The sequence below is a fragment of the Bradyrhizobium sp. USDA 4354 genome, assembly GCF_054060315.1.
This window is the reverse complement of record NZ_JBSSDC010000001.1, coordinates 224,985-279,898: the sequence shown is the minus strand read 5'-3', so window position 1 is coordinate 279,898 and position 54,914 is coordinate 224,985. Positions and strand designations below refer to the sequence as shown.

The following is a 54,914-nucleotide window of genomic DNA, read 5'->3' as shown; positions in this document are numbered from 1 at the left end:
GCGGGTGACGGGTGGCAAGGAGCGCATGCGCGCCTACCACAAGAGGCTAGGGACCGCTCCGCCATTGTCGGACATGGACATTGCAGAACTCCACCGCATCAAGACCGCGCAGTATGTCGGGCTGGTCGAGACCGGCTGCTGTCCCCTGCGGCCGGGCGTGACGGATCTGCTCGCTGCGGCGAGGGCGCGAGACCAACGGCTTGCAATTGCGACCACCACCTCGCACGCCAATATCGATGCGCTGCTCTCGCGGGCGCTGGGCAAGCGCTGGGCTTCGGATTTCGAAGCGATCGTCGCCGGCGACGACGTCAGGCACAAGAAGCCTGCGCCGGACGTCTATCTCGAGATCCTGGCGCGACTGAAGCTGGAAGCGCCCGACTGCGTCGCAATTGAGGATTCCGGCAATGGCCTGATTGCGGCCTCGCGCGCCGGCATCCCGGTTCTGATCACCCGCAGCATGTTCTTTGGGGACGATGACTTCACCGAGGCGCGGGTCGTGCTGGATGATCTGTTGGAACTTGGGACCGCCAAACAAAAAACTGAAAAACAACCCCATGCACAGTAGATCACGCTCGCGTGATCGCCGGGTTCAGTGGACGCGGTGGCTCGCTCTATCGTCCTCAGCCTGTTCGACAATCTGCGCGATCGGGCTCGACTGGTGGTGCACCAGGCGCCAGTCGTCTCCAACGCGTCGAAAATGGTTGGAGGCGGCCAAGGCGGTGCCGTCGACGATTTCGATGCAGAGCACCCGCGCGCTGTCGCCGTCGACGATTGCCTGCGGTTCGGCGCAGACGATCTGCGGCCGCTGCGGGTTTTGCAGGATGTCGCGCCAGCTTCCGATCACGGTGGCGCGCCCGATGATGGCCGGCCAGCCGGGATGGATGCAGGAGATGGCGTCGTCGTCCGCCCACATCCGCTCCATGCCGGCGAAGTCGCCGGTTGAGAACGCGGCGTAGAAGGCCGCGTTAGCGGCGATGACCTTGCTGTCCTTTCCCATCGCTCTCGGGTGGGGCAAGGACAGGCAAAAATCAAGCGCAACTTCCGTCGATTTTGGCCGCAGTGCAGCATTCAAGATGCTGCCCGCTTTGTGGTCACGCCGAGACGTACGTTGCTACGGCCTGCCGCGCGCCATCCTTGTAGAGACGGCCGAGCGCCGCGGTGACGGCCTCGCGCAGGCGCGGCTCGGCGCCGAGCGGGCCGAACACCTTTGCCACGCCGAGCAGTGCGGGCGCGAGCCGCTCGGCAACAGGCCCCGCCTCGCGCGCCAGTGCGGCGAACTCGCCGGCGAGTGGATCGCGCACGTCGATCGGTCGGCCCTGCTCGTCGAGGCCGGTGACGTAGCGCATCCAGCCGGCCACCGCGAGCGCGTGCGTTGCGACCGGCAGGCCCCTCGCAAGGCGATCCTGCATCGCGCCGAGCAGCCGCTGCGGCAGTTTTTGCGAGCCGTCCATGGCGATCTGCCAGGTGCGGTGATGCAGCGCTGGATTGGCGAAGCGATCGAGCAGCGAGGCGCGATACGCGGCGAGATCCGTGCCTGATGGCATCGTCAGCGTCACCGCGGCCTCTTCCATCACCTGCGCGGCAAGGCGCGCAAAATGCGGATCCTGCATGGTGTCGGCGATGGTCTCGTAGCCTGAGAGATAGCCGAGATAGGCGAGCGCGGAATGGCTGGCGTTGAGCAGCCGCAGCTTCATCAACTCGAACGGCTTGACGTCAGTGACGAGCTCGACGCCTGCGGCGGCAAGATCGGGTCGACCCGCCGTGAAGCGGTCCTCGACCACCCATTGCGTGAAGGGCTCGGTCATGACCGGCCAGGCGTCGCGCATGCCCAGCGCCGATGCGACCGCATCGCGGTCGCGATTCGTCGTCTCCGGCACGATGCGGTCGACCATGGTCGAGGGGAAGGCGACCGCATCCGCAATCCATTTGCCGAGATCCTTGGAGCGCAGCGCGGCGAACTGCGTCACGATCCGCTGCACGGTGTGGCCGTTGGCGGCGAGGTTGTCGCAGCACAGCACGGTGAACGGCGTGGCGCCTAGCGCACGCCGGCGTGCCAGCGCGGCGACGATGAAGCCGGGCGCCGAGCGCGGCGTATCGAAATTGTTGAGATCGTGCACGATATCGGGATGCCGCTCGTCGAGGTCGCCGGTCTGTGGCGTGTGGCAATAGCCCTTCTCGGTGACCGTCAGCGAGACGATGCGGATGGCGGGATCTGCCATGCGCTCGACCAGCCGCGCCGGGTTCTCGCGCGCGACCAAGCTGTCGAGCAGGGCGCCGATGACGCGGTGCTCGGTGCCTGCGGCGGCGCGCACGGCAACCGTGTAGAGATGATCCTGCGGAGCGAGGGCGTCGCGCGTATCCGGGCTGCGCAGGCTGGCGCCGACGATGCCCCAGGATGGGGAGCCGTTGGCAAGGCAGTCGTCGATGACAACGGCTTGGTGCGCGCGGTGAAAGGCCCCGAGGCCGAGATGCACGATGCCCGGCGTGACGCGCGAACGATCATAGGCCGGGCGGCGGATGGCTGGCGGCAGCCGGTCGAGATTGGCGCGGCCAAGGCGCATGGTCGTCTCTCCCGTATTTGGCCGCTGCTTGACATGGCGCCCGTATCGGGTCAATGCTCCGGTCAATTGGTAAGACCAATTTTCCAAAATTGGCGAGCCGCGCGGCTGGAATGCCCCGCGCGACCCTTTCGGGGAGGACCAGCGTGCCGCTGGAAGCTGTGGAGGCGAGACGGCTCTACCGCCAGGTCGCCGATCAATTGCGAAGCCTGATCGACAGCGGCGAGTACGCGGTCGGCAGCCGCTTGCCGACCGAGCGCGAGCTCGCCGATCAGCTCAAGGTCTCGAGGCCCACGGTGCGCGAAGCCTTGATTGCGCTCGAGGTGGAAGGGCGCCTGCGCATCCGCGTCGGGTCCGGCATCTATGTGATCGAGCCCGCCGCCGTCGCCGCGCCCGCACCCGCTTCCGTCATCGAGGGACCGTTCGAGCTGCTGCGCGCCCGCGAATTCCTGGAAAGCGCCATCGCCGAGCAGGCCGCGCGCGTGGCGACCAAGGACGATGTCGCCCGCATCGACGCGTCCCTCGTCGCGATGGAGAATGTCGAGCATCCCGGCGAAGCCTCGATGGTGCACGACCGCGCATTCCATGTCGCGATCGCCGGAAGCCTCGGCAATGCCGTGCTGGTGCGCGTGGTCGGCGAGCTGTTCGACCAGCGTCTCAATCCCTATTTCGCACAGCTCGCGCATTATTTCGAGAGCCCGGGCACGTGGCGCACCGCGCTCGACGAGCATCGCGCCGTGCGCGACGCGATCGCGGCGCATGATCCCGACGCCGCGCGTGAAGCCATGCGCGCTCATCTGGCTCGCTCCCAGGAACGCTTTGCGCAGAATTTCGGCGCCGAGACCGCGGCGGGACCGGCTTCGGGGCAAAGCCGCACGGTGCGATCGGCGGCCAAACCGGCAAGACCGAAGCATGCGCCGAAGAAGAAACGAGCCGCAAGCAGCGGCGCGCGGCGGCGATGAGATTGGGCGGCCCGCATCCGCTTCGGACGCGGGCGAACAAGAAGCAGACTTGAACGATGGAGGAAAAGTCGATGTTGAGGAAGATGACGATTGCCGCGGCGATCTCCGCCGCCACGTTGCTGGTAGCGACCAGCGCGAGCATGGCGCAGACCAAGCTCAAATGGGCCCATGTCTACGAGACCTCGGAGCCGTTCCACACTGCATCGGTCTGGGCCGGGCAGGAGATCGGCAAGCGCACCAATGGGCGCTACCAGATCGAGGTCTATCCGGCGTCCCAGCTCGGCAAGGAAGCCGACATCAACCAGGGCCTCTCGCTCGGCTCGGTCGACATCATCATCTCGGGCTCGAGCTTCGCGGCCAAGAGCTTTCCGCCGATCGGCGTGACTTATTATCCCTACACCTTCCGCGACGCCGATCATCTGCTCGCCTACACCAAGAGCGACATCTTCAAGGAGCTCGCCAAGGGCTATGAAGACAAGAGCGGCCACCACATCGTCGCGGTGACCTATTACGGCGTGCGCCAGACCTCGTCGAACAAGCCGATCAAGACCTGCGCCGACATGAAGGGCCTGAAGATACGCGTGCCCGACGTGCCGGCCTACCTCGCAATGCCGCGCGCCTGCGGCGCCAACACCGCGCCGATCGCGTTTGCCGAAGTCTATCTCGCGCTCCAGAACGGCACCGTCGAGGCGCAGGAGAATCCGCTGACCACGATCGAGGCCAAGAAGTTTTACGAGGTGCAGAAGCATATCGTGCTGACCGGCCACATCGTCGACCACCTCAACACCGTGGTCGCCGGCGCGCTGTGGAAGAAGCTCAGCGACGAGGACAAGAAGATCTTCACCGACGTCGCGCAGGAGGCGGCTGCCAAGGCCACCGGGGAGATCAAGCAGAACGAAGCCAAGCTGGTTGCCTTCTTCAAGGACAAGGGCCTGACCGTGACCGAGGTCGACAAGAACGAATTCCGCGACACCGTCCTGAAGAACGTCGCGTTCGAGACCTTCGGTTATCGCAAGGCCGACTGGGAGAAGATCCAGGCGGTGAAGTGACGACGTAGTCGTCGTTCCGGGGCGACGCGGAAGCGTCGAACCCGGAACCTCGAGATTCCGGGTTCGGCTCTCCGGGCCGCGCGTTGCGCGGTCCCGTCGAGTCGCCCCGGAATGACGATGGAGAGGTTTGAGAGGTAACCATGTCGACCGCCGAAATCCACCGGCAGATCACCGCGGATGAGATCGCCCATACCTTCGAGGAGGAGGCGACGCCGAAGGTCGATCTCGGCATCTATGCGTTCGAGGACTGGGTGGCGCTGGCGATCTTCTGGGTGATGGCGCTCGCCGTCTTCCTGCAGTTCTTCACCCGTTACGTGCTCAACGACAGCTACGCCTGGACCGAGGAGATCGCGACCTATTGCCTGATCGGCGTGGTTTTCATCGGCTCCTCGATGTGCGTGCGGCTGTCGCGGCACATCCAAGTCGACCTCGTCTATCGTTACCTGCCGCATCCAGTAGGGCGCGTGCTGTCGACCGCGATCGACCTGATCCGGATCGTCTTCTTCGGCTACGCCATCAAGTTGGTCTGGGTCTACATCCAGATCATCGGCGACGAACAGATGACCACGATCAATCTTCCCAAGGACTACGTCTATTGCGCCGTGCTGCTCGGCTTCGTGCTGATGTTCGCACGCTCCGTGCAGGTGGCGCTACAGAACTGGCGGCAGGGCTACTCGGTCCTCGAACGTCCCGGTGCCTACGACGGATCGGAAGGATAAGACCATGCTGCTGCTGCTCGGAGGCTTTCTCGTCCTGATGCTGCTCGGCGTTCCCGTGGCGATTGCCATGGCCGCGTCGTCGCTGCTCTACATCCTGGTCAGCGGTGTGACGCCCGACGTCACGCTGGCGCAGCGCATGATCGCCGGTGTCGAGAGCTTTCCGCTGCTCGCCGTGCCGTTCTTCATCCTGGCCGGCAACCTCATGAACATCGCCGGCGTGACCGGCCGCATCTACAAATTCGCCGTCGCACTGGTGGGGTGGATGCGCGGCGGCCTCGGCCACGTCAACATCATCGGCTCGGTGATCTTCTCCGGCATGTCCGGCACCGCCATCGCGGATGCCGCCGGCCTCGGCACCATCGAGATCAAGGCGATGAAGGACCACGGCTACTCCACTGAATTCTCGGTCGGCGTCACCGCGGCCTCCGCGACGCTCGGGCCGATCATCCCGCCGTCACTGCCCTTCGTGATCTACGGCATGATGGCGAACGTCTCGATCGGCGCGCTGTTTCTCGGCGGCGTCATTCCCGGCGTCGTGCTGACGCTGTTCATGATGGTGACCGTCACTTATTTCGCGCACAAGAACAAATGGGGCAGCGATACGCCGTTCTCCTGGCCGCAGCTCGGCTCGGCCGGGCTCGAGATCTTGATCGTGCTGTCGTTCCCGATGGCGATCTGGCTGATGGTGCTCGCCGGCCTCTCGGTCAACATGGCCGTCGTCATCGGCCTCGGCACGCTGCTCCTGATCGACTGGTATTTCGACTTCTCGGCGGTGATGGCGCTGATGGCGCCGGTGATCCTGATCGGCGGCATGACGCTCGGCTGGTTCACGCCGACGGAAGCCGCCGTCGCCGCGGTGATCTGGTCGCTGTTCCTCGGCCTCGTCCGCTACCGCACCATGACGTTCCGAACCGTCGCCAAGGCGACCTTCGACACCATCGAGACCACGGCCTCGGTGTTGTTCATCGTCACCGCCGCGTCGATCTTCGCCTGGCTGCTCACGGTGTCGCAGGCAGCCCAGATGCTGTCGGACTGGATGCTCAGCATCACCCACAACAAATGGGTGTTCCTGGCGCTCGCCAACGTCCTGATCCTGTTCGTCGGCTGCTTCATCGACACCACGGCGGCAATCACCATCCTGGTGCCGATCCTGCTGCCGATCGTGCTCAAGCTCGGCATCGATCCCATTCATTTCGGCCTGATCATGACGCTGAACCTGATGATCGGCTTGTTGCATCCGCCGCTCGGTATGGTGCTGTTCGTACTCGCCCGGGTGGCAAAGCTCTCGGTCGAGCGCACGACGGTGGCGATCCTGCCCTGGCTGGTGCCGCTGATGCTCGCGCTGATCGCGATCACCTACATTCCCGACCTGACCCTCTGGCTGCCAAAATACATGGGACTCTCCAAATGACCTCGACTGCTCTCGCCGCGACCCTGTTCGGCCCCGAAGATCTGCGCATGATCGAGCATCCGCTCGACAAGCTCGCCGACGGCATGGTGCGCATCCGCTTCGGCGCCGGCGGCATCTGCGGCTCGGATATGCACTATTTCCGTCATGCTCGCACCGGCGATTTCGTGGTGAAGTCGCCGCTGGTGCTGGGTCATGAGATCTCGGGCGAGGTCGTGGAGATCTCCGGGGCCGCCGCCAATCTGAAGGTCGGCGACCGCGTGGCGGTCAACCCGTCGCGCTGGTGCGGCCATTGCGTCGCCTGTCGCGAGGGCCGGCCGAACTTGTGCGAGAACATCTATTTCATGGGCTCGGCTTCGAAGACGCCGCACATGCAGGGCGGCTTTGCCAATTACTTCGACGCGATCCCGGCGCAGTGCGTGAAGATTCCCGATCACGTGTCCTATCAGGCCGCGGCGCTGGCCGAGCCGCTCGCGGTCTGCCTGCACGCGGTCGCGCGCGCCGGCAAGATCGAGGGCAAGCGCGGCATCATCTTTGGAGCCGGCCCGATCGGGCTTCTGACCATGCTCGCCGCGCACCGCGCCGGCATGGCCGACGTCACGGTCGCCGACATCGCACCGGCGCCGCTGGCCTTTGCGACCAAGCTCGGGGCTTTGCATGTCGAGAATGTCTCCGGTGGCGAGGAAGGACTGAAGGCGCAGGCTGCGTCGCGACCCTATGACATCGCGTTCGAGGTCTCGGGCACGGCGGCGGGTCTTGCCAGCGCGATCGGCATCGTTAGGCGCGGCGGCGTGGTGGTGCAGATCGGCAACCTGCCGGGCGGCCAGATCCCGACGCCGTCGAACGCCGTAATGGCCAAGGAGATCGACCTGCGCGGCTCGTTCCGATTCGGCTTCGAGTTCATGACCGCGGTGGAACTGATTTCTGCCGGTAGCGTCGATGTGCTGTCGCTCGTGACCGCCGAGCGGCCGCTGTCGACTGCGCCCGACGCGCTGCGGCTGGCGCTCGACCGCTCGCAGAGCGTGAAGGTCGTGTTGACCGCGAATTGACTTTTGTTTTGACGCGTTTTCTTCACGCGAACCGGTACCCACTTCGCTCGAAAACGCTTTAGGAGAGACCCATGATGCTGGAGGGATGGCGCTGGTACGGGCCGGATGATCCGGTCTCGCTCGATGACGTCAGGCAGGCCGGGGCGACGGACATCGTCTCGGCACTGCATCAGGTGCCGATCGGCGAAGCCTGGACGCGCAAGGCGGTCGAGGAGCGCAAGAATTTCATCGAGCACGGCCAGCCGGGCCGCTCGCAGCTGACCTGGTCGGTGGTGGAATCGATTCCGATCCCCGATGACGTCAAGCGTCTCGGGGCTAAGGCGACCAAGTCGATCGAGGCGTGGATCGCGAGCCTGGAAGCAGTCGCGGCCAGCGGCATCAAGACCATCTGCTACAATTTCATGCCTGTCGTCGATTGGTGCCGCACGGACCTCGAATGGGAATTGCCGAACGGCGCCCGCGCCATGCGCTTCGACCAGGACCGCTTTGCCGCGTTCGAGCTGCACATCCTCAAGCGCCCGGCCGCCGCGCAGGACTATTCGCCGGAGCAGCAGGCTCGCGCGAAAAAGCTGTTCGAGCAGATGAGCCAGGCCGATAGCGACTATCTCGTCATGGTCATCGCCAGCGCGCTGCCGGGCTCGACGACGGAGCCGATGACGATCCCGCAGTTCCGCGACCGGCTGGAAGCCTATCGCGATATCACGCCAAAGGTCCTGCGGCAGCATCTCGCCGAATTCCTCGCGCGTGTCGCGCCCGTCGCCGAGCAGCTCGGCGTCTCGCTGACGCTGCACCCGGACGATCCGCCGCGGCCGCTGTTCGGCCTGCCGCGCATTGCCTCGTCAGCCGACGACTATCAGGCGCTCTTCGATGCCGTACCGTCCCGGGCCAACGGCATCTGCCTCTGCACCGGCTCACTCGGTGTGCGCGCGGAGAACAATCTGCCAGAGATGGCCGAGCGGTTCGGCCCGCGCATCGCCTTCGCCCATCTGCGCGCGACCAAGCGCGAGGCTGATGGCCTCTCGTTCTACGAGTCCGATCATCTCGACGGTGACGTCGACATGATCGCCGTCCTCAAGGCTCTGTTGAAGGAGAACGCGCGGCGCGCACCCGACAAGAAAATCGTGTTCCGGCCCGATCACGGCCACCGCATGCATGGACGATCTCGCCGCCACCAAACGCACCAATCCCGGCTACACCGCCATCGGCCGCCTGCGCGGCCTCGCCGAGCTCCGCGGCGCGATCAGGGCGATCGAGCATCGGTAGGGGCGGAATTCGAGCGCAGCTCTATCCACATTGTCATTGCGAGCGCAGCGAAGCAATCCAGAATCTCTCCGCGGAAAGACTCTGGATTGCTTCGCTGCGCTCGCAATGACGTGGAGGAGAGGAGCCTCCCCCCAGCACCGCCTGCCTAGTAACACGCCTCCATCGCCCCCAGCTTCGGATAGAGCCGGTCGATCGCGGCGATCTCGCTTCTCATCTGAGCGATGATCCAGTCGCGGATCTCGGCGGCGATGGGACGCATGATCCGGTTGCGCGGCGGCAGGAATTCGCAGATGCGGCGCGTGGTAGTCAGCGTGTCGGAGGCCGGCACCAGCGCGCCGGTGAGCAGCCAGTGCGAGGCGACCGTCAGCCAGCCGAGCGCGATGCCCTGCCCGAGCAGGGCGGCCTGCACCACGACAGCATAGTCGGTGAAGCTCAGCGCCTTGGCCGCGCCGCGGCGCCCGGTGAGGAGCGAAGCGTAATCCGCGGCCCAGTCGCCGGGCGTCTCGGCGAGGCGAATGATGGTGTTGCCCTCGGCGGGATCAGTCTCGCCGAGATAGCCGGGGCTGCACATCGGCAGCATCACTTCTTTCATCACCAGCATGCCGCCGGATGACGGCTCGTCGCGGTCGCGGAAGCGCATGCCGAGATCGACATTCTCGACCGGCCCGCGGAGCGCGCCGGAGATCAGCTGGAAGCGCAGATCCACTTGCGGAAACTGCTTCTGCAGCTTGTCGATGCGCGGCATCAGCCAGTGTGTGGTGAAGGCGGAGGAGACCGACAGCGTCACCGTCTCGGTGCCCTTGCGGCGCCGCTCGATCTCGACGAGCCCGCTCTCGATGCTGCGGAAGCCTTCGAGCACGCGGCGATACAAGAGCTCGCCTTCCTCGGTGAGCACCGCGCGCCCCGCCTTGCGATCGAACAGGCGGACGCCGAGATGCTCCTCGAACTGGCCGAGCATGCGGCTCACCGCCGGCTGCGTGACGTTCAGCTCGGCGGCCGCAGCCGTGAAGCTGCCATTGCGCGCCGCTGCGTCGAAGACGAACAGGGCGTTACTGGAAGGCAGCATGCGGCGCAGCTCGGGCATAACGTCATGTTATGGGCGCGGTGAGAATTTGGCAATTGCCGAGTTTTCGCAAGTCTGGTGTCATCGACATGACAGCCCAGAGACAGGGGCTCTGAACGACGATCTGCTGCAGCGCACGCTTCGGCCGTGGCTGCGCAGACTCCCTGTCTATAAAGCAGGCTTATGGCGCGCAGCGAGGCACGCCAGCTAGGGACATGGCGAGGTCGATCGTTGGAGAAGCGAGCGGAAAGCGTCGAGATCAGGTCCGCCAGCAAGGCCTATGGCGCCGTTCGCGCCCTCGACGACGTTTCGCTCAATGTCGGCGCCGGTGAATTCGTCTCGCTGCTCGGCCCCTCCGGCTCCGGCAAGACCACGCTGCTCGGCATTCTGGGCGGCTTCATCCTGCCGACCTCAGGCACGATTCTCTTCGGCGGCCGCGACGTCACATATATGCCACCGCACAAACGCGATATCGGCGTCGTGTTCCAAAACTACGCGCTGTTCCCGCATATGAGCGTCGGCGAGAACGTCGCCTTTCCGCTGCGCGCGCGGCGCCTGCCGAAGCCCTCCTGGCCGGACAAGGTGCGCGCAGCGCTCAGCATGGTCGGGCTTGCCGGTTACGAGGAGCGCGGCATTGCGCAGCTCTCCGGCGGTCAGCGCCAGCGCGTGGCGCTGGCGCGCGCCATGATCTTCGAGCCGCGCCTGATCCTGATGGACGAGCCGCTCTCCGCGCTCGACAAGCAGCTGCGCGAATCCATGCAGATCGAGCTGCGCGCGTTGCACAAGCGCATCGGCGCGACCATCATCTACGTCACCCATGATCAGCGCGAGGCACTGACCATGAGCGACCGCGTCGCGGTGATGAAGGACGGCAGATTGATCCAGATCGACAAGCCTGAGCGCCTGCACGATCATCCCGCCGATTCCTTCGTGGCGAGCTTCATCGGCGAAGCGACGATGCTGCCCGTCCGCCGCGTCGATGCTTCCAGCGTCGCGCTCGGCAATGCATTGCTGCGCAGCGCGCGCGCCATTCCCGATGGCGATGCCCTGATGCTGGCCGTGCACAGCGAGAAGCTGCTGATCGACGACGGCGCGCAGGATGCCGCCTGCAACCGGCTGACCGGAACGGTCACCGATATCGTCTACCAGGGCGAGAGCCTGCGCATTTTCCTCGCGCTCGCCGACGGCATCGCGCTCAGCCTGCGCCAGCCGAGCTATCACCAGGCCTATCACCGCATTCCGCCGCTCGGCGGCAGCCTCACCGTCACCCTCCATCCCGAGGACACCATCGTCGTGCCCAGGGCGAGGGACTGAACTCAAGCCTCATCCAACCCGAGAGAAGAAGCGATATGTCGTCAGCAGCCTCGTTCAGCAATTTCAAGATCCTCACCTTCGACGTCGTCGGCACCTTGATCGACTTCGAAACCGGCGTGCTCGAAGCCGTGCGCAAGATCGGAGGCAAGAAGGCGGCCGAGCTCAGCGACGAGCAGATCTTCGAGCCTTACAAGCGAGGCCGCGACAAGCATTACGAGCGCTCGAGCGAAGTGATGTTCCACGTCTATCGCCATCTCGCGACCGAGCTCGGACTGCCGGCTGATGATGCGTCCTGCGACGTGTTCCAGCTCTCGGTGCTGCGCTGGGGGCCGTTCGCGGATTCGGTGGAGGCGCTCAAGCGCCTGCGCACGAGGTTCCGTCTGGTGGCGATGACCAATGCCGACCGAGTCGCACTCTCATGCTACGCGCATGCGCTCGGCAATCCCTTCGACGACACCGTCTGCGCCGACGACACCGGCGTCGCCAAGCCGAACCCGGAATTCTTCGCTTATAACAAGGGCCGCCAGTCGGCGTTCGGCTACAAGCAATCCGACATCCTGCACGTCGCGCAGAGCCAGTATCATGACATCGGGATCGCGCGGAAGCTCGGCTACAAGGTGTGCTGGATCGAGCGTCGCCAGGGCATTGCCGGCTTCGGCGGTACGCCGGCGGTGGAGACGCTGACCAAGCCGGACTTCCATTTCCCGACGCTGAAGGCGCTCGCGGACGCCGCGATCGGGCCGGCGGCGTAACGGAGAGCTGTGGCATGACGCGGGATTTTAGCGCGCTGCCTTCGGTCAATTCGCTGTGGGAAGCCACGGCGGATCCGGCGCGCGACTATCCCGTGCTGTCGGGCGAGCAGCAGGCGGATGTGGTGATCATCGGCGCCGGCTACACGGGCCTCTCCGCCGCGCACCACATTGCCAAGAGCGGGCTCAGCCCCGTCGTGCTCGAGGCCAACCGTCCTGGCTGGGGGGCGAGCGGGCGCAATGGCGGCGTGATCACCGCAAAGTTCCGCCTCTCGTTCCGCGAGATCGACGCCGCGCACGGCCGCGCCATGGCGCGGCGCATGTACGAGATCGCGCATGAATCGACCGACATGGTCGAGGAGCTCGTCTCGGAATTCGGCATCACTAGCGCGAACCTCACGCGTATCGGCCAGGTCAAGGCTGCCCACAATGAGACGACGCTGAAGGCCGCGATCGACGAAGCCAACTGGATGACGCGCGAGATGGGCTCCGGCGCGGTCCGCATCCTCGACAAGAACGGCGTGCGCGAGGAAACCGGCTCCGACATCTTCGTCGGCGGCGTGCTCAATCCCGGCTCGGGCGGCATCCATCCGCTGAACTATCTGCGCGGCCTCGCCGACGGCGTGGCGCGCCGCAGCGTGCCGATCTTCCAGGAATCGCCGGTGGTGCGACTACGGAAGGAGAACGGCGGCATCCTCGCTGAGACGCCGCAAGGCGCGGTGCGCGCCAGGCAAGCGATCATGGCCACCAACAGCTATTCGGACTTGACCGGCGCGACCGCGTATCTGCAGCGCACGCTGATCCCCTTCCGCAGCGCCATCGTCGCGACCGAGCAGCTGCCGCGCAATCTCGCGGGAAAGCTGATGCCGACGGGGCGCACCTACACCGAGACCAAGCGCATGATGCGCTGGTTCCGCATGGTGGACAACCGCGTCATCTTCGGCGGCCGCGGCGCCTTCGGCAAGCAGGACTCGCAAGCCGCATTCGACGCCTTGCGCAAGGCGATGGTCGGCATCTTCCCCGACCTCGCTGATGTCCCGCTCGCATACAAATGGTCGGGCCTCGTTGCGATGACGCTGGACTCGGTGCCGCATATCGGCCGGCTCGACGACCGCACGCTGTTCTCGGTCGGCTACAACGGCGCCGGTGTTGCGATGTCGAGCTTGATGGGCCGCTATCTCGCCGCCTTCGTCCGCGGCGAGACGCCCGACATGGGCCTGCTCGACGCGCGGCGCATGAAGGCGATTCCGTTCTATCCGCTGCGTGAGCCCGCCGTGCGCGTGGTCGCCGGCTGGTACCAGTTTCTCGATGCGATCGGTCAGTGAGCTCTATTTGGAGGAGGCGAGGATGACGATGAAGCAGAGTTTGGGATTGGGTTGCGCGCTGCTGGGCGCGATCGGATTGACCAGCGCGGCTGATGCCGCCGAGCAGATCACCTTCGTCTCGCAGGGTGGCGCCTATCAGCAGGCCCAGACGGTGGCGATCCTCGATCCCTCCGCCAAGAAGCTCGGCATCACCATCAACCAGGATTCCATTCCCGACGCCTGGCCCGCGATCAAGACGCAGGTCGGCAGCGGCAAGCCGATCTGGGACGTCGTCGACACCCCGACCGGCAACTGCCTGCGCGGCGGCGAGCAGGGGCTGATCGAGAAGCTCGACTTCTCGAAGATTCCAAACGGCGCGGCGATGCCGGAGGCCTATCGCAGTCCCTATTCGGTGTCCTACGAGTTCTATTCCAGCGTGCTGTCCTACAGCCAGAAGACCTTCCCGAAGGACGCGCCGAACAGCTGGGCCGATTTCTGGGACGTCAAGAAATTCCCCGGCCGCCGCGCGCTGCGCAACCACCCGTTCGCGACGCTCGAGGCGGCGCTGATGGCCGACGGCGTCGCGCCCGACAAGCTCTATCCGCTCGATGTCGACCGCGCCTTCAAGAAGCTGGAGGAGATCAAGCCGCACATCACGGTGTGGTGGACCTCCGGCGCGCAGTCGGCGCAGCTGCTCAATGACGGCGAGGTCGATATGGAGATGGCCTGGAACGGCCGCGTCAGTGCGGTCGCCAAGGAGGGCGCCAAGGTCGCCTTCACCTACAACCAAGGCATCCTGCAGAGCACCTCGCTCTGCATCCTCAAGGGTGCGCCGAATCTCGGTACGGCCATAAAATTCCTCAACGAGGCCGTCGATCCCGTGCACCAGGCCAACCTGCCGCTCCACATCGATTACGGCCCGGGCAATCCGAAGGCGTTCGAGACGGGCGTGATCAAGCCCGAGCGCGCGGCGCAATTGCCGAGCGAGCCGGCGAATGCGGCGAAGCAAGCGCTGATGTCCTACGCCTGGTGGTCCTCGCCCGCGGGCGAAGCCGCCGAAAAGCGCTGGGCATCGTTCATGCAGAAGTAAGGCGAGGCAGCGTTGACGACATCCTTGCCAGATCCCTCCCAGAAGCATCAGCGCCGCGAGCACGGGCTGATGCTGGCATTGGTGTCGCCGGCGCTGCTGGTGATCCTGGCCCTGATCGTGCTGCCGGTCGGCTGGCTGGCCTGGCAGTCGATCTATCATGACGGCTTCACGCTGGAGAACTATCGCCGCGTCTTCACTGAAGACCTCTACTGGCGCAGCTTTGCGCTGACCTTCGAGATCAGCCTCGCGGTCACGTTGATCGCGCTGCTGCTCGGCTACCCCGTGGCCTATCTCGCCAATTCGGTGCCGAAGGGCTGGAGCATCCTCATCCTCTCACTGGTCGTGCTGCCGTTCTGGACCAGCGTTCTGGTCCGCGCCTATGCCTGGCTGGCGCTGCTCCAGCGCAGCGGCGTGATCAATCAGTTCCTGCGCTACGTCGATGCAATTTCCGAGCCGCTCGCGCTGGTCCATAACACGTTCGGCACGGTGATCGCGACCGTGCACATCCTGCTGCCGTTCATGGTGCTGCCGCTCTATGCCACCATGCAGAAGATCCCGAACGACCTCATGCAGGCCGGCGCCAGCCTGGGCGCGAGCCCGTCGCTCACCTTCATGCGCGTGTTCCTGCCGCTGTCACTGCCGGGTGTGCTCGCCGGCTGCACCATGGTGTTCGTGCTCTGCCTCGGCTTCTACATCACGCCGGAGCTGCTCGGCGGCGGCCGCACCGTGATGGTGTCGATGCTGGTGAGCCGCAATGTCGAGCTCTACAACCAATTCGGCGCAGCCAGCGCGGTCGCCGTCGTGCTGTTAATAAGTGTGCTCGCGATCTTTTTCATTGTAAGCCGCTTCATTTCGCTCGATCGTGTGTTGGGGCAGAAATGATGCGCGCCTCGCCCGCACGGATCGCCCTCTACGTGATCAGCGCGCTGGTGCTGGTCTATCTGATCCTTCCCGTCCTGATCATCGTGCCGATCTCGTTCTCCAGCGCGCGCTTCCTGACCTTCCCGCCGCCGTCCTTCTCGCTGCGCTGGTACCAGCAATATTTCTCAAATCCGGCCTGGATGCAGGCGACGCGGGTGACGCTGTCGATCGCGCTCCTCACTGTCGTGATCGCGACCCCCTTTGGCGTGGCCGCTGCCTATGCCATCAGCCAGTCGAAGCTGCGGATCATGCGGCTGATCCATATGGCGCTGCTGCTGCCGCTGGTGGTGCCGATCATCATCACAGCGGTCGGCATTTTCTTCGTCTATGCCAAGGTCGGCCTGGTCGCCACCATGCCCGGCCTCGTGCTGGCGAACGTGATGCTGGGCTTGCCTTACGTCGTCATCTCGGTGCTGGCGGGCCTGCAGAGTTTTGATCCGGCGCAGGAGATGGTGGCGCGCAGCCTCGGCATGAACCGCCTGCGCAGCTTCTTCGCGGTGACGCTGCCGCAGATCAAGTCCAGCGTGGTTGCCGGCGGCATCTTCGCTTTCATCTCGGCGATGGATGAGACCATCGTCGCGCTGTTCATCTCCGGCGGCCAGTACCAGCCGCTGACTAAGCGCATGTTCACCGCGCTTCGCGACGAGATCGACCCGACCATTGCCGCGATATCGACCTTGATGACGGCGGCCTCCTTCATGCTGGTGCTGCTGGCGGGCGCGCGACAGAAGCGGAGCGGGTGAGGATAACGCACGTCCCAGGGACCTCGATCCCGGCACGGGGCTGAAAATTGGGGGGAGCAAATTATCCGATCGCGAAATCGGCTGCCGTCTCTGCGTGAATTGCGGTCGTGTCGAACGTCTCGACCGATGTGTCGTCCGGGCCGACCAGCATCGTGATCTCGGTGCAGCCGAGGATCATGCACTCGGCGCCGCCGGCGACCAGGGCCGCCATCGCCTCCTGGTAGCGACGGCGGGAGGGTGCGGCGACGTTCCCGAGGCACAGCTCGTCGTAAATGATGCGGTTCACCTCGGCGCGCTCGTCCGCGGGAGGGACCATGACGTCGAGATCGTGCGCGCGCAATCGGTCGACGTAGAAGTCTTCCTCCATCGTGAACTTGGTGCCGAGCAACCCGACCCGCCGATATCCCTTGGCCCGGATCCGCTCGGCCGTCGCATCGCCGATGTGAATGAACGGCACGGTCACGCTCGAGATGATCTCGGGCGCCAATTTATGCATCGTGTTCGTGCACAACACGATCGCTCGCGCGCCGGCGCTTTCGAGGAGCCGTGCGACGTCCGCCAGGCTGGCTGCCGCCTCCTGCCAGCGCCCGGCGTACTGCATCTGCTTGATCTCCTCGAAATCGTAGGAATACATCAAGAGCGGAGCGGAATGCAGCTTTCCCATGCGGTCGCGGATGCGCTCGTTGATGAGCCTGTAGTAAAGCGCGGTGCTCTCCCAGCTCATGCCTCCGATCAGGCCGATGGTTTGCATTCCGGTGCTCCAGACGAGTTGGTTCGGCCGGATCGTAGACGAAGATTTCGAAGCTCGCCATCACGGCCTTGGCAGGGCCTGTAGTGCAAACCGCAGGGACGGGCATGACGCCTGCGCAGGCTGCAAGAAGCCTTTCGATCTTGCGCGCTCTCCCGGCCTGTCCTACGCCAGTTTCCGAATATATGAGCGCATCGCCGAAGCCTTGAGGAGCCGACATGACCATTCGCAACACCCGCACCGGGGGCCAGATCCTGATCGATCAGCTCGTCGCCCAAGGCGTCGAGCGCGTCACCTGCGTGCCGGGTGAGAGCTATCTGGCGGCGCTCGATGCGCTGCATGACAGCCCGATCGACGTCGTGATCTGCCGCGCCGAAGGCGGCGCCGCGATGATGGCGGAGGCCTATGGCAAGCTCACGGGGCGGCCCGGCGTCTGCTTCGTCACCCGCGGCCCCGGTGCCACCAATGCCAGCCACGGCGTCCACATCGCGATGCAGGATTCGACGCCGATGATCCTGTTCGTCGGCCAGGTCGACACCGGCATGCGCGAGCGCGAGGCGTTCCAGGAGCTCGACTACAAAGCAGTGTTCGGCTCGATGGCGAAATGGACGGTCGAGATCGATCGCCCCGACCGCATTCCGGAGCTGGTCGCGCGCGCCTTCCGCGTCGCCATGCAGGGCCGCCCCGGTCCCGTGGTGATCGCGCTGCCGGAGAACATGCTGACCGAGACCGCGGCCGTCGCCGATGCCATGCGCATCGAGCCTGCCGTGAGCTGGCCGGCGCCTGCCGATATCGAGAAGCTGGGCGCCATGCTGGCGGGCGCCAAGGCGCCGCTCGTCATTCTCGGCGGCTCGCGCTGGACCGATGAGTCGGCGAATAGCATCGCGCGCTTTGCCGAGCGGTTCGACCTGCCGGTCGCGACCTCGTTCCGCCGGGCCTCGCTGATCGACGCCGACCATTCGCACTATGCCGGCGATCTCGGCATCGGGCCGAGCCCGGGCCTGAAGGCGCGCATCGAGGGCGCCGATGTCATTCTGCTCATCGGCGGCCGCATGTCGGAGATGCCGTCCTCGTCCTATACGCTGCTGGATATTCCCACTCCGCGGCAGAAGCTGATCCATGTGCATCCGGGCTCCGAAGAGCTCGGCCGCGTCTATCAGCCCGCGCTGGCGATTCAGGCGACGCCGGCTGCCTTCGCCGCCGCCGTCGAGACGCTGAAGCCCGCCGGCGCGGTGGCCTGGAAAGGCGAAGCCGCCAAGGCGCACGCCGATTATCTCGCCTGGACCGGGAAGGCGCGCGAGCTGCCGGGCACGTTCCAGTACGGCCAGGTGATGACCTGGCTGCGCGACCGCCTGCCCAAGGACGCGATCGTCTGCAACGGTGCCGGCAATTATGCCGGCTGGATCCATCGCCATCACCGCTTCCACAGCTTTGCCGCGCAACTGGCGCCGACCTCGGGCTCGATGGGCTATGGCGTGCCGGCGGGCGTGCTCGCCAAACGGCAATATCCGGATCGCGTCGTCGTCGCCTTTGCCGGCGACGGCTGCTTCCTGATGAACGGTCAGGAATTCGCAACCGCCGTGCAGTATGACGCGCCGCTGGTCGTCATCGTCGTCGACAATGCGCAATACGGCACCATCCGCATGCACCAGGAGCGCGACTATCCCGGCCGCGTCGTCGGCACCCAGTTGAAGAACCCGGACTTCGCGATGTATGCGAAGGCGTTCGGAGGCCATGGTGAGCGTGTCGAGCGCACCGAAGAGTTCGCGCCCGCGTTCGAACGCGCGCTGGCCTCGGGCAAACCGTCGATCCTCCACTGCATCATCGATCCGCGCGCGATCTCGGTCGGCAAGGATTTTGCGCCCGCGGTGAAGGCGTAAGCCGTGGCGACCGGTCGCCACGTTGCGATCATCGGAGCCGGCGCGGTCGGTGTGATCAGCGCCATCGAGGCGCTGCGCGAGGGCCATCGCGTCACGCTGATCGATCCCGGCGAGCTAGGCGGCGAACAGGCGGCGAGCTACGGCAATGCCGGCTGGCTGTCGTCGCATTCGGTGATCCCGCCGGCCGAGCCGGGCGTCTGGAAGAAGGTGCCGGGCTATCTCCTGGACCCGCTCGGCCCGCTCGCGATCCGCTGGTCGTACCTGCCGAAAGCGCTGCCCTGGCTGATCAAGTACCTGCTCTCGGGCTGGACCGAGGCGCGGGTCGAGACGACGGCGTTTGCGCTGCGCGACCTCTTGAAGGATGCGCCGCTGCTGCACCGGAAGCTCGCGGAAGAGGCCGGCGTGCCCGAGCTGATCGAGCGCAACGGCGTGATGCATGTGTTCACCTCGCGCGGCAGTTTCGACAACGATCTCGGCTGGCGTCTGCGCAAGAAGGTCGGCGTCGAATGGCTGGAGCTCAATGCCGACGAGATGCGTCAGCGCGAGCCTGATCTGCATCCGCGCTACACCTTTGGCGTGGTGGTGGAGGAGGCCGGACGCTGCCGCGATCCCGGTGCCTATGTCGCCGCGCTTGCCGCTCATGCGATCGCCAGTGGCGCGAAGCACGTGCAGGCCAAGGCGACCGGTCTGAAGCTAGACGGCAACAAGCTCGCGGCTGTTCTCACCGAGACCGGCGAGATTGCCTGCGATGCCGCGGTGGTCGCGGCTGGTGCCCGCTCGAAGCAGCTCACCGCGTCGGTCGGCGATTCCCTCCCGCTCGAGACCGAGCGCGGCTATCACGTCATGATTGAGGATCCGGAAGTAGGTCCGCGCAGCTCGATGATGGCATCCGACGCCAAGATGGTGGTGAATTGGACTGACAAGGGCCTGCGTGCCGCCGGCACGGTCGAGATCGCTGGTCTCGAAGCCGCGCCGAACTGGAAGCGCGCCGAAATCCTGCGCAACCATCTGCTCGGGATGTTCCCGAAACTGCCGAAGGACATCCCGGCCTCGCGCATCAAAACCTGGTTCGGCCATCGCCCGAGCATGCCGGATGGGCGTCCCTGCATCGGCCATGCGCGCGCCTCCCGCGACATCGTCTATGCTTTCGGCCACGGCCATGTCGGCTTGGTCGGCTCGGCCCGCACTGGCCGCCTTGTCGCCCAGCTCCTGAGCAGCAAGCAGCCCGAGATTCCACTCGCGCCGTTCGCACCCGATCGTTTCCTCTGAGAGCGCACCATGACCACCTCAGCCAGCTCGCCCTCCCGCATCGCCCGTGGCGGCAAGGCCGTCTATGGCGCACCGCTCGGCATCCTGATGCTGGAGGCACGCTTCCCCCGCATTCCCGGCGATATGGGCAACGCCACGACCTGGCCGTTCCCCGTGCTCTATCGCGTGGTCAGCGGCGCCTCGCCGGAGAAGGTGGTGCTGAAGAGCGCGGCCGGCCTGCTGCCCGACTTCATCGACGCGGCCAAGGATCTGGTGCGGCTGGGGGCCGAGGCCATCACCACCAATTGCGGATTCCTCTCGCTGTTCCAGAAGGAGATCGCGGCGGCGGTCGGCGTTCCCGTCGCGACCTCCTCGCTGATGCAGGTGCCGTGGGTGCAGGCGACCTTGCCGCCGGGCAAGCGCGTCGGCCTCGTTACGGTATCGGGCTCGACGCTGACGCCGTCTCATCTCGAAGCCGCCGGCGTGCCGCTCGATACGCCGCTGGCCGGCACCGAGAACGGCAAGGAGTTTTTTCGTGTCCTGATCAAGGCCGAGAAGGACGACATGGACATCGCGCAAGCCGAGCGTGACGTGGTCGAGGCCGGCAAGCAGCTCGTCGCCAAAAATCCGGATGTCGGCGCCATCGTGCTCGAATGCACCAACATGCCGCCTTACGCGGCCGCGCTTCAAGCCGAAGTGGGATTGCCCGTCTACGACATCTATTCCATGATCACCTGGTTTCACGCGGGCTTGCGCCCGCGCGTATTCACGTGATGTGACGGTGAGATTGTCCCAAGTCCTGGAGTGAGACCATGAAACTGTCCGGCAAGGTCGCAGCCATCACCGGCGCGGCGCGCGGCATCGGCAAGGCCTGCGCGAAGAGGTTTTTGGACGACGGCGTCAAGGTCGTCATTTCGGACATCGATGCCGAGGGCCTCGCCGGCACGGCCGCCGAGCTTGGCCGGCCTGATGCCTTGCGCACCGTCGTCGGCAACGTCGCCTGGCGCACCGATGTCGATCAACTCGTCGCGACTGCAGTGAAGGAGTTCGGCCGGCTCGACATCATGGTCAACAACGCCGGTGTCGCCCGCAACCGGGACATCCTCGAGATTACCGAGGAGGAATTCGACGAGATCATCGGCATCAACCTGAAAGGCGCGTTCTTCGGCGTGCAGGCGGCGGCCAGGCAGATGATCGCGCAAGGCGGCGGCGGGGTCATCATCAACATGTCCTCGGTGAATGCGCTGCTGGCGATCCCGGCGCTGGCGACCTACGCCATGTCCAAGGGCGGCATGAAGCAGCTGACGTCGGTCGCGGCCGTCGCGCTCGCCCCGCACAACATCCGCGTCGTCGCGGTCGGGCCGGGCACGATCCTGACCGACATGGTGGCGTCGTCCATCTACACCTCGGACGATGCCCGCAAGACGGTGCTGTCACGCACGCCGGCCGGCCGCGGCGGCGAGCCGAGCGAGGTGGCGTCCGTCGTGGCGTTCCTCGCCAGCGACGATGCGTCCTACATCACCGGGCAGACGATCTATCCGGATGGCGGCCGGCTGGTCCTGAACTACACGGTGCCGGTGAAGGAGAAGTAAGGGGCATCGAAAACGCCCCATACTCGCTGTCATCGCCCGCGAAGGCGGGCGATCCAGTATTCCAGAGGCGGGTGTTGGAGAGCTCGCTCCCGCGACATTCGCCGCGGCGTACTGGATGCCCCGCCCCTGTGCGCAATTGCGCACTAGGCGGGGCATGACAGCGGTTGATGTGTTGGGCTGCGAAGCCTCACTCCGCCGCAACCGTCATCCCGTGACCCAGCCGCTTCGAGATGGCGCCGGCGCAGTCGCGTAGCGCGTGCGCGATCGGGCTGTCCCAGCGGGCGTCGAATGTTCCTTCCGGCCCCATCGCGGTGATGACCAGCGCGACGTGGCCGGAATGATCGAATACGGGTGCCGAGAATGCGTTGACGCCGGGCAGGGGATCGCCGAGCGCGCGGGCAAGGCCGTGCTTGCGCACCTCGGCGAGCATCTCGGCAACCTTCGCGCCTCTCACGGCGCGCTTTGGATTGTAGCCGACGCCATGACGGTCGAGGCCGCTTTCGAGCGCGGCGTTGATCGTCTTCTCCGGCAGGAACCCCGCGAACGCGCGGCCCGTCGCAGTCTCCAGCAGCGCCATCACCGAGCCGACGCGCATCACGATGTGCACCGGCTGGGCCGGCTCTTCGAGCTGCACCACGGTCGGGCCGTGCGTGCCCCAGACCGCGAGCGAGACCGCGTGGCCGATCTGGCTTGCGAGGCCAGCGATCTTCGGCCGTGCTATGCGCACGCCGGAAAGCCGGCGCAGGCTGATCAGGCCGAGCTCCAGCGCCAGCGCGCCGATCTCGTAGCGGCCGGTGCTCTCGTCCTGCTCGATCAGGCCGATACGGGAGAAGCTGGCGAGATAGGGGTGCGCCTTGGCCGGGGTCATGCCGGCCTCGCGGGCGAGATCGCGCAGCATCATCGGCTCGCCGCTCCTTGCGAGCGCGCGGAGCAATTCTCCGCCGACCTCGATCGACTGGATGCCGCGGCTTTCCCTCTTCATGCGCCTCCTGGCGTTTTGCTTACGCCGCGTCGCGCTTGGCGGCGCTGTCGGCAAGATGTCTGCCGGCAATGTAGCCGAAGGTCAGCGCCGGCCCAAGCGTGATGCCGGCGCCGGGATAATTGCCGCCCATGATGCTCGCCATGTCGTTGCCGGCGGCATAGAGGCCGGGAATCACCCGTCCCTCGGCGTCGAGTGCCCGTGCGTTCTCGTCGGTGACGATGCCGGCATAGGTGCCGAGATCGCCGATCACCATCTTGATGGCGTAGAACGGACCGTTCTCGATCGGCGCGACGCAGGGGTTCGGACCGTGCAGGGCATCGCCCTGGTAGCGGTTATAGGCCTTCGAGCCCTTGCCGAAGGCGGCATCATGGCCTTGCGGCGCCGTCACATTGAACTGCTTGACGGTCTCGGCGAATGCCTCGGCATCGATGCCGGCTTTCGCCGCCAGCGCCTCCAGCGTATCGCCGCGCATGAGATAGCCGGTCTTCAAATGATGACCCAGCGGCATCGGGAAAGGCGGCACGCAGCCGAGGCCATACTTCCGCAACGTCTTGTGGTCACAGACGAGGAAGGCGGCGATCTCCTTGCCGGGCTTGGCAGCCTTGACCATGGCCTGGACGAAGTCGTGATAGGAATTTCCTTCATTGGCAAAGCGCTTGCCGTCGCGCATCACCGCGATCACGCCGGGTTTGGCGCGGTCGATGAAATGCGGCATCACGCCCTTGGATCCGTCCTTGCGCGTGGTCAGCGACACCGGGACCCAGGCCGCCGCGTTCGGCAGGCGATCTTCGATGCGTCCGCCGGCGCGCTCGGCCAGACGCAATCCGTCGCCGGTGTTGCCGATCGGCCCCGGCGAATAGTGCTCGTTGCCGGTCGGCGCATGCGGGAACATCTTCTTGCGCCGTTCGACATCATGCGGAAAGCCGCCGCAGGCGAGCACGACGCCGTGGCGTGCACGAACGCGCACCTCGCGTCCCTCGCGCGAGACGATCGCGCCGGTGACAGCACCGTTCTCGACCGTCAGCTCGCGCACCGGCGAGGACAGCCACATCGGAATCTTGAGGTCGAGTGCGGATTTCGCAAGTCGCCCTGCGAGCGCATTGCCGTTGGTGAGCGTCATGCCGCGGCCGTAGCGCAGCACGTCCATCAGATGCCGCGACAGCCGCTTGGCGACATAGACCGCCGAGGCCAGCGACTTCGTCACCCGCATGAAATGGATGATCTCCTTGCCGCTTCCCAGCATCATGCCGAACACGGTGAGCTCGGGCAGGGGCATGCCGAGCGTCTTGATCAGCTCGCCGAGCTCGCGGCCGTCGAACGGGCGCGTCACCATGGAGCGGCCGCCCTGCGCGCCGCCGGGCGCTTCGGCGTGATAGTCCGGAAATACCAGCGGCATGTCGAAACGCAGTGCGGTCTTGGTGGTGAAGAAATCGACTGCCTCGGGGCCGGCGCTCAGGAAGGCATCGACGCGCGCGGCGTCGTAATTGTTGCCGGCTTCATGACGCAAGTATGTGCGGGCCTGGTCCGGTGTCTCCTCAATGCCATAGGCCTTTGCCAGCGAGGTGCCGGGAATCCAGAGCCAGCCGCCGGAGCGGGCAGTGGTGCCGCCGAAGCGCGGCTCCTTTTCGACGATCAGCACGTCGAGCCCGCGATCGCGCGCGGTGATCGCGGCCGACATGCCGGAGCAACCCGATCCGGCCACGAGCACATCGCACTCGTAAGTCTCAATTGCGCCATGCTCGTTGCCGGTCATCTGGACCTCACTTCTTCAGGAGCGGACATTTGGATTCGGAGACCGGGCGGAAGGCATCCTCGCCCTTCACGGTCTTGACGACATCCAGATAGTCCCACGGCTCCTTGGACTGCTCGGGCTTCTTCACCTTGGCGAGATACATGTCGCGGATAACGCGGCCGTCCTCGCGCAATTTGCCGCCGTGGACGAAGATATCCTCGATCGGCAGCTCGCGCATCTTGGCCATCGCCTTGGCGGAATCGTCGGTGCCGGCCGCCTTGATCGCCTTCAGATAGTGCAGCACCGAGCCGTAGACGCCGGTCTGGATCATGGTCGGCATCACCTTGGTGCGCTCGTAGAACTTCTTCGACCAGGCGCGGGTGGCCTCGTCCATGGCCCAGTAGGAGGCTGTGGTCATGTAGGTGCCCTGCGCGGCCTTGAGGCCGATCGCGTGCACGTCGGTGTCGAACATCAACAGACCGACGAGCTTCTGGCCGCCCTGGACCAGGCCGAACTCGCCGGACTGCTTGATCGCGTTGTCGGTGTCCTGACCGGCATTGGCGAAAGCGACCACGTCGGATTTCGAGCTCTGCGCCTGCAGCGCGAAGGAGGAGAAATCGGCGGTGTTGGTCGGATGCTTCACGCCGCCGAGCACCTTGCCGCCCATCTCGTTGATGAATCGCGTCGCGTCCTTCTCGAGCTGCTGGCCGAAGGCGTAGTCGGCCGTGATGAAGTACCAGGACTTGCCGCCTTCCTTGATCACGGCGGAGGCCGTCACTTTGGACAGGGCATAGGTGTCGTAGGTGAAGTGCACGGTGTTCGGGCTGCACAGCTCGTCGGTCAGCGAGCTCGCGCCGGGGCCGGAGAGCAGCGCGATCTTGCCCCGCTCACGCACCATGTTGTGCACGGCGATCGCGATGCCGGAATTGGGGATGTCGACGACGGCATCGACCTTGCCGTTGTCGAACCAGCCGCGGACGACCTGAACGCCCACATCGGTCTTCATCTGGTGGTCGGCACTGATGATCTCGATCGGCTTGCCGAGCACGGTCGGGCCGAATTCCTCCACGGCCATCTTGGCCGCCTCGACCGAGCCCGGCCCGCTATTGTCGCGGCCCCAGCTCGACAGGTCCGTCAGCACGCCGATCCGCACCACGTCGTCGGAGACTTGTGCGGTGGCCGCTGTGGTCATGGCAGCCGAAGTCATGGCCGCGAGCATGGCGGAGGCCAGAAGCCCTCTCATTATCGTTTCCTCGCTTATTGGCCGCTTGGTGCGGCAGGGTGGGATAAATTAGATAATAGCGAATGAGTTTGTCAATTGCGAATATGGGCGGAATGGGTTCCGCGATCGTTGGGCAATGTCGCGTTGGTAGCGCTAATGCCTCAACACCCGTCATTGCGAGCGAAGCGAAGCAATCCAGAGTCTTTCCACGGAGGCAGTCTGGATTGCTTCGTCGCAAGGGCTCCTCGCAATGACGGGTGGTGCGACACCTGCGCACAAAATCCCGCGCCGTTATCCTGTGAGAGACAACACCTCCACAGATTGCAACCGTCACAACGTTTAGCCATGATGCGCTCTGGAATCGTTGGGGCAGGGCATGACGACAGCAACGGGGGTCTCCGTTTCCGCGGAGAGATCGACGACGGCGCATGTGGTGTGGGCAAGCGCGCTCGGCACCGCCATCGAGTGGTACGATTTCCTGATCTACGGCACGGCGGCAGCGCTGGTCTTCAACAAGCTGTTCTTCCCGAGCTTCGATCCCTTCGTCGGTACGCTGGCGGCGTTCTCGACCTATGCGGTCGGCTTCGTCGCGCGTCCGATCGGCGGCGCGATCATCGGGCATTACGGTGACCGGCTCGGCCGCAAGACCATGCTGGTCGCGACCATGATCGCGATGGGACTCGGCACCTTCCTGATCGGCTGCCTGCCGACCTACAGTCAGATCGGCGTCTGGGCCCCGATCCTGCTCGTTATCCTTCGTTTCGTTCAGGGCATTGGGCTGGGCGGCGAGTGGAGCGGCGCGGTCGTGATGGTGATCGAGCACGCCGGCAATCGCCGCGGCTTCTACGGCAGCCTGGTGCAGGTCGGCTTTCCCGTCGGCGTCGCCGCCTCCACCGGCATCTTCGGCCTGATGACGAAGCTGCCCGAGGCGGACTTCCTCAGCTGGGGCTGGCGCGTGCCGTTCCTGATCAGCATTCTGCTCGTCGGCGTCGGCTTCATCGTGCGGCTCAGGCTCGCGGAGACGCCTCACTTCAAGGAGATCGTCGAACGCAAGGAGGTGCTGGCGCAGCCGGCCCTCGAGGTGCTGCGCCGCGACTGGCGCAGCTTTCTGCTGGCGATCGGCATCACCGTGTCGGAGGTCGGGCTCGCTTATCTCCTCACCGTGTTCACGGTGGTTTACGCGACGACAAAGCTCGGTCTGCCGCGGCAAGTGATCCTGGATGCGGTGGTCTATGCCGCCATCGTCGAGTTCGCGACGCTGCCGTTGGCGGGCTGGCTGTCCGACATCTTCGGACGCAAGGCGCTGTATCTCGCCGGCGGCGTATTCTCGGTTGCGCTGGCCTTTCCGCTGTTCTGGTTCCTCGACACCAAGGAGCCGGCGCTGATCACGCTCGCGCTCGTCGTCACGATGACGCTCACCCATGCGCTGCTGTTCGGGCCGAAGGCCGCGTTCATGCCGGAGCTGTTCCGCACCCAGGTGCGCTACAGCGGCGCCTCGCTCGGCGCCAACGTCGCGGCGGCGCTGAGCGGCGGCTTCTCGCCGCTGATCGCGGCTGGGCTGCTGGCATGGGCCGGCTCGTACTGGGCAGTGTCGGTCTACATCGTCGCGCTGTCGATCGTCACGATCATCGCGACGCTGATGGCGCCGGAGACGGCGCGGGACTCGCTAAGATCCTGAACGCCGGGACGAGCAAGCGGGATTTGCAGCGTTCGGAAACACCAGGAATGTGATTGTCGCCGGCGCAAGCCGAATTGATCCCGGCGGTGTTGCGCGTGCCTCTAACCGGGGCAGCTGGCCATCGGTGGTCAGCGCGAGTCTCTTGCCGTTCAACTGCACAATCGTGGCCTGCAACCGCGCCGCGTGCAGTGTGTACCGTTCAGCGGAGTCCGATAACGCCAGCGCGTGTGATGTGCGGCGCGACGTGTTGATTGCAAGCAGCGACACCGCTCCTGCCGTGGCCGGATGGCAATGCGCATAGAGATGGAGATCGCGCGGGGCAGCCATGCCTGCGTCGAGCACGATCGTTCCCATCAGCCGGCGCCAGAGCAGCGCGGCCCAGTAGCTCGGCCGCGGCCGGAACGTTGTTTCGTCGAGCAGGCCGTAATCGCTGGCGGCCAGCGTGTTGTGCATCACCACCTGGACGCCGGCCCTCGCCAGGCGTCCGAGCTGGTCGAGATAGCGGAACGTGTCGAGAAAGGTCCGGTCCCATCGGCTGCCGCCGCAGGCCGCATCAGCGGTCTCGGTCAGCCAGATCGGCTTGCCGGGCTCGAATGCGTCGCGCAGGGCCTGATAGGTCCTGAGTGTCGCATCCGTGCGGGCCAGCCATTGTTCGGAGAGGGCCTGCGCCGGATCATCGTGCCCGCCGCAGCGCGGCGAGATCGTGTTGTAATGGTGATAGGAGAAGCGATCGACGCCGGGACCGGATGCGGCAAGCAGGTCGCGTGTGGTGATGCCCGCATCGGATGGCGACGGTGCATCGCCGACCGAGCCGGGACCGAGGATCAGCGTCTCGGGCGCGGTCCGCCGCATCCAGTCGCGGAAGACCTTGAAGTCGCGGCCATAGGCGATCGCATCGTATCCCGCCGCTGCGCCGCCCGTCGCGGCGAGCGTCGGCTCGTTCATGAATTCGGCGGCGGCGATACGGCCGCCCAGCTCGCGCGCGGCGCCGACCAACTGCTGCGCCTGATCCGGCTTCCATATGCCGTTGGCATCGCGGCTGCCGGGGCTGATCGCAAAGGAGGTGACGATCTCCGCATCGACCGCACGCGCGAACTCCATGACGCCGCGCCACTGCGCCCTGCTGAGCACCGAGTTGAATCCCGGCGGCGGCTTTCCCGGCGCCTCGGCAAAGAACGTTGCATTGGCCCAAGTGCCGCTCACGCGCAGATAGACCGGCGACAACGCTGCGGCGAGCAGGCGCAGTCGCGCATTGGCAAGATCGATCGGCGATCTCGCGCTGTAACGATCCCGTTCGTCGAAGGGACGCCCCGTTGGCGGATAAGGCTTCCAGAACCGTCCGCCGGTCACCTCCACCATCTCGATGTTGTAGGATTGAAAGCGCACGTCGATCGTTCCGAGCTCTTTGAGATCGGTGGGTGCGATGAAGATATCGTCGGCGTGCGCCGCGCACATCGTTGCGGCCGCGAGCAGCGCGATCGTCGTCATGCGCCGGTCCAAATGCATGAGAGGCAACCCTGGCCTTTATCCGGACCGACAATTTATCTGTATTTTACCTCGCCATCGACGCCGACTGCCGGACCGCCGCCGCCGGTGGCGCCAAGGGAGCCGGCCGCCGCGGCGGCAAAGGGGGGACGGACCGGCACCACCAACCAGGGCGGGACACAAAAAAATCTTCGGCAGCCCCCTTGAAACTGATGTCCGGTTTTCTAAGTCGTTTTTCGCCGCGAGAGCGGTGTGCCGGATGCCAGAATCGGGTCCGGCACGGGCGCCGGGCTGGTCTTTTCGGACCCGTCTGAATTCCCGCCTTGCGCTCCTTCGTATCCATCTTGCTCTTTGGAGGACTTGGTTATGAGGACCAGTTTCGACTTCGCGCCCCTGTGGCGCTCCACCATCGGATTCGATCACCTGGCCGACCTCGTCGACAGCACGCTGCGCCAGGCGACCGAGGACAACTATCCCCCCTATAACATCGAGCGTTCCGGCGAAGATCACTACCGGATCAGCCTTGCAGTGGCAGGTTTCGGCGCCAGCGATATCACCGTGACCGCCGAGCAGAACGCGCTCACCATCGAGGGCAAGAAGCCCGAGACCGCTGCGCGCGAATACCTGTACCAGGGCATCGCCGCACGTCCGTTCCGGCGCGTGTTCAACCTCGCCGATTACGTCCAGGTGAAGCAGGCCTCGTTCCAGGACGGGCTCCTGATCATCGACCTCGTCCGCGAGGTTCCGGAAGCGATGAAGCCGCGCCGGATTCCGATCGCGGGCGGCGCTCCTGCGGCATCGCAGATCGAGCAGAAGAAAGCAGCCTGAGCGCTCGATCGATCAAACGGCGGAACGCGGCGCGCGGGTGCGCGGGCCGCGCTCCCGATGCACGAAGGAGAGAACCATGGCTTTTCGTGATCTCATTCCCTGGTCGAGAAACCAGGAGCTTGCGCCGGTGCGCGACAATTTCGATCCCTTCCTGACGCTTCACCGCGAGATGAACCGTCTGTTCGACGATGTCTTCCGCGGCTTCGGCGGGACCGGCCTGTCGCCGCTGATGGAAGGCCGTTTCGGCTGGCCGAAACTCGAGCTCAGCGAGACCGACAAGACGCTGACCGTCTCGGCCGAGCTTCCCGGCCTGACGGAGAAGGACGTCCAGGTCGAGATCGCCAATGGCGTGCTGACCGTCCGCGGCGAGAAGAAGGCGGAGCACAACGGCGAGGGCAGGTACTTCACCGAGCGCTATTACGGCGCTTTCGAGCGGCAGATCCCGCTGGAGGGTGTCGAGGAGGACAAGGCCGAGGCGTCGTTCAAGGATGGCGTCCTGACCGTGTCGCTGCCGAAATCGGAGAAGGCGCGCGAAGGCGTCAAGCGCATCGCGATCAATACGCATTAGTGTCAAGCGGGGCGGCGGCGATTGGCGCCGCCGTCTCATCGTCAACAAATCCGTCCCCCCGGAAAGGAGCATGAGGGAGACACACCAATGACCAACGTGAAGACCCGTTCCGGCACTCTCGATCCGCTGTTTCACCCAGCGGCCCACTACGACTCGCCGGCCGAAGTCCTGAATGCCGAGGAGCTCTCCACGCCGGAGAAGCGTATCATCCTGTCGTCCTGGGCATCCGACATGTACGCGGTCGAATCCTGTCCGGCCTTGCGCGAGATTCCCGGCATGAGCCACACGGTCCGGCTCGTCGACATTCTGGCCGCGCTGCGCCAGCTCGACGGCGACAATGACAATGACGACCCGCCGCGGGGCGGCGGCGTGCCGATGCGGCTGCGGCGGCCATGGGCCGCCGCAGAAGGGCGGGCCGCATGATGTTCACGCCCACCATTCTCGGACTGGTGCTGCTCGGCCAATCCTCGGCAGCCTGGGCTGTTCCCTATCTGGCCCTGCAGGGCTGGATCGTCGCGCCACGCGACGAAGGCTGAAGCCACCAGGGTCTCGAACATCCACACAACGCAAAGCGGCAGGTGAAGATGATGAATGCTGTGCGTCTGCTTTTCCTGGCCTTGCTGGTGCTGACGCTTACAGCGTCGCAGCCTGCCGCCGGCCAAATTCCGGATTTGAAGACCGGCGGCTCGGTGCCGACCCTGGCGCCGCTGGTGCGTCAGGTGACGCCCGCCGTGGTCAACATTTCCGTGCATGGCCGCGTGCGCGAGGACAACCCGCTCTATCGCGACCCGCTCTTCCGTGAGTTCTTCGACGTTCCCAGGCAGATCGAGAAGGAGGTCAATGCGACCGGCTCCGGGGTCATCGTCGATGCCCAGCGCGGCTATGTGCTGACCAACAATCACGTGGTCGAAGGCACCTCCGCCGTTCAGATCACGACCAGGGACGGTCGGCAATTTTCCGCCAAGGTCATCGGCCGCGATCCGCCGACGGACGTCGCGGTGCTCCAGATTCAGAACCCGGCCGGACTCAAAGCGCTTCCCTTCGGAGATAGCGATGGGCTCGAAGTCGGTGATTTCGTCCTTGCGATCGGCAATCCCTTCGGCCTCGGCCAGACCGTGACATCAGGGCTCGTCAGCGCGCTGGGACGCACCGGCCTCGGCAAGCAGGGCTATGAGGATTTCATCCAAACCGATGCGGCGATCAATCCCGGCAATTCCGGCGGCGCGCTGGTGAGCCTGCGCGGCGAGCTCGTCGGCATCAACTCGGCGATCATCTCACCCGCGGGCGGCAATGTCGGCATCGGCTTTGCCATTCCGGTCAACATGGCGCGCAAGGTGATGGAGCAGATCATTGCCAAGGGGCGCGTCGAGCGCGGCCGCATCGGCGTTTCGCTGAGGGACCTGCATCCGTCGGTCAACAAGGGTTTGAATCAGGGCGCTGTCATCGCCGAGATCGCCGCGGATTCGCCGGCGGAGCAGGCAGGGCTCCGCAAGGGCGATATCATCACCCGGGCCGACGACCGTCCGATCCGCACCGCCGCCCAGCTCCGCAACACGATCGGACTCGCGCGCGTCGGCGAGGAGGTGAAGCTGACCTTGTTGCGCAACGGCGCACCGCTCGCGGCCGTGGTGAGAATAGCGCCCGCGCCCGAAACGAGCAGTGCCGCCGCCGGCGGCAATCGTCTCGTCCGCTAGCAAAGCTCGCGGCGCGCGGTGACGCGCCGATCCATGCGTCGGCCGGCCTCCGCCGCAAGCCCCGACCGGCAGGGCGCAGACCGTCAACTAGCCGAGTTCCAGCGGCCGATTGCCCTGCGATGGGCCATATACCAACGTGGTGCCGCCATATTTGAGCGGGAGTGATCTTCCGTGAGGGAGGCACTCCGATGCACAAGGCTCTGATCACCGCTATTGCAATTCTGGCTTGTGTGCCAGCGGGCGCAGTTGCGCAGGAGCGCGCGGGCTCGGCAGCGCTCGGCGCCTTGTCTGGTGCGGTCGTGCTGGGCCCGGTCGGAGCCGTCGCAGGAGCCTTGGTCGGCTACACGGCCGGACCGTCGATCGCCCGGTCCTGGGGCCTGAGAGGTTCGCAATCGGCAAGACACCGGCAGCCGCCGCGTCGCGCGGCCGCGACCCGCGTTCCACCGCGCACGCGCGAGGCGATGAATGCCAACGGCCAGATGAGAGCTGCCGGCAACCCGCCGCCGGTTCATGCCGCGCCGGTCCAAGCCGCGCCTGCCGTCTCCGCGCAAGCCGCGACGCCGCCCGTTCAGGGATTCGATTGACGCCTCGGCGTCAGGCCGCCGCCTTCGGCCTCAACCGGTCGACCCTCCGCGTAATCAGCGCTGCTACCGCGAACGATCATGGCGCAGCTTGCGTCCCGATCAGGGCTGGCCGAGAATCTTCTTCGCGGCGCGAAGGTGCGGCTTGTCGATCATCTGGCCGTCGAGCCGCAGCGTGCCGGACTTGGGATTGCTCGCGAACGCCGCGATCACCTTCTCCGCCCATATGCGCTCGGCCTCCGTCGGCGCGAAGGCCGCGTTGACGATGTCGACATGCTTGGGATGGATCAGCGCCTTGGCTGAGAATCCGTCGCGCCGCGCCGCGCGCGTTTCGGCTTCGAGGCCGGCGAGATTGTCGATGTCGGTGTAAACCGTGTCGATCGGCGCGACCTCGGCCGCGGCTGCTGCCATCAGGCAGAGATCGCGCGCCAGGCGATAGGGGCTGTGGAACACGCCGCCGGAGGCTTTCTCGGTGGCGCCGAGCGAGGCCGAAAGATCTTCCGCGCCCCACATCAGCCCCGCGAGACGGGGGGAGCAGCCCTTGTAGCTGCCGAGCCCGAAGATCGAGCCTGCCGTTTCGGTCGCGACGCAGACGATGCGGGTGGCGCCGATCGCGATGCCGGCTGCCGCCTCGAGCGCTTCGAGCCAGGTCGCGACCTGCCGCACGTCGTCGCCGCCTTGCGATTTCGGCAGCACGATGCCGTCCGGCCTGCCCGGCATCACGGCGGCAAGATCGGCCAGCGTCATGCCGGTATCCAGAGCATTGACGCGGACATAGAGCTGATGTGGCTTGTTGCGGCCTTTCAGCATCGCAAGTGTCAACCCGCGCGCCTCCGCCTTCTTCTCGGTGACGACGGAGTCCTCGAGATCGATGATCAGCGCGTCGGCCTTGCCTTCGCTCGCCTTCTCGAATTTGCGCGGGGAATCGCCCGGCACGAACAGCATCGAACGCATCAGACCGGCCTCTTGTGCATCATCGCCATGCGGCGGCATTTGCCGACGATCTCGTCGTTCTGATTCAGAGCATGGTGCTCGAACTCGACGATGCCGGCCTTGGGCCGCGATTTGGATTCCCGCACCGAGAGCACCTTCGTCGTCGCCCGCAAGGTGTCGCCATGGAAGGCCGGCTTTGGAAAGGTGACGTCGGTCATGCCGAGATTGGCGACGGTGGTGCCCAAGGTCGTATCATAAACCGTCATGCCGATCATGATGCCGAGGGTGTAAAGGCTGTTGAAAATGCGCTGGCCGAACTCCGTCTTCTCGGCGAAATGCGCGTCGATGTGCAGCGGCTGCGGATTGAGCGTCAGCAGGCTGAACATGGTGTTGTCCATCTCGGTGACGGTCCGGGTCAGCGGATGCCTGAACTCCTGGCCCACGGAAAAGTCTTCGAAATAGAGTCCGGCCATCGCGGTTTCCTCCCTGCGAAATAACGGCGCGCTCGCACTGTCGCGCCGCATGACCCTATGCATGGTAGACACACTTCACGGATAAATTCACGTATCTGTGCGCAGTTTTTCGAGTTAAGAACGCGGGTGAGGGCACGTCCGGACGCAGCAAGCGGCGACGGCCTTTGCGTGGGGAACGCGAAGGGAAGGGAGATGGCGCGGTCGCGGCTCCCAAGAAGGAGATCAAGACCATGGATTTCGCGCTCACCGATCAGCAGGAAGCCATTCGCGACGCCATAGCCAAGATCTGCGAAGGCTTTCCCGACGCCTATTGGCTGAAGAAGGACCACGACGGCGGCTTCCCGCACGACTTCCACAAGGCGCTGGCGGACGCCGGCTGGCTCGGCATCTGCGTGCCGGAGGAGTATGGCGGCTCCGGGCTCGGCATTACGGAAGCCGCGATCATGATGCGCACCATCGCGGAGTCCGGCGCCGGCATGTCCGGTGCCTCCGCCGTGCACATCAACGTGTTCGGACTCAATCCCGTCGTCGTGTTCGGCACCGAGGAGCAGCGCAGGCGCATGCTGCCGCCGATGGTCGAGGGGCGCGAGAAGGCGTGCTTCGCCGTCACCGAGCCCAACACCGGACTCAATACCACCCAGCTCAAGACCCGCGCGGTCGCCAAGAACGACCGCTACATCGTCAATGGTCAGAAGGTGTGGATCTCGACCGCGCAGGTCGCGCACAAGATTCTGTTGCTGGCGCGCACCACGCCGCTGGAGGAGGTGCGCTCGCCGACCCACGGCCTCAGCCTGTTCTACACCGATTTCGACCGCAACAGGATCAAGGTCCACGAGATCGAGAAGATGGGCCGCAAGATCGTCGATTCCAACGAGCTGTTCTTCGAAGACTTCGAAATCCCGATGGAGGATCGCATCGGCGAGGAGGGCAAAGGCTTCGAGTACATCCTCGAAGGCATGAATCCGGAGCGCATTCTCATCGCGGCCGAGGCGGTCGGTCTCGGCAAGCTCGCGCTGTCGCGTGCGACCGAATACGCCAAGACGCGCGTCGTGTTCAATCGTCCGATCGGCAAGAACCAGGGCATCCAGCATCCGCTCGCGGTGAACTGGGTCGAATTGGAGGCGGCCTGGCTGATGGTGATGTCGGCGGCCTGGCAATACGACAAGGGCATGCCGTGCGGCGCCGCGGCCAATGCCGCAAAATATCTGGCGGGCGAAGCGGGCTTCTCGGCCTGCGAGCAGGCGGTGATGACCCATGGCGGCTTCGGCTACGCCAAGGAATTTCACGTCGAGCGCTATTTGCGCGAAGTGCTGATCCCGCGCATCGCCCCGGTCAGCCCGCAGCTCGCGCTCAGCTTCATCGCGGAAAAGGTGCTGGGGCTCGCGAAGTCGTACTGAACGGGTCTATTCGGCGGCGATCCGCTCCATCGCCATGGCGCGAAGCCTGGCGCGCTGGATCTTCATGCCGTTGGCGCTGTCGGTGACGGGGAAGGCTTCCACGACATAGATCCGCGCCGGCACCTTGTAGCCGGCAAGCCGCTCGCGCAGGCGCGCGATCAGCGTCTCCTGCATTGGAGGCTCCTTTGCGGGAATGACAAAGGCGACGCAGCGCGCCTGGCCCTTGAGATCGACCGCGACGACCTGGGCGTCGGCGACACCGGCGCAGGATTTGAGCTCGTCCTCGATTTCGCCGGGCGCGACCAGGAAGCCGCCGAGCCGCATCGCATCGCCGGCGCGCGTCTCGTAGACGAAGGAGCCGTCGCCGCGCAGCCGGCCGATGTCGCCGGTGCGGAAGAACCCGTCGGCGGTAATCGCTTCGCGCGTTGCCGCGGGATTGTTGAAGTAGCCGAGGAAGCGTGACGGCGCGCTGATCTCGATCTCGCCGGAGACGCCTTGGGGCGCAAGCTCGCCGGTCTCGACATCGCGCACGCGGACTTTCGCGTCCGGCGACATCGGCCAGCCGCCGCCTTCGATGCGCTCGGCGAAGGCATCACCGGCGCGGCCGATCGAGAACAGGGCCTGCACCTCGCTCGAGCCGTAGAGGCCGAACAGCTTCATGCCGCGCGCTTCAGCCTCTGCCGCCAGTTCGCGCCAGCCGGGCTGAAACGCGGCGAAGCCGCAGATTTCGAGATGTGGAAATGGGTGTGGCGCATCGGTGAGCGCCAGGATACGGCGGAACATCTCGTCCGAGCCGAAGGAATGCGTGATCCCTTGCTCGCTGAGGACCTTCAGGGCCGGCGCCGCCTCGAAGGCGTCGAGCACATGGATGGTTGCGCCTGCTGCGATGAAACCGAGCAGGCTCGTCATGCCGAACGTGCCGCAGAACGGCAGCATGGCCAGCAGCGAATGACGCTGGTGATCGAGCTGGAGCGCGTTGGCGACGGAGGCGGCGTGCGTCGCCAGCGTTCGCTGCGAATGCGCGACGAGCTTCGGTCCCTTGGTCGTGCCCGATGTCGTGTAGAGCAGCACTGGCAGGTCGACGTCGCCTTGAGCAGGCGGAGCCGCTGGATAGGGCTTCTCAAACGCATCGAACCGCACGCAGGGCCACTGTGCCGGCATCGCATCCGCGCCGACCACCGCGAGCCTTTGCAGTGCCGGCACCTCGTCTTTGGTGATGCCGGCGAGGATGGCGGCAAAATCGATCGAGCGGAATGCCGCCTCGACCACCATGAGCTTCGCACCGGACAGTTTGAGCAGGTGCGCGACTTCCGCGCTGCGGTAGCGCGTGTTGACGGCGGCGGTGACGGCGCCGAGCCGTGCGGCGGCGAACAGCAGTGCGAGCCATTCGATCCGGTTGACCAGCCAGACCGCGACGACGTCGCCCTTGCCGATGCCCTGCGCGGCGAGCCAGGCGGCGGTCTGCTCGACCTTGTTCGAAAATTCCGCGCGGGAGACGGGTGTGCCGTCGAATACCAAGGCCGGATCGGCAGCGGTCTCGATCCGGATCAGCGACTGCAGTGAGAAATCGTTGGCGCTCATGCCAACTGGAGTAACGCGCTCGCGCAAACCTGTCTACTTGGTGCCGAACATCCGGTCGCCGGCATCGCCCAGGCCCGGCACGATGTAGCCGTGATCGTTGAGCCGCTCGTCGATCGCGGCGGTCCAGATCGGCACGTCGGGATGCTCGCTCTGGAACTGGGCGATGCCCTCGGGTGCGGCCAGAAGGCAGACGAAGCGGATGTCGCGGGCGCCGCGCGCCTTGAGCAGGGACGCACCGGCGCAGGCCGAGTTGCCGGTCGCCAGCATCGGGTCCATCAGGATCACGGTGCGGTCGGACAGGTCCTGCGGTGCCTTGAAGTAGTATTCCACGGCCTGCAACGTCTCGGGGTCGCGGTAGAGCCCGATATGGGCGATGCGCGCAGAGGGCATCAGCGCCAGCATGCCGTCGAGGAAGCCGACGCCGGCGCGCAGGATCGGCGCCAGGGTGAGCTTCTTGCCGGCGATATTCGGCGCCCGCATCGGCGCGATCGGCGTCTCGATCTCGACCAGCTCTAGCGGCAGGTCGCGCGTCACCTCGTAGCAGAGCAGCATCCCGATCTCGTTCAGGATCTCGCGAAAGCTCTTGGTCGAGCGGTCCTTCTCCCGCATCAGGGAGAGCTTGTGCTGGACCAGGGGGTGGGCGACGACGTTGACGTTGCTGCTGCTCATGAAACCGCTCTACACGGTTCCGTGAAATTGCGCCAGATCGGGCCGGCCTTTTCCGCGGGGATAGCGGGCCTCAACCGGGCAGCGCGACCGCACTGCGCGATCGGTTGCTTGCGTCGTAGGCAGTAATGGTCAGCTCGCGGTCGATCGCCGTGCGAGATCGGACGAGCTAGACCCCGAGCCCGCGCGCCAGCAGCGTGATCACCAGCGTCAGGATGCCGCCCCAGACCAGGCTCAGCGTCATCGTCAGGATGGTCACGGTGACGGCCTGCTCCAGACTTCCCTTGAAGGGCTGCATGCTAGCCGTCCGAGGCCGGGCTCGCGGTGATGCGCATGCCGAGCAGCAATGCGCCCATCAATGCGACCAGGACGACGATCTTGAGCTCGACCATGTCGTTACCTCGCAAGCCGCGCCGGGCACCGCGTCACCGATCAGGCGGGGAGATGCCAGACATGGATTGCGGTTCTCAGCGCGATCAGCGCGGTGAGCACGCTGCCCATCGAGAGCAGGCCAAGCGCTTGGAGCGCGATGCGCTTGAGCTGGGCCTTGCGCGCGTCGGAGATGCGCAACGGGCGTTCGGCCCCGAAGGGCCGGTCAAAGTCATGTGTCAGGATCGACATAGCGGAAGTCCTCATCCTTGGCGCGGCGAGACGGCCGCGCCAATCTGCCGCTTATGATGTCGATCGTTGCGTAGGATTGCGAGATGAGCACCGGCGCGCCCGCATAGGAATGTCATAAAGATGCCGATCCTCGTGCCGGCAGCCCTCTGAAGAGATCGAGGTTCCGCTTCGGTCGGGCGGATTGAGACGGCGCGGGATCCGAATGCGTGATCCCGACCGCTGCGGCAAAGGCGAGGCGCAGCCGCGGTTCTTCGATCTGCTTGCAGAAGCGGTCCAGGATGTCTGCCGCGTTCTGTAGCTGCCCACTGATGGCCGCGCAGAGCTGGGAACTGGTTCGCCGGAAGAAGTGGAACGTCTCGTCGGCGATGCGTTGCCCACCGACGCGATCGAGCTCCGTCGCGAGTGCAGCAACGTTGAGCCTGTCGGACTCATCCCGCGTCACGGCAAAGCGCAGCAGCGCCAGCTTCCAGGAATGGAGCAGCCTGTGGGATCCATCGAGGCGATTGAGCATGCAGTGTCCGGACGGCCTCGGCCCGTCAGGTTCCGACACTGTCGATCAATTCCTCGTCCGCGAACGCAGCGAATGCGCGCACCACGCCTCTCTGCGCAGCTGCGTCCAGCGGCACGATCGGAAGCCTGGTGGCGGCCGACATCAGGCCAAGGACGTTGAGGGCGTATTTGAGCGCGGCCGGACTTTCCCTGGACAGGCAGGCGATAAGCGGGATCAGGCGCTTGTGCAGATAACGAGCGGATTGCAGCCTACCCTGCCTGACATGCGAGAAAATCGTCCGGCAGAGATCCGGGGCGATGTTGGCGACCTCCGAGATCGCACCGTCGCCGCCGTCCGCGATGAAGCCGAATGCGGTGGTGTCGTCGCCGGAGAGAAAGCGAAAACTTGCCGGCAAGTTGCGGGACAGCCGCATCGGACGGGTGATGTCACCACTCTCATCGCGCAGGCCGACGAACTGACGCGACTCGACCAGACGCAGAAGCGTCTCGTCGGCAAGCGGGCGCAGCGTGCGGGAGGGACTATCGTGCAGGATCACGGGCAGTCCGATCGCACCGGCAATGGTGCGGAAATGCGCGAGCATGCCCTCCTGCATCGGCTTGTTGTAGGCGGGCACGACCGACATCACGGCATCGGCGCCGGCCGCCTCCGCGCGCCGCGCCAGCTCGATGGCGTGGCTGGTTGCGTTGGATACCGCGCCCGCGATGACGCGCACGCGGCCGCGGGCGACGTCGACCGCGGTACGAATGACGAGCTCCTGCTCGGCCGGCGAGAGCGTCGGCGCCTCGCCGGCCGTCTCGCAGACCACGATGGCGGGAACGCCGGCCGCGATCTGTCGCTCGCACAGTGCGGCGAACGCCTTGAGATCGATCGCATCTGCTGCGTCGAACGGGATCGGCAGGTCCGGAATGAATCCGGTGAACCAGGCGGCGGGAGGGATGAGCATTGGTTTTCGCCTGTTGGCGCCGGCTCAGGCGGCGCGCTGCGAGACGATGGTGTCGGGGCGCTTGCCCATGTCGAGCTCGATCTCGCGCGGCAGCTCGACGATCGTTTCCGGATGCTGTCCGTTCTCGAACAGCGCATATTTGATTGCCTGGGCGCGGCTGACGAACAGGCCGCCATAGAGGCCGTTCTGTTCCTGGGCGACCCATTGTCCCCGGCGATTCCTGCCGATGAAGACGATGGTCGAAGGCGAGCTGCACGAGGGAGGTTCGACGAGTTTCACAGGTTTAATCCTTCTGAACGATGGCGGCCTCGGACGCACATCCTTGCCGGCGTGCTCAATATCCTCGGTCGGGAATATGATTTCGAGGGTGGGTGCGCAGCGATCTCATAGGAAGGTCATAAAGCCGGTGGCTCACACTGCGTCATTGGCAATGTGGACCAGCGCGAACAGCGCGCCGAAGGCGACAGCTTCGTCCCAATGATTGAGTGCGGCCCTGAATGGCGGCTCGCGTCTGACGAGGCCTGCGAGTGCGCACAGGATGATCGACATCCAGAGCAGGACGGCGAGGCTCCGGCCAAAACCGACGCTGCCGAATGCAGCGAAGCCAATGAGCAGCGCCAGGCGGACGGCGAAGCGCGCAATCACGCGCGACGGCCTCAGCGTGCGCGGCATGTCCGGAGCTTGCGACATGGCGTCGATCCGCCGGGCGGTCTAGCTGAAATTGTCGCAGGCGACCGGCTCGTAAAGCGGATGCAGCACGGGACGGACGGAAGGAACGCTCGGCCGCGATACATCGGCCGCCAGCGCCCGGACCTCGAGGAACGCCGACAGCATGGCGAGCGCGAGGTCGGCATGGCGTGCCTCGACCGCGGCGTCCAGCCAATCCGGCAGCTCTCGCTCGCGTGACAGCGCGCAATGCCACTCGCCCTCGTCATAGGCGATACGGCGGACCTGCCACATCGGCAGCTCCAGCTCCATCAGCACCAGCGCCGCATCGGCCCATGCCTCGACGTCGACCAAGCGCGCGAGGCGCGCGGTGCGCTCGCTCTGTCCGAGCGAGGGGATGCGCCGGCAGGCGTGCCCTATGATGTCGAGCATCAGCGGCCGCGTCATCGCATCGGCCTTGCGCAGCCGCTCGGCGAGCGAGGGGGGATCAAGCGGGCGGAGAGCGGCGGTCATGTCAGGCCTCCTGGAGTTGGCGTCGGTCAGTCGGCCGGCCTCGCCAAAATGGCCTGGAGGGCATTTGAAAACGAGATAGGGATCGGGCGGGAGATATAGGGATCTCATAAGTGACGGGTCTTCCGGCTCAGCGCGATAGTCCCTCGACTTTCGTCTTCGCCGAGGGTGGATGCTTATAGAAGCAGGGCTTTTTGAAAGACCTTGCCCGCTGTCCGCCGTAACAATCGCCGGCGAAAGTGGTTGATGGCGTCGCTGCGCTGCCTGCTCGATGCGACTGCTCGGAACGGATCGTCGGTGTCACATGGTCGCCCCGGCGCGACGTGCCGGCCTTTATGAGATTCCTATAACGTCGCCATAGGCCTCATCTCGAAAACCTATGTGCGCGGTGGCACTTCAGCGCGGTGAAGTTCCCGGCCGTCGGCTGGGAGGCAGGCGTTGCATTCGCGCAGCAAGCTATTCCGCCGGGATCAGAGACGGTTCCGGATATCATCGCGCAACGAGGAGTATCTCCATGATGGACCTTCTGATGCTGGGGCTCGGCTTCGTCTTCTTTGCCCTCGCGATCGGCTACACCTATGCCTGCGAACGGCTGTGACGGAGCGGATCATGATCTTTGATTACGCCCTTGCCGGCGCCGTCTCGTTCGGCCTCCTGGTTTATCTCACTTACGCGCTGCTGCGGCCCGAGCGGTTCTGACCGTGCTGCTGCTTGTCGAATTGCTGCTGGCCGACGCCGCGCTCGTCGCTAGCCTGCTTGCGCTGCTCCTGCCGCTGTTGCGCCGGCCCCAAAGCCTGAAGGGTTAATGCCATGACTGTGATCGGTTGGCTCCAGATCATTCTTTATTGTGCGGTTGTCGTCGCGCTGACCAAGCCGCTCGGCTGGTACATGACGCGCGTGTTTGCCGGCGAGCGCACTTTCCTGTCGCCCATCCTGCGCCCGATCGAGGCCGGCATCTACTGGATTTCCGGCGTCGACGAGAAGCGCGAGCAGCATTGGCTGACCTACGCGGTCGCCATGCTGCTGTTCCATGTCGGCGGCTTCCTGATCATCTACAGCGTGATGCGCCTCCAGGCCGTGTTGCCTTTCAATCCGGCTGGGCAGTCGGCGGTTGCGGAGGATCTATCCTTCAATACCGCGATCTCCTTCATCACCAACACCAACTGGCAGAACTACGGCGGCGAGAGCACGGTCTCCTATCTGGTGCAAATGCTCGGCCTGACACATCAGAACTTCCTGTCGGCGGCAACCGGCATCGCGCTGGCGGTGGCCCTGATCCGCGGCTTCTCGCGCGCCTCGATGCGCACGATCGGCAATTTCTGGGTCGACGTCACCCGCTGCACGCTCTACGTCCTGTTGCCGATCTGCATTGTCTACACGCTGTTCCTGGTCTGGCAGGGCATGCCGCAGACGCTCGGCGCCTATGTCGCGGCGACCACGCTCGAAGGCGCCAAGCAGACCATCGCAGTCGGCCCGGTCGCATCGCAAGTGGCGATCAAGATGCTGGGCACCAACGGCGGCGGCTTCTTCAATGCCAACGCCGCCCATCCGTTCGAGAACCCGACCGCTCTGTCGAATTTCGTGCAGATGTTGTCGATCTTCCTGCTCGGCGCGGCGCTCACCAACGTGTTCGGCCGCATGGTCGGCAACCAGCGCCAGGGCTGGGCGATCCTCGCCGTGATGGGCGTGCTGTTCGTTGCCGGCGTTGCCGTCTGCTACTGGGCGGAAGCCAACGGCACCTCGATCTTGCATGCGCTGGGTCTGACCGGCGGCAATATGGAGGGCAAGGAGGTGCGCTTCGGCATCGTCGCGTCCTCGCTGTTCGCCGTGATCACCACGGCCGCTTCCTGCGGTGCCGTCAACGCCATGCACGACAGCTTCACCGCGCTCGGCGGCATGATCCCGCTGATCAACATGCAGCTCGGCGAGATCATCGTCGGCGGCGTCGGCGCCGGCATGTACGGCATGCTGCTGTTCGTCATCCTCGCGATCTTCGTCGCAGGCCTCATGGTCGGCCGTACCCCGGAATATGTCGGCAAGAAGATCGAGGCACGCGAGGTCAAGATGGCGATGCTCGCCATTCTCGTCCTGCCGCTGATGATTCTCGGCTGGGTCGCCGTCGCCGTGGTCTATCCGACGGCCGTCGCCTCCATGGCGAACGCCGGACCGCACGGCTTCACTGAAGTGCTGTACGCCTTCACCTCGGGGACGGCCAACAACGGCTCGGCCTTCGCGGGCCTCACCGGCAACACCTTCTTCTACAATCTCACGCTCGCCAGCGCGATGTTCGTCGGCCGCTTCTTCATGATCGTTCCGGCCATGGCGATCGCAGGCTCGCTCGCGGCCAAGAAGTCGATCCCGCCGTCGATGGGCACGTTCCCGACCACCGGAGGCCTGTTCGTCGGCCTCGTGGTCGGCGTCATCCTGATCATGGGCGGCCTGACCTTCTTCCCGGCTCTCGCGCTCGGCCCGATCGTCGAGCATTTGGCGATGAACGCCGGCAACCTGTTCTGATCCAGCTTTTTCGGAGTGACCTCCATGGAACCTGTCCACAAACCCAACAAGCGCATGCCGGTCTCGGCGATGCTGGATCCCAAGATCGTGGTGCCTGCGATTGGTGCTGCCTTCACCAAGCTCGATCCGCGCGCCATGATCAAGAACCCGGTCATGTTCGTGGTCGAGATCGTGGCCGCGCTCACCACCGTGATCTTCCTGCGCGACCTCGTCACCGGCGGGGAAAATCTCGGCTTCACCTTCCAGATCATCCTCTGGCTGTGGTTCACCGTGCTGTTCGCCAACCTTGCCGAAGCAGTGGCCGAGGGCCGGGGCAAGGCGCAGGCCGAGACGCTGCGCAAGACCCGCACCGAGAGCCAGGCCAAGCTCCTGAGCGGCACGGGCCGTGACTACAAGCTCGTATCAGGCACGAGCCTGAAGGTCGGCGATCTCGTGCTGGTCGAGGCGGGCGACACGATCCCCTCGGACGGTGAAGTGATCGAGGGCGTCGCCTCCGTCAACGAGGCCGCCATCACCGGCGAGTCCGCACCGGTCATCCGCGAATCCGGCGGCGACCGTTCGGCGGTGACCGGCGGCACGCAGGTGCTGTCGGACTGGATCCGCGTCCGCATCACGGCAGCCCAGGGCTCGACCTTCATCGACCGCATGATCAAGCTGGTCGAGGGCGCCGAGCGGCAGAGGACGCCGAACGAGATCGCGCTCAACATTCTGCTCGCCGGCCTCACCATCATCTTCGTGTTCGCCACCGTGACGATCCCGAGCTACGCGGCCTATGCCGGCGGCTCGATCTCGGTGATCGTGCTCGTCGCTCTCTTCGTGACGCTGATCCCGACCACGATCGGCGCGCTGCTCTCGGCGATCGGCATCGCCGGCATGGACCGCCTGGTCCGCTTCAACGTGCTGGCGATGTCGGGCCGCGCGGTCGAAGCCGCCGGCGACGTCGACACGCTGCTGCTGGACAAGACCGGCACCATCACGCTCGGCAACCGGCAGGCGACCGCCTTCCGTCCCGTGCGCGGTGTCACCGAGCAGGAGTTGGCCGATGCCGCCCAGCTCGCCTCGCTCGCGGACGAGACGCCGGAAGGCCGCTCCATCGTCGTGCTGGCCAAGGAGAAGTACGGCTTCCGCGGGCGTGACATGGCCGAGTTGGGAGCGACCTTCGTTCCGTTCACGGCGCAGACCCGCATGAGCGGCGTCGACGCCGGCGGCTCGTCGGTGCGCAAGGGTGCGGTCGATGCCATCCTCAACTATGTCGGCGGCGGCGCGCCGTCCGCGATCGCCTCGGGCAATGCGGCACGGGCCATGCAGCCCGCGGCTCTGTCCGAGGTCGGACGCGAGATCAGCGCCATTGCCGACGAGGTCTCCAAATCGGGCGGCACGCCGCTCGTTGTCGCCAGGGACGGCAAGCTGCTCGGGATCGTCCAGCTCAAGGACATCGTCAAGGGTGGCATTCGCGAGCGTTTCGCCGAACTGCGCCGCATGGGCATCCGCACCATCATGATCACCGGCGACAATCCGATGACGGCCGCCGCCATCGCCGCGGAAGCCGGCGTCGACGATTTCCTGGCGCAGGCAACTCCCGAGGACAAGCTCAAGCTGATCCGCGACGAGCAGGCCAAGGGCAAGCTGGTGGCCATGTGCGGCGACGGCACCAACGACGCCCCGGCGCTCGCCCAGGCCGACGTCGGTGTCGCCATGAATACCGGCACGCAAGCCGCCCGCGAGGCCGGCAACATGGTCGATCTCGACTCCAACCCGACCAAGCTGATCGAGGTGGTCGAGATCGGCAAGCAGCTCTTGATGACGCGCGGTGCGCTGACGACGTTCTCGATCGCCAACGACGTCGCCAAGTACTTTGCGATCATCCCGGCGATGTTCCTGGCGTTCTACCCCCAGCTCAACGTGCTCAACGTCATGAACCTGTCGAGCCCGCAGAGCGCCATCCTGTCGGCGATCATCTTCAACGCGCTGATTATCATCGCGCTGATCCCGCTGGCGCTGAAGGGCGTCGCCTATCGCGCGGTCGGCGCCGGCGCGCTGCTTCGCCGTAACCTCTTGATCTACGGGCTTGGCGGCATCGTCATTCCCTTCATCGGCATCAAGGCGATCGACCTCGCGGTGACCGCCTTGCACCTGGCCTAACCCCGTCATTGCGAGCGAAGCGAAGCAATCCGGAAATATCTCCGCGGTTGACAGCTTGGATTGCTTCGTCGCTTCGCTCCTCGCAATGACGGAAGAAATCGGAGAAGACACATGCTCAGAGAAATCCGCCCCGCCATCGTCCTGTTGCTGGCGCTCACTGCCATCACGGGCCTTGCCTATCCGCTCGCCATGACCGGCATCGCCGGTGCGTTGTTTCCCGTGCAGGCGCAAGGCAGCCTGATCGAGAAGGACGGCAAGGTGATTGGCTCCGCCCTGATCGGGCAGGAGTTCAAGGACGACAAATACTTCCACGGCCGCCTCTCGGCGACGCTCGCCCCCGACCCGAACGATTCGACCAAGACGGTCCCCGCGCCCTACAACGCCGCCAATTCGGGCGGCTCCAACCTCGGTCCGACCAGCAAGGCGCTGGCCGACCGGCTGAAGGAAGATGTGGACAAGCTGAAGGCGGAGAATCCGAATGCGGCTGTGCCGGTCGACCTGGTGACGACCTCGGCCAGCGGCCTCGACCCGGATATCTCGCCGGAGGCAGCGGAATTCCAGGTGCCGCGCGTCGCCAAGGCCCGGAATCTGCCGGAGGACGCTGTGAAGCAGATCGTGGCCGCGAACGTCCAGGGCCGCTTGCTCGGCCTGCTGGGCGAACCCCGCGTTAACGTACTGGCGCTCAACCTCGCGCTGGACCGCGCGTCGGCGAAGTAGCGGTCTAGGCTCCCGGTGCCCGGATGGCTATATTGGAGCGAAGCCTTTTTCTCCCTCTCCCCGCTGCGGGGAGAGGGTTGGGGTGAGGGGGAGTCCCCACGACGACTGTGACAATTGGACTCGTGGAGGCTCCCCCTCACCCGAAATTCAAGCTGCGCTTGAATTCCGGCCTCTCCCCGCAAGCGGGGAGAGACGAAGAGGCAGGCGAACAACCTAACGAGCCGTACCGTCCTGATGGTCCGAGAGCGCCGCGATCCCGAACAACGACCCTCTCCCGAGGCGCTGCTGGAAGCAGCGCGCCGGGAGGAGAGCGCGAGCGGCAGGCTGAAGATCTTCGTCGGTGCCGCTCCCGGCGTCGGCAAGACCTACGAGATGCTGCAAAGCGCCCATGCCAAGCGCAAGGCAGGCATCGATGTCGTGGTCGGCTTCGTCGAGACCCATGGCCGTGCCGAGACCGAGGCGCTGGTGCGCGGCCTTGAAGTGGTCCCGCGCAAGAGGCTGGACTACCGCGGCCAGATTGTCGAGGAGATGGACCTCGATGCGGTCATCGCGCGGCGGCCGCAGATCGCGCTGGTCGACGAGCTCGCCCACACCAATGCGGCCGGCAGCCGTCATCCCAAGCGCTATCTCGACGTCGAGGAGCTGCTCTCCCACGGCATCGACGTCTACACCGCCGTCAATATCCAGCACATCGAGAGCCTGAACGACGTCGTCGCCCAGATCACCCATGTCAGGGTGCGCGAGACCGTGCCGGATTCGGTGTTCGACCGCGCCGACGCGATCGAGCTGATCGACCTCACGCCTGACGATCTGATCCAGCGGCTCAAGGAGGGCAAGGTCTACGTGCCCAAGCAGGCCGAGCGGGCGCTGGAACACTATTTCTCGCCGGGCAACCTCACCGCGCTCCGTGAGCTCGCACTGCGGCGCACCGCCGAGCGGGTCGATGAGCAGCTCCTCACCCACATGCAGGCGAATGCCATTGCCGGGCCCTGGGCCGCGGGCGAGCGCATTCTCGTCTGCGTCAGCGAGGATCCGCGCGCGGCCGGCCTTGTGCGCTACACCAAGCGGCTGGCGGACCGGCTGCATGCGCCGTTCACCGCGATCTCGATCGAGACGCGGCGATCCCTGCAATTGTCCGACGAGGAGCGCGATCGGCTGGCCGATACGCTGCGGCTGGCGGAATCGCTCGGCGGCGAGGCGCTGACCATTCCCGCCGTCGGGCGCCGCATCGCCGACGATGTCGTCAATTTCGCGCAAGGCAACAACGTCACCCAGATCGTAATCGGCAAGTCGACGCGCTCGCGCTGGTTCGAGATGACGCGCGGCTCCGTCGTGCACGACCTGGTGCGCCGCGCCGGCAACATCACCGTCCACGTCATCGCCGGTGACGAGCTGCCCGGCGAGGCCGCGCCCAAGACCGCGGTGCAGACCGCTGCGCGATCGGAGCCGTTCGATCCGTTGCCCTATCTGAAGGCGCTGGGGATCGTGCTGATTGGCCTCGGCGCCGCCGAGCTGATCCAGCCACGTTTCGGCCTCGAGAACGTCGACCTTGTACTGCTGACTTCGGTCGTCGCGGTTGCCGTGCGCTATGGCTTGTGGCCGTCCCTGCTGGCGACGGTCGCGGCTTCGCTCTGCTACAACTTCTTCTTCATTCCGCCGATCTACACGTTCACCATCACGGATCCGACCAACGTTGCCGCCTTCGTGCTGTTCATGGTGGTGGCGATGATCGTCTCCAATGTCGCAGCGCGCGTGCGCACCCAGGCCGATGCCGCGATCGGCCGGATCAGGATGACCGAGCAGCTCTATGCATTCAGCCGCAAGCTCGCCGGCACCGCCACGCTCGACGACGTCTTGTGGGCGAGCGCCTACCAGATCGCGTTGATGCTGAAGGTGCGCGTGGTGCTGCTGTTGCCGGACGCGGGCCTGCTCACGGTGAAATCCGGCTATCCGCCCGAGGACGAGCTCGATCAGGCCGATCTTGCCGCGGCCAATTGGGCCTGGAGCAACGATCGCCCCGCCGGCCGCGGCTCGGACACGTTGCCGGGCGCAAAACGACTGTTTCTGCCGATGCGCACCGGCCGGGGCCCGATCGGCGTGATCGGCATCGACAACGACCGCACCGGCCCGCTGCTGACGCCGGACCAGCGGCGGCTGCTGGATGCGCTGGTCGACCAGGGCGCACTCGCGATCGAGCGCGTGCTGCTGGTCGAGGACATGGACCGTGTCAAGCGCACCGTCGAATCCGAGCGGCTGCGCTCGGCGCTGTTGACCTCGATCTCACATGACCTGAAGACGCCGCTCGCCTCCGTGTTGGGGGCGGCCTCCACCATGCGCGATCTCGCCGGCGCGCTCTCCGACACCGAGAAGCGCGACCTGCTGGCCACCGTGATCGACGAATCCGAGCGGCTCAATCGCTTCATCGCCAATCTGCTCGACATGACGAAGCTCGAATCCGGCGCCATCGTGCCCAACACGGCGCTGCACGATCTCAGCGAAATCGTGGGCAGCGCGCTGCGGCGCGCCAGCAAGATCCTTAACCGCCACAAGGTCGAGCTGGTGCTGGCCGCCGATCTGCCGATGCTCCAGCTCGATGCCGTGCTGTTCGAGCAGGTGCTGTTCAATCTGCTCGACAATGCCGCAAAATACTCGCCACCCGAGACCACGATCTCGATCCGCGGCCGGCGTGACAGTGCCCATGTCGTGCTCGAGATCGCGGACGAGGGGGCCGGCATTCCGCCCGGCGAGCTCGAGAGCGTGTTCGACAAATTCTATCGCGTGCAGAAGGGCGATCACGTCCGCCCCGGCACCGGGCTCGGGCTCGCCATCTCCCGCGGCTTCGTCGAGGCGATGCGCGGCACGATCTCCGCTGCTAATCGCAGCGAGCGGAGCGGCGCGGTCCTCACCATTCGCCTGCCCGTCCCAGCAGAGAGCCACGCATTGGATACCGCCGCATGAGCGCTGCTCCGATCAAGGTCCTGGTCATCGACGACGAGCCGCCGATCCGCAAATTGCTGCGGATGGGGCTGACGACGCAAGGCTATGAAATCCTGGAGGCGTCGAACGGCAAGACTGCGCTGGAGAAGCTTGAGGAAGAGCCGGCGCTGATCATCCTCGATCTCGGCCTGCCCGACGTTCAGGGGCATGAGCTGCTCCGCACCATCCGCACCCGCAACGAAGGCGTGCCGATCGTGGTGCTGTCGAGCCGCGGCGACGAAGCCGGCAAGGTCCAGGCGCTCGATCTCGGCGCCGACGATTATCTGACCAAGCCGTTCGGCATGGAGGAGCTCCTGGCGCGCCTGCGTGCCGCGTTGCGTCACCAGCTTCAGGTCAAGGGCGAACGCCCTGTGTTCCGTACCGGCGATCTCTCGGTCGATCTGGTCCGCCGCATCGTCAAGCTCGGGGAGCGTGATGTGAAGCTCTCGCCGAAGGAATATGACCTGTTGCGCGTGCTTGTGCAGCACGCCGGCAAGGTGCTCACCCACCGCTTCCTGCTGAGGGAGCTCTGGGACGAATTGACGGACGCGCAATACTTGCGCGTCTATGTCCGGCAGCTCCGCCAGAAGATCGAAGCCGATCCGGAACGGCCGCAATATGTGCTGACGGAAACGGGGATAGGGTACAGGCTGAAGGCGGGGGATTGACGACGTCGTTTGTGGCGCGATGCTGTCCCCACGTCGTCATTGCGAGCGGAGCGAAGCAATCCAGAGTCTCTCCGCGGCAGACTGGATTGCTTCGTCGCAAGGGCTCCTCGCAATGACGGAGTGGATCAGCCCGCCTTCCGGTGCCTCGCCGTCGACCGGTGGGTCTTCCTCGCAGCCTGCCGTCGCCCCGTCGCACGCCGCGCGTGCGACTTCGTCGCCGTTTTCTTGCCGCCGCGCCCCTTCAGGCTCTGCTTCAGCGCGTCCATCAGGCTGACGACATTGCTCGGCCGCTCCTCGGGCTCCGGCAGCTCGATCTTCTTGCCGCTGGCCTTGCGCTTCACCAGTGCCTTCAGCGCGTTCTCGTATTCGTCCTTGAATTTGCCGGGATCGAAATGCGCCGCCTTGGTCTGCAGGATGTGGCCGGCGAGCTCGACCATGTCCTTGGTGATCTTCGGGCTCTTGATGTCGTCGAAGAATTGGTCCTCGTCGCGCAGCTCGTAAGGGAAGCGCAGCGTGGTGCCGAGCAGGCCCTTGCCGAGCGGCTCGATCGCCATGACGTGCTCGCGGTTGGTGAGAACGATCTTGGCGAGCGCCACGCACTCCTCGTCCTTCATCGCGTCGCGGATCACCGCAAAGGCATCGGCCGCCGCCTTGCCGTCGGGCGCGATGTAATAGGGATGGTTGAGGTAGCGCTGGTCGATCTCGTCGCGAGGCACGAAGCTCTCGATGTCGATGGTGTGATTGCTCTCGATCTGGACCGCCTCGAGCTCCTCCGGCTCGATCTCGACATATTTGCCCTTGCGCAGCTCGTAGCCGCGGCCCTTCTGGTCGCTCTCGACGACGTCGCCGGTCTCGGAATCGATCATCTGCTGCTTGAGCCGGTTCCCGGTCTCGCGGTTGATCAGGTGAAACCGCGTCTTCTCGGCCGCAGTGGTCGCCGGATAAAGCACGATTGGGCAGCTGACCAGCGACAGCTTCAACGTTCCCTTCCAATAGGCGCGCGGGGCCATTCCATTCTCCAGCGTTTTCAATGCGTTTTGGAACCCCAACCGTCCCGTGGGGTTTTGGTTCCGGGCGGGGCTTTTGCCGTGATAGGCTTCAATGCCGAAAGAGAAGCGGGACCGGTCGTGCTGCAAAGACTCTCTCCACTTACCGACAGAAGCGGGACTTCGAGAAGACGCCCGAGCCATCGGGCAAGACCGCAGTAGCCCCCTCGAAACAGCGGCGCTTCGTGATCCAGAAGCACGATGCGAGCCGGCTGCATTACGATCTCAGGCTCGAATTCGATGGCGTGTTCAAGTCGTGGGCGGTGACGAAAGGGCCTTCGCTCGATCCGCACGACAAGCGGCTGGCGGTCGAGGTGGAAGACCATCCGCTCGACTATGGCGATTTCGAAGGCACGATCCCCGAAGGACAATATGGCGGCGGCACGGTGATGCTGTGGGACCGCGGCACGTGGGAGTCGGATGATCCGGAAGCCGGCTTCAGGAAGGGCGATCTGAAGTTCACCCTGCATGGCGAGAAGCTGCATGGAAGCTGGGTCCTGGTGCGCATGCGCAACCGCGGCGGCGAGAAGCGGACCAACTGGCTCCTGATCAAGCATCGTGACGAATATGTCCGCGAAAGCGCGGACAACGACATTCTCGAACAAGACAGGTCAGTCGCCTCCGGCCGCGCGATGGAGCAGATCGCCGAAGGCAAGGGCCGCGCGCCAAAGCCGTTCATGCTGGCCAAGGGCGCCAAGAGCAAGGCCGATGCAGTCTGGCAGTCCGACCGTGCCGAGGAGACGAAAGGGCGCACGGTGAAGCCCGCGCCGCGCACCGCGTTGAAAGGCGGCAGAGCGGCAAAAAAGAGAGCCACGACCGCGACGAACGCCAAGAAGGTCTCGGAGATGCCGGATTTCGTTGCGCCGCAGCTCTGTACGCTGGTCGAGCGGCCGCCGGCCGACCAGGGCTGGTGCCACGAGATCAAGTTCGACGGCTATCGCGTCCAGCTCCGGGTCGAGGACGGCGAGGCGACGCTGAAGACACGCAAGGGGCTCGACTGGACCGGCAAGTTCGCCTCCATTGCCAAGGAAGCGGCTGCGCTGCCAGAGGTGATGATCGACGGAGAGATCGTCGCGCTCGACCATAACGGCGCGCCGAACTTCTCCTCGCTGCAAGCTGCGCTGTCCGATGGCAAGACCGACGAGCTGATCTTCTTTGCGTTCGACCTTCTGTTCGCGGAGGGCGAGGACTATCGCCGGCTTCCGCTCGGCGAACGCAAGGCCCGGTTGAAGGAGCTGCTGGGCCAGCGCAAGCGGAAATCGAGCCAGATCCGCTACGTCGAGCATTTCGAGAGCGGCGGCGATGCCGTGCTGCAATCGGCTTGCAAGCTCGAGCTCGAAGGCGTGGTGTCGAAGAAGCTGAACGCGCCGTATCGTTCCGGGCGGACCGAGAGCTGGATCAAGTCGAAATGTCGCGCCGGCCACGAGGTGGTGATCGGCGGCTACAAGACCACCAACGGCAAATTCCGCTCGCTGATGGCCGGCGTGCAGCGTGGCGATCATCTCGTTTTCGTTGGCATGGTCGGCACTGGCTTTGGCGCGGACAAGATCAAGCGCATCATGCCGGCATTGAAGGCGATAGAGGCCAAGCAAAGCCCCTTCGGCGGCAAGAATGCGCCGAAGAAGACGCGCGAGGTGCATTGGCTGAAGCCGGAGCTCGTCGCCGAGATCGAGTTCGCCGGCTTCACCGCCGACGGCAATATCCGCCAGGCGGCGTTCAAGGGATTGCGGCAGGACAAGCCGGCCGAGGAGGTCGAGGCGGAGACGCCCGTCGATACCGAGCTCGCCGAGCCCCAGGCAAAGAAGCCGGCGCGCACGAAGGCGGGCCGGCAACCGAAGCAGGCCGCCCAAAACGCCGAGGTCATGGGTGTCGTCATCTCCAAGCCGGACAAGGAGCTCTGGCCCGATGACGGCGATGGTGGCGTCGTCACCAAGCTGGACCTTGCCCGCTATCTCGAAGCCGTTGGCGAATGGATGATCGTGCACCTGAAGGGCCGGCCGTGCTCGCTGATCCGCGCTCCCGATGGCATCAAGGGCGAATGCTTCTTCCAGCGCCACGCCATGCAGGGGACGTCGAACCTTCTGGAGCTCGCGCGGGTCTCCGGCGACCGCAAGCCCTATCTTCAGATCGATCGCATCGAGGGGCTTGCCGCGGTGGCGCAGATCGGCGGCGTCGAGCTGCATCCCTGGAACTGCGCGCCTTATGCCTATGACACGCCGGGCCGGCTGGTGTTCGATCTCGATCCCGCGCCCGACGTGGACTTCGCCGACGTCGTCGAGGCGGCAAAGGAGATGCGGCAGCGGCTCGCCGATATCGGCATGGACAGCTTCTGCAAGACCACCGGCGGCAAGGGCCTCCACGTGGTAGTGCCGCTGCTCCACGGCGCGCGCGACAAGGTGAGCTGGAAGGAGGCCAAGGCATTTGCACAAGGCGTCTGCCAGTGGATGGCCGACGACGATCCCGAACGCTATCTGCTCAACATGTCGAAGAAGCTGCGCAAGAGAAAGATCTTCCTCGATTATCTCCGCAACGACCGCATGTCGACGGCAGTTGCCCCGCTGTCGCCGCGGGCGCGCGCTGGGGCCACGGTCTCGATGCCGCTGACCTGGACGCAGGTGAAGAGCGATCTCGATCCGAAGAAATATACGCTGCGCACCGTGCCGGGCCTGCTGGCGCGATCGAAGGCGTGGGAGGGTTATGATGACGCCGCCACATCGATCAAGGCGGCGATCAAGAAGCTGGCGGGGAAGGTGAAGTAGCCGCTTTGCAAAATGTCATTCCGGGCCGCGCGAAGCGCAGACCCGGAATCCAGAGGTTCATGGCGCGGGATTCCGGGTTCGCGCTTGGGCGCGCCCCGGAATGACCGCCCCGACTAGATCCGCCCCATCAAGAGCAGGATCAGCAGGATGACGATGACAAGCCCGAGGCCGCCGCCGCCATAATAACCGGTGCCATAAAACGGACCGCCGCCGATGCCGCTGAAGCCACCGAGCAGGGCGATGACCAGAATGATCAGAATGATCGTGCCGATTGACATGCGAATCTCCTCAGCCCTTGGTTGAAAGGGTCGTTTGCACCTGTCCCGCCGTGTGGGGGCAACTTGCCGCAGGTTTTATAGTTCCGGCTTCGCAACGTAGGCGCCGGCTCCGACTCGCATGGAACCTTTGCCCTTCCGCCGGCCATGAGTAGGTGAGGATCTCTCAAAAGGGATTAGGGCTATGTCAGCACCACTTGTCGTCTCAATTCCGCATCGTCTCGGTCGCGAGGAGGCGGTGCGCCGGCTCAAGGCAGGGCTTGGCCGCGCTGCAGCAAGCATTCCCGTGATGCAGGTCGAGGAGGAGCGCTGGAGCGGCGACAGCATGAATTTCCGCATCCGCGCGCTCGGCCAGGTCGCGACCGGTCAAGTCGATGTCGCCGACGATCAGGTCCGGGTCGAGGTGGTGCTGCCCTGGCTGTTGCAGCGCTTTGCCGAGATGGCGCAGGCGACGATCAGGAAGCGCGGCCAACTGCTGCTGACCAAGGACGGGGGCAAGTAACTTCAGGCGCGCACGCGCTGCCGCGAGGGCCTGATGGCACTCGCCGGTCGGGCCTCGATGACCAAGGCAGGACAATCGCGGAAAGCCTGCGCGAGCGGCAGCTCGTTGCCCGCAAGGCTTGGTGCGGCATAGCCTGTGATGTCGATGGTGGCGTCAATACCCTCCGGCGCGGGCCATTCCCGGCCCGCTTGGGTGAACGGCGCGAACTGACGCCCGATCGCGATAATCGCGGCTGCGCGGCCGTGGCGACGCGCGAAGGCGATGACATGGCCGGCATGTGCGCCCCGTACCTCCAGCGGCTGGTAGTCGCCCTGCGCGAAGACGTCGGCAAGCTCGCTGCGCAGCTTGAGGAGATGCCGCGTCCAGGCCAGCTTGAGCCGGCCGTCCGGCCAGCTCTCGATCAGGCCGCTCCAGTCCGGCGCTTCCAATGACGACAGCGCCGCGTGGCGCGCGGCAAAGTCGACCGGACGGCGGTTGTCGGGATCGACCAGCGACAGGTCCCAGAATTCGGTGCCTTGATAGAAGTCCGGCACGCCCGGCAGCGTCGCCTTGAGCGTGAGCTGGCTCAGCGAGTTCAACGTGCC

Annotated in this window: 52 protein-coding genes and 2 pseudogenes (2 of these 54 cut by a window edge); 32 read left to right on the top strand and 22 right to left on the bottom strand. The window is 65.3% G+C overall.

All coding sequences use genetic code 11. The features are described 5' to 3' along the window. Nucleotides 1–565, top strand: the 3' portion of a protein-coding gene (locus tag ACVIIV_RS01320) for an HAD family hydrolase (protein WP_456742551.1). 191 nt of this gene lie to the left of the window's left edge; only the last 565 of its 756 coding nucleotides appear in the window; its start codon lies beyond the left edge, outside the window; its stop codon occupies nucleotides 563–565. Nucleotides 566–589: 24 nt separating this feature from the next. Here the strand turns inward: ACVIIV_RS01320 and ACVIIV_RS01315 are convergent, their stop codons facing one another. Together ACVIIV_RS01315 and ACVIIV_RS01310 are read right to left on the bottom strand one after the other, a co-directional pair. Next, a complete protein-coding gene (locus tag ACVIIV_RS01315; protein WP_456742550.1) occupies nucleotides 590–997 on the bottom strand; it encodes a nuclear transport factor 2 family protein in 408 nt (135 codons plus the stop codon). A gap of 94 nt (nucleotides 998–1,091) precedes the next feature. Beyond that, on the bottom strand, nucleotides 1,092–2,561 hold the full coding sequence (locus ACVIIV_RS01310) for a mannitol dehydrogenase family protein (RefSeq protein WP_456742549.1): 1,470 nt from the start codon (nucleotides 2,559–2,561) through the stop codon (nucleotides 1,092–1,094). A 143-nt stretch (nucleotides 2,562–2,704) separates the two neighbouring features. Here ACVIIV_RS01310 and ACVIIV_RS01305 point away from each other — a divergent pair, with 143 nt between their 5' ends. The 6 genes and pseudogenes from ACVIIV_RS01305 (at nucleotide 2,705) to uxuA (ending at nucleotide 9,008) form a co-directional block, all read left to right on the top strand. After that, complete coding sequence (locus tag ACVIIV_RS01305) at nucleotides 2,705–3,520, top strand: FadR/GntR family transcriptional regulator (protein ID WP_456742548.1); 816 nt, start codon at nucleotides 2,705–2,707, stop codon at nucleotides 3,518–3,520. Between the two features lie 83 nt (nucleotides 3,521–3,603). Beyond that, nucleotides 3,604–4,569 carry a sialic acid TRAP transporter substrate-binding protein SiaP gene (locus ACVIIV_RS01300; protein ID WP_456748645.1) on the top strand — a complete coding sequence of 322 codons (966 nt, stop codon included), beginning with the start codon at nucleotides 3,604–3,606 and terminating at the stop codon, nucleotides 4,567–4,569. A 140-nt stretch (nucleotides 4,570–4,709) separates the two neighbouring features. Next, on the top strand, nucleotides 4,710–5,288 hold the full coding sequence (locus ACVIIV_RS01295) for a TRAP transporter small permease (RefSeq protein ID WP_456742547.1): 579 nt from the start codon (nucleotides 4,710–4,712) through the stop codon (nucleotides 5,286–5,288). Nucleotides 5,289–5,292: 4 nt separating this feature from the next. After that, nucleotides 5,293–6,699 carry a TRAP transporter large permease gene (locus ACVIIV_RS01290; RefSeq protein WP_456742546.1) on the top strand — a complete coding sequence of 469 codons (1,407 nt, stop codon included), beginning with the start codon at nucleotides 5,293–5,295 and terminating at the stop codon, nucleotides 6,697–6,699. Continuing rightward, on the top strand, nucleotides 6,696–7,745 hold the full coding sequence (locus ACVIIV_RS01285; RefSeq protein WP_456742545.1) for an L-idonate 5-dehydrogenase: 1,050 nt from the start codon (nucleotides 6,696–6,698) through the stop codon (nucleotides 7,743–7,745). Before ACVIIV_RS01290 ends, ACVIIV_RS01285 begins: the two co-directional genes overlap by 4 nt. Nucleotides 7,746–7,819: 74 nt before the next feature. Next, a pseudogene (gene uxuA / locus ACVIIV_RS01280) lies at nucleotides 7,820–9,008 on the top strand (mannonate dehydratase). Nucleotides 9,009–9,153: 145 nt separating this feature from the next. Here uxuA and ACVIIV_RS01275 read toward each other — a convergent pair. After that, nucleotides 9,154–10,092: a LysR family transcriptional regulator gene (locus tag ACVIIV_RS01275; protein WP_456742544.1), complete on the bottom strand. Its 939-nt coding sequence runs from the start codon at nucleotides 10,090–10,092 to the stop codon at nucleotides 9,154–9,156. Between the two features lie 210 nt (nucleotides 10,093–10,302). On the opposite strand from ACVIIV_RS01275, the gene ACVIIV_RS01270 reads away from it, so the two are divergent. The 6 genes from ACVIIV_RS01270 to ACVIIV_RS01245 all read left to right on the top strand — a co-directional run bounded on the left by ACVIIV_RS01270 (nucleotide 10,303) and on the right by ACVIIV_RS01245 (nucleotide 16,192). Beyond that, nucleotides 10,303–11,385: an ABC transporter ATP-binding protein gene (locus ACVIIV_RS01270; RefSeq protein WP_456742543.1), complete on the top strand. Its 1,083-nt coding sequence runs from the start codon at nucleotides 10,303–10,305 to the stop codon at nucleotides 11,383–11,385. Between the two features lie 35 nt (nucleotides 11,386–11,420). Further along, nucleotides 11,421–12,137, top strand: coding sequence for an HAD family hydrolase (locus ACVIIV_RS01265; RefSeq protein ID WP_456742542.1), 717 nt, complete (start codon nucleotides 11,421–11,423; stop codon nucleotides 12,135–12,137). Nucleotides 12,138–12,151: 14 nt separating this feature from the next. Then, complete coding sequence (locus ACVIIV_RS01260; RefSeq protein WP_456742541.1) at nucleotides 12,152–13,459, top strand: NAD(P)/FAD-dependent oxidoreductase; 1,308 nt, start codon at nucleotides 12,152–12,154, stop codon at nucleotides 13,457–13,459. A gap of 22 nt (nucleotides 13,460–13,481) precedes the next feature. After that, entirely contained in the window at nucleotides 13,482–14,528 is a 1,047-nt protein-coding gene (locus tag ACVIIV_RS01255; protein WP_456742540.1) for an ABC transporter substrate-binding protein, read from the top strand. Nucleotides 14,529–14,597: 69 nt separating this feature from the next. Then, nucleotides 14,598–15,410 (top strand): ABC transporter permease, encoded by an 813-nt coding sequence (locus tag ACVIIV_RS01250; RefSeq protein ID WP_456748644.1) that lies wholly within the window; start codon nucleotides 14,598–14,600, stop codon nucleotides 15,408–15,410. Further along, the gene (locus ACVIIV_RS01245; RefSeq protein WP_456742539.1) at nucleotides 15,407–16,192 is read left to right on the top strand and encodes an ABC transporter permease; all 786 of its coding nucleotides are present in this window, start codon (nucleotides 15,407–15,409) and stop codon (nucleotides 16,190–16,192) included. The genes ACVIIV_RS01250 and ACVIIV_RS01245 overlap by 4 nt, the downstream gene beginning before the upstream one ends. Before the next feature lie 61 nt (nucleotides 16,193–16,253). On the opposite strand, the gene ACVIIV_RS01240 is transcribed toward ACVIIV_RS01245, so the two are convergent. Further along, on the bottom strand, nucleotides 16,254–16,943 hold the full coding sequence (locus tag ACVIIV_RS01240) for an aspartate/glutamate racemase family protein (protein WP_456742538.1): 690 nt from the start codon (nucleotides 16,941–16,943) through the stop codon (nucleotides 16,254–16,256). Nucleotides 16,944–17,158: 215 nt separating this feature from the next. Between ACVIIV_RS01240 and ACVIIV_RS01235 the strand changes: the two genes are divergently transcribed. From ACVIIV_RS01235 to ACVIIV_RS01220, 4 genes are read left to right on the top strand one after another with little or no spacing between them, the layout of a single operon-like run. Then, entirely contained in the window at nucleotides 17,159–18,820 is a 1,662-nt protein-coding gene (locus tag ACVIIV_RS01235; RefSeq protein WP_456742537.1) for a thiamine pyrophosphate-binding protein, read from the top strand. 3 nt (nucleotides 18,821–18,823) lie between these two features. Then, nucleotides 18,824–20,089 carry an NAD(P)/FAD-dependent oxidoreductase gene (locus ACVIIV_RS01230; protein ID WP_456742536.1) on the top strand — a complete coding sequence of 422 codons (1,266 nt, stop codon included), beginning with the start codon at nucleotides 18,824–18,826 and terminating at the stop codon, nucleotides 20,087–20,089. Between the two features lie 9 nt (nucleotides 20,090–20,098). Beyond that, nucleotides 20,099–20,842: an aspartate/glutamate racemase family protein gene (locus ACVIIV_RS01225; protein WP_456742535.1), complete on the top strand. Its 744-nt coding sequence runs from the start codon at nucleotides 20,099–20,101 to the stop codon at nucleotides 20,840–20,842. Between the two features lie 38 nt (nucleotides 20,843–20,880). Beyond that, nucleotides 20,881–21,660, top strand: coding sequence for an SDR family NAD(P)-dependent oxidoreductase (locus tag ACVIIV_RS01220; protein WP_456742534.1), 780 nt, complete (start codon nucleotides 20,881–20,883; stop codon nucleotides 21,658–21,660). A gap of 187 nt (nucleotides 21,661–21,847) precedes the next feature. Here the strand turns inward: ACVIIV_RS01220 and ACVIIV_RS01215 are convergent, their stop codons facing one another. From ACVIIV_RS01215 to ACVIIV_RS01205, 3 genes are read right to left on the bottom strand one after another with little or no spacing between them, the layout of a single operon-like run. Beyond that, nucleotides 21,848–22,642 carry an IclR family transcriptional regulator gene (locus ACVIIV_RS01215; protein WP_456742533.1) on the bottom strand — a complete coding sequence of 265 codons (795 nt, stop codon included), beginning with the start codon at nucleotides 22,640–22,642 and terminating at the stop codon, nucleotides 21,848–21,850. A gap of 19 nt (nucleotides 22,643–22,661) precedes the next feature. Beyond that, nucleotides 22,662–24,395 carry an FAD-dependent oxidoreductase gene (locus tag ACVIIV_RS01210; RefSeq protein WP_456742532.1) on the bottom strand — a complete coding sequence of 578 codons (1,734 nt, stop codon included), beginning with the start codon at nucleotides 24,393–24,395 and terminating at the stop codon, nucleotides 22,662–22,664. Nucleotides 24,396–24,402: 7 nt separating this feature from the next. Next, a complete protein-coding gene (locus ACVIIV_RS01205) occupies nucleotides 24,403–25,617 on the bottom strand; it encodes an ABC transporter substrate-binding protein (protein ID WP_456742531.1) in 1,215 nt (404 codons plus the stop codon). Between the two features lie 355 nt (nucleotides 25,618–25,972). Between ACVIIV_RS01205 and ACVIIV_RS01200 the strand changes: the two genes are divergently transcribed. Next, nucleotides 25,973–27,274, top strand: coding sequence for an MFS transporter (locus ACVIIV_RS01200; RefSeq protein WP_456742530.1), 1,302 nt, complete (start codon nucleotides 25,973–25,975; stop codon nucleotides 27,272–27,274). Here ACVIIV_RS01200 and ACVIIV_RS01195 read toward each other — a convergent pair. Beyond that, a complete protein-coding gene (locus ACVIIV_RS01195; RefSeq protein WP_456742529.1) occupies nucleotides 27,263–28,762 on the bottom strand; it encodes a hypothetical protein in 1,500 nt (499 codons plus the stop codon). The two genes, ACVIIV_RS01200 and ACVIIV_RS01195, sit on opposite strands and share 12 nt — an antisense overlap. A gap of 363 nt (nucleotides 28,763–29,125) precedes the next feature. On the opposite strand from ACVIIV_RS01195, the gene ACVIIV_RS01190 reads away from it, so the two are divergent. The 5 genes from ACVIIV_RS01190 to ACVIIV_RS01170 all read left to right on the top strand — a co-directional run bounded on the left by ACVIIV_RS01190 (nucleotide 29,126) and on the right by ACVIIV_RS01170 (nucleotide 32,433). Further along, nucleotides 29,126–29,587, top strand: a complete 462-nt coding sequence (locus ACVIIV_RS01190) for an Hsp20 family protein (protein WP_122401819.1) — start codon at nucleotides 29,126–29,128, stop codon at nucleotides 29,585–29,587. A 76-nt stretch (nucleotides 29,588–29,663) separates the two neighbouring features. Next, on the top strand, nucleotides 29,664–30,155 hold the full coding sequence (locus ACVIIV_RS01185; protein WP_456742528.1) for an Hsp20/alpha crystallin family protein: 492 nt from the start codon (nucleotides 29,664–29,666) through the stop codon (nucleotides 30,153–30,155). An 87-nt stretch (nucleotides 30,156–30,242) separates the two neighbouring features. Continuing rightward, entirely contained in the window at nucleotides 30,243–30,578 is a 336-nt protein-coding gene (locus tag ACVIIV_RS01180; RefSeq protein ID WP_456742527.1) for a hypothetical protein, read from the top strand. A 164-nt stretch (nucleotides 30,579–30,742) separates the two neighbouring features. After that, entirely contained in the window at nucleotides 30,743–31,849 is a 1,107-nt protein-coding gene (locus ACVIIV_RS01175) for a trypsin-like peptidase domain-containing protein (protein ID WP_456742526.1), read from the top strand. Between the two features lie 188 nt (nucleotides 31,850–32,037). Further along, nucleotides 32,038–32,433, top strand: coding sequence for a hypothetical protein (locus ACVIIV_RS01170; RefSeq protein WP_456742525.1), 396 nt, complete (start codon nucleotides 32,038–32,040; stop codon nucleotides 32,431–32,433). A gap of 99 nt (nucleotides 32,434–32,532) precedes the next feature. Here the strand turns inward: ACVIIV_RS01170 and ACVIIV_RS01165 are convergent, their stop codons facing one another. Both ACVIIV_RS01165 and ACVIIV_RS01160 read right to left on the bottom strand, forming a co-directional pair. After that, the gene (locus tag ACVIIV_RS01165) at nucleotides 32,533–33,384 is read right to left on the bottom strand and encodes an HpcH/HpaI aldolase/citrate lyase family protein (protein ID WP_456742524.1); all 852 of its coding nucleotides are present in this window, start codon (nucleotides 33,382–33,384) and stop codon (nucleotides 32,533–32,535) included. Continuing rightward, nucleotides 33,384–33,887: a MaoC family dehydratase gene (locus ACVIIV_RS01160; RefSeq protein WP_456742523.1), complete on the bottom strand. Its 504-nt coding sequence runs from the start codon at nucleotides 33,885–33,887 to the stop codon at nucleotides 33,384–33,386. The genes ACVIIV_RS01165 and ACVIIV_RS01160 overlap by 1 nt, the downstream gene beginning before the upstream one ends. 179 nt (nucleotides 33,888–34,066) lie before the next feature. Here ACVIIV_RS01160 and ACVIIV_RS01155 point away from each other — a divergent pair, with 179 nt between their 5' ends. Continuing rightward, entirely contained in the window at nucleotides 34,067–35,233 is a 1,167-nt protein-coding gene (locus ACVIIV_RS01155) for an acyl-CoA dehydrogenase family protein (RefSeq protein WP_060735112.1), read from the top strand. Between the two features lie 6 nt (nucleotides 35,234–35,239). Here the strand turns inward: ACVIIV_RS01155 and ACVIIV_RS01150 are convergent, their stop codons facing one another. The 9 genes from ACVIIV_RS01150 to ACVIIV_RS01110 form a co-directional block, all read right to left on the bottom strand. Continuing rightward, nucleotides 35,240–36,814, bottom strand: coding sequence for an AMP-binding protein (locus ACVIIV_RS01150; protein WP_456742522.1), 1,575 nt, complete (start codon nucleotides 36,812–36,814; stop codon nucleotides 35,240–35,242). Between the two features lie 33 nt (nucleotides 36,815–36,847). Then, nucleotides 36,848–37,483, bottom strand: a complete 636-nt coding sequence (upp, locus tag ACVIIV_RS01145; RefSeq protein WP_456742521.1) for a uracil phosphoribosyltransferase — start codon at nucleotides 37,481–37,483, stop codon at nucleotides 36,848–36,850. A 166-nt stretch (nucleotides 37,484–37,649) separates the two neighbouring features. After that, nucleotides 37,650–37,778: a hypothetical protein gene (locus tag ACVIIV_RS01140; RefSeq protein WP_456742520.1), complete on the bottom strand. Its 129-nt coding sequence runs from the start codon at nucleotides 37,776–37,778 to the stop codon at nucleotides 37,650–37,652. Between the two features lie 134 nt (nucleotides 37,779–37,912). Further along, the gene (locus tag ACVIIV_RS01135) at nucleotides 37,913–38,101 is read right to left on the bottom strand and encodes a hypothetical protein (protein ID WP_456742519.1); all 189 of its coding nucleotides are present in this window, start codon (nucleotides 38,099–38,101) and stop codon (nucleotides 37,913–37,915) included. A 112-nt stretch (nucleotides 38,102–38,213) separates the two neighbouring features. Then, a complete protein-coding gene (locus ACVIIV_RS01130; RefSeq protein ID WP_456742518.1) occupies nucleotides 38,214–38,612 on the bottom strand; it encodes a hypothetical protein in 399 nt (132 codons plus the stop codon). A gap of 25 nt (nucleotides 38,613–38,637) precedes the next feature. Next, a complete protein-coding gene (gene dapA, locus ACVIIV_RS01125) occupies nucleotides 38,638–39,555 on the bottom strand; it encodes a 4-hydroxy-tetrahydrodipicolinate synthase (RefSeq protein WP_456742517.1) in 918 nt (305 codons plus the stop codon). A 24-nt stretch (nucleotides 39,556–39,579) separates the two neighbouring features. After that, nucleotides 39,580–39,834, bottom strand: a complete 255-nt coding sequence (locus ACVIIV_RS01120) for a hypothetical protein (RefSeq protein WP_456742516.1) — start codon at nucleotides 39,832–39,834, stop codon at nucleotides 39,580–39,582. Between the two features lie 132 nt (nucleotides 39,835–39,966). After that, nucleotides 39,967–40,245: a hypothetical protein gene (locus tag ACVIIV_RS01115; protein WP_456742515.1), complete on the bottom strand. Its 279-nt coding sequence runs from the start codon at nucleotides 40,243–40,245 to the stop codon at nucleotides 39,967–39,969. A gap of 21 nt (nucleotides 40,246–40,266) precedes the next feature. Beyond that, complete coding sequence (locus ACVIIV_RS01110; protein WP_456742514.1) at nucleotides 40,267–40,734, bottom strand: hypothetical protein; 468 nt, start codon at nucleotides 40,732–40,734, stop codon at nucleotides 40,267–40,269. A gap of 606 nt (nucleotides 40,735–41,340) precedes the next feature. Between ACVIIV_RS01110 and ACVIIV_RS01105 the strand changes: the two genes are divergently transcribed. From ACVIIV_RS01105 to ACVIIV_RS01080, 6 genes are all read left to right on the top strand, one after another. Then, complete coding sequence (locus ACVIIV_RS01105) at nucleotides 41,341–41,430, top strand: K(+)-transporting ATPase subunit F (RefSeq protein ID WP_018641117.1); 90 nt, start codon at nucleotides 41,341–41,343, stop codon at nucleotides 41,428–41,430. Between the two features lie 111 nt (nucleotides 41,431–41,541). Then, a complete protein-coding gene (gene kdpA / locus ACVIIV_RS01100; RefSeq protein WP_456742513.1) occupies nucleotides 41,542–43,245 on the top strand; it encodes a potassium-transporting ATPase subunit KdpA in 1,704 nt (567 codons plus the stop codon). A 24-nt stretch (nucleotides 43,246–43,269) separates the two neighbouring features. Then, nucleotides 43,270–45,387, top strand: a complete 2,118-nt coding sequence (gene kdpB / locus ACVIIV_RS01095; protein WP_456742512.1) for a potassium-transporting ATPase subunit KdpB — start codon at nucleotides 43,270–43,272, stop codon at nucleotides 45,385–45,387. Nucleotides 45,388–45,498: 111 nt separating this feature from the next. Continuing rightward, on the top strand, nucleotides 45,499–46,104 hold the full coding sequence (locus tag ACVIIV_RS01090; protein WP_456742511.1) for a K(+)-transporting ATPase subunit C: 606 nt from the start codon (nucleotides 45,499–45,501) through the stop codon (nucleotides 46,102–46,104). A 234-nt stretch (nucleotides 46,105–46,338) separates the two neighbouring features. Continuing rightward, complete coding sequence (locus ACVIIV_RS01085) at nucleotides 46,339–49,062, top strand: DUF4118 domain-containing protein (protein WP_456742510.1); 2,724 nt, start codon at nucleotides 46,339–46,341, stop codon at nucleotides 49,060–49,062. Further along, complete coding sequence (locus ACVIIV_RS01080; protein ID WP_456742509.1) at nucleotides 49,059–49,748, top strand: response regulator; 690 nt, start codon at nucleotides 49,059–49,061, stop codon at nucleotides 49,746–49,748. Before ACVIIV_RS01085 ends, ACVIIV_RS01080 begins: the two co-directional genes overlap by 4 nt. Before the next feature lie 125 nt (nucleotides 49,749–49,873). Here the strand turns inward: ACVIIV_RS01080 and ku are convergent, their stop codons facing one another. After that, a complete protein-coding gene (gene ku / locus ACVIIV_RS01075; protein ID WP_456742508.1) occupies nucleotides 49,874–50,758 on the bottom strand; it encodes a non-homologous end joining protein Ku in 885 nt (294 codons plus the stop codon). A 125-nt stretch (nucleotides 50,759–50,883) separates the two neighbouring features. Here ku and ligD point away from each other — a divergent pair. After that, nucleotides 50,884–53,553 (top strand): annotated as a pseudogene (ligD, locus tag ACVIIV_RS01070) (DNA ligase D); the annotation flags it as partial. Nucleotides 53,554–53,666: 113 nt separating this feature from the next. On the opposite strand, the gene ACVIIV_RS01065 reads toward ligD, so the two are convergent. Continuing rightward, complete coding sequence (locus tag ACVIIV_RS01065) at nucleotides 53,667–53,831, bottom strand: DUF3309 family protein (protein ID WP_018318514.1); 165 nt, start codon at nucleotides 53,829–53,831, stop codon at nucleotides 53,667–53,669. Nucleotides 53,832–54,012: 181 nt separating this feature from the next. On the opposite strand from ACVIIV_RS01065, the gene ACVIIV_RS01060 reads away from it, so the two are divergent. Beyond that, on the top strand, nucleotides 54,013–54,330 hold the full coding sequence (locus tag ACVIIV_RS01060) for a polyhydroxyalkanoic acid system family protein (RefSeq protein WP_456742507.1): 318 nt from the start codon (nucleotides 54,013–54,015) through the stop codon (nucleotides 54,328–54,330). Nucleotides 54,331–54,332: 2 nt separating this feature from the next. Here ACVIIV_RS01060 and treY read toward each other — a convergent pair whose 3' ends face one another. Continuing rightward, on the bottom strand, nucleotides 54,333–54,914 hold the end of the coding sequence (gene treY, locus ACVIIV_RS01055) for a malto-oligosyltrehalose synthase (protein ID WP_456742506.1). It continues 2,205 nt past the right edge of the window; only the last 582 of its 2,787 coding nucleotides appear in the window; its start codon lies beyond the right edge, outside the window; the stop codon is at nucleotides 54,333–54,335.

What these genes read in the sequence shown, in the direction of transcription:
- ACVIIV_RS01275 (WP_456742544.1), bottom strand. Translation starts at nt 10,092, where the DNA reads ATGCCCGAGCTGCGCCGCATGCTGCCTTCCAGTAACGCCCTGTTCGTC.
- ACVIIV_RS01205 (WP_456742531.1), bottom strand. Translation starts at nt 25,617, where the DNA reads ATGAGAGGGCTTCTGGCCTCCGCCATGCTCGCGGCCATGACTTCGGCT.
- ACVIIV_RS01225 (WP_456742535.1), top strand. Translation starts at nt 20,099, where the DNA reads ATGACCACCTCAGCCAGCTCGCCCTCCCGCATCGCCCGTGGCGGCAAG.
- ACVIIV_RS01140 (WP_456742520.1), bottom strand. Translation starts at nt 37,778, where the DNA reads ATGCAGCCCTTCAAGGGAAGTCTGGAGCAGGCCGTCACCGTGACCATC.
- ACVIIV_RS01180 (WP_456742527.1), top strand. Translation starts at nt 30,243, where the DNA reads ATGACCAACGTGAAGACCCGTTCCGGCACTCTCGATCCGCTGTTTCAC.
- ACVIIV_RS01065 (WP_018318514.1), bottom strand. Translation starts at nt 53,831, where the DNA reads ATGTCAATCGGCACGATCATTCTGATCATTCTGGTCATCGCCCTGCTC.
- ACVIIV_RS01285 (WP_456742545.1), top strand. Translation starts at nt 6,696, where the DNA reads ATGACCTCGACTGCTCTCGCCGCGACCCTGTTCGGCCCCGAAGATCTG.
- ACVIIV_RS01060 (WP_456742507.1), top strand. Translation starts at nt 54,013, where the DNA reads ATGTCAGCACCACTTGTCGTCTCAATTCCGCATCGTCTCGGTCGCGAG.
- ACVIIV_RS01155 (WP_060735112.1), top strand. Translation starts at nt 34,067, where the DNA reads ATGGATTTCGCGCTCACCGATCAGCAGGAAGCCATTCGCGACGCCATA.
- ACVIIV_RS01185 (WP_456742528.1), top strand. Translation starts at nt 29,664, where the DNA reads ATGGCTTTTCGTGATCTCATTCCCTGGTCGAGAAACCAGGAGCTTGCG.
- ACVIIV_RS01220 (WP_456742534.1), top strand. Translation starts at nt 20,881, where the DNA reads ATGAAACTGTCCGGCAAGGTCGCAGCCATCACCGGCGCGGCGCGCGGC.
- ACVIIV_RS01175 (WP_456742526.1), top strand. Translation starts at nt 30,743, where the DNA reads ATGAATGCTGTGCGTCTGCTTTTCCTGGCCTTGCTGGTGCTGACGCTT.
- ACVIIV_RS01200 (WP_456742530.1), top strand. Translation starts at nt 25,973, where the DNA reads ATGACGACAGCAACGGGGGTCTCCGTTTCCGCGGAGAGATCGACGACG.
- ACVIIV_RS01265 (WP_456742542.1), top strand. Translation starts at nt 11,421, where the DNA reads ATGTCGTCAGCAGCCTCGTTCAGCAATTTCAAGATCCTCACCTTCGAC.
- ACVIIV_RS01080 (WP_456742509.1), top strand. Translation starts at nt 49,059, where the DNA reads ATGAGCGCTGCTCCGATCAAGGTCCTGGTCATCGACGACGAGCCGCCG.
- ACVIIV_RS01260 (WP_456742541.1), top strand. Translation starts at nt 12,152, where the DNA reads ATGACGCGGGATTTTAGCGCGCTGCCTTCGGTCAATTCGCTGTGGGAA.
- ACVIIV_RS01085 (WP_456742510.1), top strand. Translation starts at nt 46,339, where the DNA reads ATGGTCCGAGAGCGCCGCGATCCCGAACAACGACCCTCTCCCGAGGCG.
- kdpB (WP_456742512.1), top strand. Translation starts at nt 43,270, where the DNA reads ATGGAACCTGTCCACAAACCCAACAAGCGCATGCCGGTCTCGGCGATG.
- ACVIIV_RS01235 (WP_456742537.1), top strand. Translation starts at nt 17,159, where the DNA reads ATGACCATTCGCAACACCCGCACCGGGGGCCAGATCCTGATCGATCAG.
- kdpA (WP_456742513.1), top strand. Translation starts at nt 41,542, where the DNA reads ATGACTGTGATCGGTTGGCTCCAGATCATTCTTTATTGTGCGGTTGTC.
- ku (WP_456742508.1), bottom strand. Translation starts at nt 50,758, where the DNA reads ATGGCCCCGCGCGCCTATTGGAAGGGAACGTTGAAGCTGTCGCTGGTC.
- ACVIIV_RS01160 (WP_456742523.1), bottom strand. Translation starts at nt 33,887, where the DNA reads ATGCGGCGCGACAGTGCGAGCGCGCCGTTATTTCGCAGGGAGGAAACC.
- ACVIIV_RS01165 (WP_456742524.1), bottom strand. Translation starts at nt 33,384, where the DNA reads ATGCGTTCGATGCTGTTCGTGCCGGGCGATTCCCCGCGCAAATTCGAG.
- dapA (WP_456742517.1), bottom strand. Translation starts at nt 39,555, where the DNA reads ATGCTCATCCCTCCCGCCGCCTGGTTCACCGGATTCATTCCGGACCTG.
- ACVIIV_RS01170 (WP_456742525.1), top strand. Translation starts at nt 32,038, where the DNA reads ATGCACAAGGCTCTGATCACCGCTATTGCAATTCTGGCTTGTGTGCCA.
- ACVIIV_RS01290 (WP_456742546.1), top strand. Translation starts at nt 5,293, where the DNA reads ATGCTGCTGCTGCTCGGAGGCTTTCTCGTCCTGATGCTGCTCGGCGTT.
- ACVIIV_RS01215 (WP_456742533.1), bottom strand. Translation starts at nt 22,642, where the DNA reads ATGAAGAGGGAAAGCCGCGGCATCCAGTCGATCGAGGTCGGCGGAGAA.
- ACVIIV_RS01130 (WP_456742518.1), bottom strand. Translation starts at nt 38,612, where the DNA reads ATGCTCAATCGCCTCGATGGATCCCACAGGCTGCTCCATTCCTGGAAG.
- ACVIIV_RS01315 (WP_456742550.1), bottom strand. Translation starts at nt 997, where the DNA reads ATGGGAAAGGACAGCAAGGTCATCGCCGCTAACGCGGCCTTCTACGCC.
- ACVIIV_RS01295 (WP_456742547.1), top strand. Translation starts at nt 4,710, where the DNA reads ATGTCGACCGCCGAAATCCACCGGCAGATCACCGCGGATGAGATCGCC.
- ACVIIV_RS01135 (WP_456742519.1), bottom strand. Translation starts at nt 38,101, where the DNA reads ATGTCGATCCTGACACATGACTTTGACCGGCCCTTCGGGGCCGAACGC.
- ACVIIV_RS01210 (WP_456742532.1), bottom strand. Translation starts at nt 24,395, where the DNA reads ATGACCGGCAACGAGCATGGCGCAATTGAGACTTACGAGTGCGATGTG.
- ACVIIV_RS01300 (WP_456748645.1), top strand. Translation starts at nt 3,604, where the DNA reads ATGACGATTGCCGCGGCGATCTCCGCCGCCACGTTGCTGGTAGCGACC.
- ACVIIV_RS01090 (WP_456742511.1), top strand. Translation starts at nt 45,499, where the DNA reads ATGCTCAGAGAAATCCGCCCCGCCATCGTCCTGTTGCTGGCGCTCACT.
- ACVIIV_RS01195 (WP_456742529.1), bottom strand. Translation starts at nt 28,762, where the DNA reads ATGACGACGATCGCGCTGCTCGCGGCCGCAACGATGTGCGCGGCGCAC.
- ACVIIV_RS01105 (WP_018641117.1), top strand. Translation starts at nt 41,341, where the DNA reads ATGATCTTTGATTACGCCCTTGCCGGCGCCGTCTCGTTCGGCCTCCTG.
- ACVIIV_RS01240 (WP_456742538.1), bottom strand. Translation starts at nt 16,943, where the DNA reads ATGCAAACCATCGGCCTGATCGGAGGCATGAGCTGGGAGAGCACCGCG.
- ACVIIV_RS01255 (WP_456742540.1), top strand. Translation starts at nt 13,482, where the DNA reads ATGACGATGAAGCAGAGTTTGGGATTGGGTTGCGCGCTGCTGGGCGCG.
- ACVIIV_RS01190 (WP_122401819.1), top strand. Translation starts at nt 29,126, where the DNA reads ATGAGGACCAGTTTCGACTTCGCGCCCCTGTGGCGCTCCACCATCGGA.
- ACVIIV_RS01115 (WP_456742515.1), bottom strand. Translation starts at nt 40,245, where the DNA reads ATGTCGCAAGCTCCGGACATGCCGCGCACGCTGAGGCCGTCGCGCGTG.
- ACVIIV_RS01110 (WP_456742514.1), bottom strand. Translation starts at nt 40,734, where the DNA reads ATGACCGCCGCTCTCCGCCCGCTTGATCCCCCCTCGCTCGCCGAGCGG.
- ACVIIV_RS01250 (WP_456748644.1), top strand. Translation starts at nt 14,598, where the DNA reads ATGCTGGCATTGGTGTCGCCGGCGCTGCTGGTGATCCTGGCCCTGATC.
- ACVIIV_RS01150 (WP_456742522.1), bottom strand. Translation starts at nt 36,814, where the DNA reads ATGAGCGCCAACGATTTCTCACTGCAGTCGCTGATCCGGATCGAGACC.
- upp (WP_456742521.1), bottom strand. Translation starts at nt 37,483, where the DNA reads ATGAGCAGCAGCAACGTCAACGTCGTCGCCCACCCCCTGGTCCAGCAC.
- ACVIIV_RS01245 (WP_456742539.1), top strand. Translation starts at nt 15,407, where the DNA reads ATGATGCGCGCCTCGCCCGCACGGATCGCCCTCTACGTGATCAGCGCG.
- ACVIIV_RS01310 (WP_456742549.1), bottom strand. Translation starts at nt 2,561, where the DNA reads ATGCGCCTTGGCCGCGCCAATCTCGACCGGCTGCCGCCAGCCATCCGC.